Raw genomic sequence first — 57671 nt, 5'->3', positions numbered from 1 at the left:
GCTTACCATTTATTCTTGTGTTTTGGATATTATTATGACTCATCAAGATCAACAGGAGGGAGACACCAATGTGATACATTCACAAAAATTTGAAGAAGCAAAGTCGAAGCTAAAGGATATTTTCGGAAAATGATTGTCTCAATATCAGATCAGGTTGCTCTTGATTTTTTTACAGGAAAATCCCCCTTTACATAACTAGATAAGCTATCCTTATCGTACTTAAAGGGGGGAGTGCATACCTACATTAATCCTGTTACTTGTCCATTCTTATCTAAGCGAATATGCTGAGCAGCAGGTACTTTTGGCAGTCCTGGCATGGTCAACACATTTCCCGTGAGAACCACGATAAATCCGGCGCCGGCCGAGAGTCGAATTTCACTTACATTTACTACGAAATCTGCAGGAGCTCCTAATAAACTGGCTTGATCTGAGAAGGAATAAGGTGTTTTAGCCATACAAACAGGCAAGTCTGACAACCCTAACTCTTCAATTTTACGTAACGTTTTCATGGCTGCTGGTGAGAAGGAAACATCAGAGCCGCGATAGATTTCTGTCACAATCGTTTTGATTTTATCTGTTATGGGTTTGTTTAAGTCATACAGTGGCTTATAGTGAGAAGGAGCTTCCTCCAGTACACTAACTAGCTTCTCAGCAAGTTCCACACCGCCAGCACCACCATCTGCCCACACATTTGATACTGCCACTTCGATACCGAGAGCCTGACATTTCTTTTTGACAAAAGCGACCTCTTCAGGAAAATCTGTCGCAAAATGATTAATTGCTGCTACCACAGGCACACCAAATTTTTGTAAGTTCTCGATGTGACGCTGCACGTTAGCAAAACCGGCTTCCAAAGCAGGCAGGTTGGCCTTTTGCAGCTCGTCTTTTGTTATACCTCCGTTATATTTAATTGCTTTTACAGTAATGACTAGTACAGCAGCCTGAGGTGTGAGGCCCGCTTTCCTGCATTTGATATCAAAGAATTTTTCAGCACCAAGATCAGCGCCAAATCCAGCTTCAGTAACTACATAATCGGCTAGCTTTAGAGCAAGTTTGGTACCAATTACACTGCTGCAGCCGTGAGCGATATTGGCAAAAGGTCCACCGTGCACAATGACAGGAGTTCCTTCGGTGGTTTGCACGAAGTTAGGCTTGATTGCTTCTTTTAACAGAACAGTCATAGCATCGATAGCTTCTAATTGCTTAGCTGTTACCGGCTTATCATCCAGGTCATAACCGATGATAATCTGACCCAGACGTTCTTTTAAATCTTCCAAACTTTCGCTTAAGCAAAGGATGGCCATGATCTCTGATGCTGTAGTGATCATGAAGCCGTCTTCACGAACTACGCCATTCGTATCGCCTAATCCAACTACAATATGGCGAAGTGAACGATCGTTCATATCAAGTGCTCGTTTCCAGACGATTTTGCTTGGATTAAGTCGTAGAGAATTATGTTGAAAAAGGTGATTATCAATAAGGGCAGATAATAAATTGTGCGCTGCTGTAATGGCATGAATATCGCCTGTAAAATGTAGATTGATTTCTTCTGCTGGCAGTATTTGAGCATTGCCGCTGCCTGTAGCTCCGCCTTTCATCCCCATGCATGGACCTAGCGAAGGCTCGCGTAAGGCGGCTATTGTTTTTTTGCCAATATGGTTTAGTGCCTGAGAGAGTCCAATAGTTGTCAGTGTTTTGCCTTCTCCAGCTGGTGTAGGATTCATGGCAGTCACTAACACTAATTTTCCATCTGGTTGATCCTTTCGTTTTTCCCATGCATCTAATGATAGCTTAGCCTTGTATTTCCCATACAGCTCCAGATCATCCTCCGTAATACCTACGTGATTTGCAACTTCTACAATCGGCTTCATATGCTACCTCCTGTTCCATTAGGTGATATGTCCATCCACACCATTATAGCTCCTCTGTAGGCAAGGAGAAAACGAAATTTACCAATAGAGGGAGAAGCAAAGTGTTTTTTCCCGCTATTAGACGGTTAAACTTGCTATGACAACAGTAAGCTGATGAAAAGGAGACGAATGAAAAGAAATAATGGGTAACATAAATCAATAATCACATTTAGTTATAGACAAAAACAGTTATTGTCTATTATTATATAAACAAATAAAATTCATGTTTGTTTTTAGTTGAATCATTTCTGTCAGCCATATCTTACACAGAAAGGAAAATTATTGATGTCTACAAGCAGAAAAGCGGAATTAAAACGCCAATACAAAGAAACAAAGCCAGTGGGAGGGGTATATCAAATTAAAAACATCCGCAATCAAAAAATATTTGTAGGAAGTACGCCTAATTTAAAGATGATGAACGGTAGGCTCTTTCAATTAAAAACAGGTACTCATCCAAATAAGCAGCTTCAGCAGGAATGGAATGAATATGGAGAGGAAGCTTTTATTTTTGAGGTTTTAGAGGAGCTAAAGGAAAAGACAGAGGGATACTTTGATGCTGCTGATGAATTAAACAAGCTGTACGAAAAGTGGTTAGTCAAGCTACAACCCTATGGGGAAGCGGGTTATCATAGCATAGCTCAATAGGAGCTGAAATGTAGTTTTTCGCTAATTTGAGTCCCCCAAGTAATAGGTACGTCTTCGCTTGAAGTTTTTTTAGCGGAGAAGGTCTTCTGTAGTTATACCACCAGCTTTTTACGAATAAAAATTTTCAACAGGGGAGAATGGAGATAGTAACCTGTGACTATCTCTTTCTTTTTTCAAAAATAGGGGGAAACATGGTGGAAACAATAAAACAACCGCATATTTTTTCACATACGTTTATACGCGTTATTCTTTTATCAGGGATTTTTCTGCAGATTGGTACATGGGTTCGTAATTTTGCTGTACTTCTCTACGTCATGGAGATTACAAATAATGACCCGTATGTCGTCTCTTTGATATCAGTGGCAGAGTTTGCCCCCATCTTTATTTTTTCATTTATTGGCGGGACATTTGCTGACCGCTGGAGACCAAAGCGGACAATGGTATGGTGCGACATATTAAGTGCCATTTCTGTGTTTTGTGTATTGGGAACGCTGATGTTTGGATCGTGGAAGGCTATTTTTTTCGTTACATTGTTTTCTGCGATTTTATCGCAATTCTCACAGCCGTCTGCCATGAAGCTGTTTAAACAGCATGTACCGGCTGAACAACTGCAGGCTGGAATGGCTATGTTTCAAACTCTGATAGCAATTTTTATGATTCTTGGTCCAGCGATTGGAACAATGATATACCAAAGCTTCGGCATTACAATTTCTATTGGCGTAACAGGGATTGCATTTTTATTATCGGCAGCAGTCCTGTATCAATTGCCAAAAGATCAGCGGCCAGAACAGAACCATGGTCAAACAAGCCTGCTCCAAGAAATGGGGGATGGCTTACGGTATGTATGGTCTAAATTTGTCTTACGCCGGTTAAGTATGTGTTTCATAGGAGTGGGTCTGGCTGTAGGTCTTATCCAGCCATTAGGTATTTTTGTAGTTGTAGAACAATTAGGATTACCGAAAGAGAACTTGCAATGGTTGTTCACAACGACGGGGGCAGCTATGCTCCTTGGAGGGGCAGTGGTAATGAGCCTTTCCAAAAAAATCTCACCACAAAAACTGTTGGCATTGGGGCTTTTGAGCAGTGCATTTTCCGTATTTGGTATTAGCCTTACGCAAAGCTTTTGGATCGTGTTGATCTTTCAATTTGTAAACGGGCTATTTTTCCCCTGTATTCAAATTGGGATTAATACCATGATTTTGTTTTCGTCTGAGCAAAAATTTGTTGGAAGGGTAAACGGAGTTCTCAGCCCCTTATTTTCAGGAATGATGGTCGTAACAATGAGCATAGCAGGGGTGGTTAAAGAGACCGTTTCTTTACAAGCAAGCTATCAAATTTCCGGATTATTATTCATAATAGCGGTCTGTGTAGTAATTCCTTTATTTAAAATGCAGTTGCAAAAACAAGCAGATACCAGCGAGACATTAGTAGAGCAAGAAGGGGGAGCGGAGAGTAATTCCTAACGGGAAGGCCCAAACGAAGTTAAAATTTTGCCATTTGAAGATGTGACATAGCAACTAATCTCAGTGCCGTATCTTCTTCAGCCGTTAATGTGGTATGAACGTTTACCTCATGGAGCGAAGCAAAAGTTGCGTGTAATGATCTAAGTCAAATAATTGGCAATCTTCAGCCTGAAAATATGAAAGGTTTCAACGGAGCGTACACTCCCGTTGAAACCTTTTTTTACGATTGGAACCAATTCTGTACTTGCCAGATTTGCGTAACCCAATCTTCATAAAACGCAGGCTCATGAGAAACTAGCAGTATTGTACCCTTATATTGTTTGAGTGCCTCTTTAAAAGCTTCTTTTGCCCCGGTATCCAAATGATTCGTCGGTTCATCTAAGACGAGTACGTTGCTGTTTGTTAGCATGAGCCCGCATAATCTGACCTTCGCTTGTTCCCCACCGCTCAATGAGCAGACCTTTTGCCGAATATGCTGTTCACTAAGACCGGATCTTGCTAGCTCCTGTCTTATTTCCTTTTGTGTTAAATCAGGCCGTAATGACCATACTTGCTCAAGTGGTGTTTGATTCGAGGCCGATTCTTCTTGTGAAAAATATGCTGGTTTTACTCGTTCCCCAATTCGTACGCTGCCACTTAACGGTTGCAGATACCCTAGTAATGTGCGAAGCATGGTAGATTTACCAATACCGTTATAGCCTACAATTGCGATTTTTTCACCGCGGGTCACTCGTAAATCAATTGGTCCCAATAAAGGTTCTGTATAGCCGATTTGTAAATTGCGCGCTTCTAAAATCTGACTGACTGGCTCCGAATGAATGTGAAACATAAAGCGCGGCTGCGCTGTTGAGGTCGGTTTCTTCAGACGAGCTATTTTTTCTAATGCCTTTTCACGACTCTTTGCTTGTTTAGCCTTGCGAACACGATTTTTTTCAATAAAATTCTCTAGCCTGGATATTTCCTTTTGTTGCCGTTCATATGCATCTTGTAATTGCTGTTTATTTTGGGCATAGCTTGTTAGAAAAAAATCATAGTTACCTGTATATCGTTTGATCGTCTGATGCTCTAAATGATAGATGGCAGTTGTGATTTCGTTGAGGAACCTCTGATCATGTGAGACCACAAGATAGGCATGCTTATAGCTTTTTAAATAATTGATAAGCCATGCTATATGTGCGTCATCAAGATAGTTTGTTGGCTCATCCAGTAACAAAGCATGGGGCTCTTCTAATAAAAGCTTTCCTAGCAATAGCTTTGTGCGTTGACCGCCGCTGAGCGTTTGCACATCGCGATCCATACCAAGCTCATAAATACCTAGTCCAGAAGCAATTTCTTCTATTTTGGCTTCTGTCTGATAAAAGTCAGAGAGATCCAGAATACTTTGCAACTCACCATAGCGAGCTAACAATTGTTCCAGGTTATTTTTAGGGGCAGACATTTCCTCTGTTAATCGAAGCAGCTTTTTTTCTATCTCATACAGATGGGCAAAAGCTCCTTGTAAATACTGCAAAATGGTTGTGCCAGCCTGTAAATCAATATGCTGCTGCAGGTAACCTTTTTTGAGATGAGAGAGCCACTTCACTGTCCCTGAATCAGGGAGGAGTTCCCCCGCTAAAATGCGAAGGAGAGTCGATTTTCCTGCTCCGTTGCTGCCAACAAGACCGGCATGCTCTCCTTGAAGTAGTCGAAAGCTTATATTTTGAAAGATAATGTTACCCCCATACATCTGTGTAACATTTTCAACCGCTAATATGCTCATTACGTATTCTCTCCTTAATCTTTCATATGGAAAGCCAACGAGAGAACAGCATGATAAAAACAATATTCAATTAGCTGAACATAAAAATGGGTAAGGCGAATATACCTTACCCACTACCCAATAATGTTAGTAAGAAAGGAATAAGATTTTTTATCTACTGTCCTCAGATTGGCTTATGAAAAATGGGCAGACTTCTCCCGTAGTAGCCTAATCTCTTAGAAGAACAGTCGATAAAATCATCATATCCTTTTCTACACCTCATTATCATTTTAGATTTTTATAACATTTACAGTATATGTAAATGTTTATTGGAATGTTAAGCAAATAGAACGGTTTTGCTTACTTTTCGTGTTGAGATTCCTTCTTAAATGGATGAAAAAAAGTCTTAGGAATATCTGTTTCAAAACGCAGCAGTTCGCCCGTACTAGGATGTACAAAGGATAAGACTCGTGCGTGTAGCCCTAATCGACCGATTGGCTTAGATTTGGCACCGTATTTCTTGTCACCTACTATAGGGTGTCCTATATCTTCCATGTGGACGCGGATTTGATTTTTCCGGCCTGTCTCCAGTTGGACTTCCAGCAAGGAGAAATTTCGATCAGACTGGAGCACTTTATAGTGAGTAATAGCATGCTGGCCATCATTTGGACGGTGACTGGAATACATTTTTAACGTACTACTTTCTTTTAGCCAGGATGAAATAGTTCCCTCTTGCTTTTTCACGTTACCTTCAACCAGGGCAACATACAAGCGTTCCTTGACACTGTCTTTCCAGGAATTTTGGAGTGCCTGTTGGACCCGTTCACTTTTAGCGAACATCATAACGCCAGATGTGTCTCGATCTAGGCGGTGCACAACGAAAATCCTATTTTGAGGATTCTCAAGACGAACATAAGCCATTAATTGACGATAAACAGTTAATTCCTTTTCTTGCGGTGAAGCAATTGATAGCAAGCCGGCTTCTTTTTGGACAACAATAACATCGGCATCTTCATATAAAATCTTGATACCAATCATTGGAGGTGTTTCCGAAACCTTCTTATTCTGTAGACAGACCGTTTGTCCAGGGTGCAATACATGATTATGGGTTGTCACAACTTTATCATTTACTAATACCTGACCACGTGTTAACAGGGACTTAATAGAGTTACGGCTGAGATTTGTAATATGCTGTAATAAAAACGGTAGTAATTCAGACGGTTCTTTTACCGTATATTGTTTGACTGGAGCCTGATTTTTACTGGTAAAATTCCTGTTGTTTTTCGCAAAGTGCTTTTTGGGGTGGTTCCTTCTATTATTCATGAGACAAACCTCTTTCTTAGAAACTACGATACACGCTACACGAAATTGTAACCGTTAGCTTCTATACTAACAAATAAAAAACAATCCACCAAGCAGAACCGAGCAGAGCAGGTATTCCCGATGAGAGATGCTGAGAAGAGAAAGGGAGCGGGTATCAGGGGATGTTTGGAAGGGGTTCTTTCAAAAACGTCTGCTTAGAAACAATTACTACTTCATAACATTCGAGCTTTTTTCTTTCCCTGTCTTCTTCATTTTTGTTATAATGGTGCTTAAGCCAATTAAGGGAGTGTTACAAAAAGATGGATGCATTGTTTGACCAATTGAAAGAATATCTAAACATGGATACAGAAATCTCTTTCCTTGAATTTGATAAGTATTATAAAGACGTATTGGTATTTTTAGATAGTGATTGGAAAAACTTGAACGAAGAAGATACCATGCGTATGATCTTCATTCTAGATAACTTAAAGGCAAACAGCGAAGAGCGCTCTAAGCGTAAAGGGAAAGAAGCAAAGAAATTCGCTAAAATTGCTGAACGCACAAATATTTGGGCTCAAGCAATGATTAAACGTATGAAAGAATTCGGTTTAAACGACGAAGAGATCGGTAAGCGTTACGAGGCAATTTACGAAGCTGTGTAGGTATACGCGCTTTGCCCGAATAGGTTATGTAAGGTCTGATTCCTTATGGGAGTCAGGCTTTTTTCTGTTATAGTACCCATTTATAAACCAAGAAACCTTACAAAAATTTAAGGTTTCTGTAAGACTTATCAATAGGTAATGGTAAGATGGTTGGACTACAATTAGCTTACAACGAGGCAAAAGTCGAAACATGTCAAAGAAAACAACGTCCTATAAGTAGAAAGGGGGCAGCAATCATGAATCATGTCCTACAAGGAACTGCGCAACCATTAAAAAAGAGCAAGCCTAAAGCCAGACGTACACGTGTACCAAAGTGGTTAGCAATATTGTTGATTGCTGCGCTTTTCTTGCAGATTATTGCATACTCTATTGTAACTATAGCTGGTTCTTATTTAATAGACCAACAGATCTTAAGTAAGACGGCAGGGAGTAGTTTAGGAGGCAAAGGTACGTATGTTGCTACAGACGAGATGCCTTCTTATCTGAAGGACGCTTTTATTGCGATTGAAGACCACCGTTACTATTACCATAAAGGAATTGATTACATTGCGTTTGGACGAGCTTTATGGATTAACACGATGTCAGAGAGCAAGCGGCAAGGCGGAAGCACGATTAGCATGCAACTAGCCAGAAATTTATTTTTAACAAATGAGAAAACCTATACACGCAAGCTAAAAGAAGCTCTCATTGCGATGAATTTAGAACGCCAATATACTAAAGATGAAATCCTGGAGATGTATTTAAACAATATCTATTTTGGTCATGGAAAATATGGAATTGAAGCAGCAGCACAATATTATTTTGGCAAAACGGTACGATTACATGATCCAAAGCTGAAAACAATTAATGAGAGTGAAGCAGCAATGCTTGCAGCTTTACCAAAAGCACCAGAAAATTATTCACCAATCAAATATCCTGATAAGGCAATGACCCGGCAACATGTGGTATTAAGCCGAATGAAAAAGCTAGGTTATATCACAGAAGAGCAGGAACAGGATTTTTTGAAGCAAAAAATAAATGTACCAGCAACAGGAAATGAACTTTCCAGAGCTGCCTCGCAGTCTTAAGCTGTCAGGCCCCTACTGGTAACTAATGTGAATTCAAATAAACAAATAGCCTTCCATGTTGGGAAGGCTATTGTTGCTTTTACTCGATAAGACTGTAGGTTAAGATACTGCTTTTAATCCAGTAACCCCGATGACAATAATGATGAGGCTTATGATACGTCCGATGCTCTTTGATTCATTGAAAAAGATCATATTTACTAGTACTGCACCGGCTGTTCCCACACCAATCCAAACAGCATAGGCTACACTTAACTGAAGATATTGAAGAGATGTGTAAAGGAGGGCAAACGATGCACCGAATCCTCCAAAGAAAAGAGCCGTATTTATCAAAGATTTATTTGTACTAAATCTTTTTAACCCTATTACTCCAATTAATTCAAATATTGCTGCTAGAAACACAAATAACCAACCCATAATTAAGCAGCTCCTTTCTCTTGTGTGTTTCCGCCTTTATTGTCTGCAAGCTTTAATGAAATTACGCCAATGACCAGAAGCCCCATAAATAGACCTTTTGCCAAGCTGAATACACCTTCAAAGATAAAAATATCCATGAGGGCGGTACCTACTGTGCCTGCTGCTGCGAAAATAGCATAAACTGTACCCGTTGGTAATGTTTCGCAAGCTTTAGAGAGTAGATAAAAATCTGCAATAATAATGACAACCACAATAGCCCAGTGCCACCATGCTGCTGCCACGTTAAAAGCATAAACCCAAAGCAATTCAAATAAACAAGTTAACATGACATAAATCCAAGCTCTATTCATAAACAATCATTCCTTTTTGTCGAATTGTAAATCACTCATTTCAAAATGATCGGTAAAGGCACAAAGTATTAGTTACGTAACCGGCTTCTTGTTCATGTACTTCTTTGCTTTTATTGTCTGTAGGTAATATTGAAATTACACGTAGAACCAATAGAACCAAGAGGAGCATAACCGTTATGCTTTATCAGTCAGAAATGAATGAATGTCAGTCATTTTGGTTTTAAAAAAAATTGGCACATACCTGATAGCTTTATTTATTTTGTAACAGTGATCGCTTGATGAAGTTGTAGGTCTCAGCCTTAACGATATCCACAGTATCATCCTGATCACGTCCTATATAAAATCGTTCAGCCGCATTCTCAACAAGGTTGATAATCATTTTTGCCATTCGCTCAATATTAATATCACTGATAATCTCGTTAGCATTTACGGCTTTGTTTAATATAACTTCAAACCAATGATAGTAGGGACGGTATATCGCTTCCCATTTTTCCATTGAATGATCGATGGCAAGACCGGAATAGCAAAGGATAATAATGTCTTTATAAGAATCGGTTATGTGAAAGGTTTCGTCAATCACAACCTCTAAGACTTCCCAAAAGTTTTCTTTCCCCTGAACCTTTTCTTTAATTCTTTCAAAAGTGGTGGTGAGAAGATTATCTGCAATGGCTGGAATTAAAGCCTTTTTAGATGAAAAATACAAATAGAAGGTTCCTTGTGCAACTCCTGCTTTTTGTACGATATTTGAAATGGAAGTCTTATCAAGTCCTTTTTCTGAAATGACGTCAATGGCAGCCTGTAAAATTTTATTGTATTTATCGTCAGAAGTGTTAGCTATAGTGATTACCTCCCTTTCAAAAATGAATGACTATCATTCATTATAAAGTAACCTTAATGTGATGTCAAAAAACAAAGACATCCATGTTAATCCATTAGGTCATGACAAAAGAAGAGGGCTGGTTCAAGAATGCTTTCGTTTAGAAGCTATACTAAACAATTAGTAAGCATGAATTCATTTATCCGTTCCTTCTGGCGGAGTAACCTGTTGTTTCCCCAGTCCTTTTCAGCACTGGATATTATTTCTTGTATTATAACAGCATAATGTAGTAAAAATAGTATTAATACAGAGAAACAAAGAGTATTCGAGAGATAGGATAACCAAATATCGGATAATCGCTGTAAAATGTGCTATAACAAGATTTTTATTTTAACTCTGTTGTAGTACAATTAAATCAGCAATTGACAATTGAAGCACGAAAACATACGGAGGCGATTTATATGGAGAAATTGACTCATTTCTTTGCTACATTGGGACCAAAACAATGTGAATGCTGTGGCCAACCGATTACAGAACAAGCCGAATCTTATATGTCCGAATGCTTGGAGTGCTCTGAAAAGAAGTACATCATCGTAGAAGCTTAATCAATTTGTTTTAAGATACTCTTTTATGGAACCCTTTCTTTTCTCCCTATACACACCCTTTATTAAGCCATTCTGCCAATCAAGCAGAGTGGCTTTTTTTTTATGGGTATACATCTTTGTTTTCGTGTATCTGCGAATGAAAAAAGGATTGAGGTCATTCATTTTTCTTTTCGTTTTACTTGCACCAACCAAAAAAACAGGGCATTCTAAGAACAGAATATGGAGAGGAGCTTTTTGATGTTTCATCCCATTATTTATGACAATATAAAGGTTGTATTAGAAGGCGCCGTTTATGATCATGATTTGGACGGCGATATTTTGGTAATAAATCGAGTAGATGCTGTTGATTTGGCTAAATTTGGACGCTATTTTCATATTCAATTTCATTTATTGTCTTCCAAGGAAGACACCAGCCAGCATAAGGTTACTGCCGAAATTCAGCTCTCAACGGAACTAGCTGATATCGCAAGTGAGCAGTTAGAGCAACCGCTCGCTGTACCGATGGGCTGTCGGATCTGCATTCATTTTGATGTATCAATGAGGGATGTACGCTACGAATCTGTTCAAGTAATAGATTTGTTAAATGAAATTTGGGGACATCGACCGCATATTACACAACAGGTCATGTTTACAATCGACGAGCATCAGGAATTTAGATGGCCGCCTGAACAATTTCAGGTCCGAATTAAACTGGATTTTCATCGGAAGATCGATGAAGGAAATATCCCTGATATAAATGAAATTGTGGCGCATTGTATTGAATCCTTGCGATTACTCGAGGAACGAGAGGCATAATCTGGGGGATAGAGTCTGCATGCAATAAACAAACAATAACACAGCTATAAAAAATACCGCATCCAAAGCAGCAGCTTGGATGCGGTATTTTTTACATTAGTTGATTATCCTGTAGGAAAAATGGTTGGTTCTCCTAATCCTGTGGTACAGGCAGATCAGGAACTGTTTTTTTCTGTTTAAGCGGAATGGTTACAGTAAAGGCGCTCCCTATACCTACCTGACTGCTTACAGTGATTTTTCCAGAATGTCGTTCAACAAGCCGCTGGCAAATTGTTAAGCCTAATCCTGTACCGCCGCTATTTCGATTACGTGATTTTTCCGCACGGTAGAATTTGGTGAAGATCTTCGATAAATCTTCTTCCGCGATACCGTCCCCTTTATCAATGACAGAGAAGCTCACTTCGTTGTTTCCCATATCACAGGTAAACAGGATACTTCCATCAGGTTTATTATAATGTATCGCGTTATTTAGCAGGTTTTCTAAAACGCGCCGTAGCTTTGGCTCATCCGCTTCCATATGTAATGAATCAGAAACGCGGAATTTACTGGAAAAGCCGATGGGACTTTGCTCCAGACGGGTGGCGTATTCCTCAGCGATGTTGCTAGCGAATGTTCGGATATGAATGCGAGTTAGGTTGAGTGGAAAGCGACCCATCAATTGATTATGGTCCTGCAGCTCATCCAATAGGTTTTCCAAATCAAGAGCCTTGTCTTCTATTTTTGCCATTTGCTTCTGTATTCGTTCTAGATCGGTAACTCGACCTGAAGCAATATAAGAGGCATATCCCTTAATTGTAGTTAAAGGTGTGCGAAAATCATGTGCAATAGCTGCCATCAATTCTTGTTGTCGTTCCTCGACAAAATTGAGCTCTTCCACCATGTCATCGAAATAGCGGAATAGTTGCCCAAATTCATCGGTAGATTGATAAGAAAAGGCAACATCTCGTTTGCCCAGCTTAATTTCCTGAGTAACACGAGAAAGCTCATTAACAGGACGTAGTATCCAACGAATGACCACAATAAATAGAATAATACCTATGAAAATTAAGCTGACATAAATATACACAATGATCATGGTAACTCCCCTAGAAGCGAGAATATCATAATCATCTGTATAAAATCGAACAACAGTCTTACCCTCTACAGGAGCACTGCGATCAATGGAATACTCTGCTATTACCTTTTTTAATCCTTTGCCTTTTGCATTATAGGCTTCGGAGGTTTTGGTGGTAATGGCATTTCCATTTTCGTCCTCTACCACAATCGTATACATCAGGTCTTCTGGTAACTGTTTCGTTAATTCTTTTAATTCATTGGGATCTTTAAACAAGGAACGACGAATCACTTCATTAAAGCTGACTCTCTCGGCCACTTCTTTTCCCAGCAAAAACTGCTCGTGGCGATCTGTTTTAAGCTGATCCACAATAATGTTTTGAAAAACAAAGCGATAGGCCAAAATATGAATCATGATGACAGCTAAAAAGGCGAGCAGTATTTTATTGCTGATTTTCACGAATTAGATACGCTCCCCAATAAAGACGTAACCAGTTCCCCATTGTGTTTTAATAAATGTACGTTCGGTTTCTAGCTTTTCGCGCAGGTTCTTAATATGTACCGTAACAGTATTAAGTGAGCCATAACCATAGCCCCATACGCGATCATAGATTTGCTCTCGGGTAAAAACAATACCCGGGTTCTCTGCTAGGAAGGTTAATAATTGAAATTCTTTTGTAGATAAATCAATTTTATTTTCTCCTACATAGACAGAGTAAGTTTCCTTATGAATTTCCAACCCTTTGAATTTTAAGATGGTGAGAGCTGAATTTCCGGCTTCCTTGTCTAGTTGTTCATTCTGGGCAGTTAATTTTCTCAACCGGTCATAGCGGCGAAGGTGAGCACGGATGCGGGCCAACAATTCTTCCGTATCAAAAGGCTTGGTGATATAGTCATCAGCACCAATTTCTAGTCCTACAACTTTATCTACTGGTTTGCCTTTTGCACTTAAGAAAATGATAGGCATTTCCCGTTCACGGCGAATTTGGGCGCATAGTTCATACCCGCTCATATGTGGCATCATAATATCAAGTAAAATGAGGTTGGGGGTTAGCCCGCTATCTAGCTTTGCAAGTGCTTCTTCTCCACTATTTGCATGAGAAACGTCAAAACCTTCATTCTCAAGAATATCTTGGAGCAGATCGACAATCTCTTGGTTATCGTCCACGACAAAAATATGATCTTTCAAGGGAGACCCTCCTAGTTTCTACGAAATGCAGTTAATTTCATCATATCATGGATAAGGGTATATGGCACAATTAAATATAAGGAAAGATATAGCCTTATCATGTGAGCTGGTACTAATTACAGTCAGAAAAAGCCAGAGACTCATGTCCCTGGCTTTTGTATAAAAAGGTTGTGCTTCTTTTTCAGCCTCAGTGAAAAAGATTTTAGTCTTCCATTTCTGGAATTGCTACACGTTTAGCGCCTACATATTTTTTGCTCCAATAGTAGGGATCGTCAAGGCTTGTCTTCGTTACTCCAATTCCTGTTTCCGAGTGAGCAAACATATTGTTTCCAATATAGATGCCTACGTGCGAGATGCTTCTTCCATTCGTGTTAAAAAACACTAAATCTCCTGGTTTTAGGTCTTCCCGATCTACTGACTCTCCAATTTCAAATTGGGCAGAAGAAGAAGCTGGAAGTTTTGCACCTAAAGCCCCAAACACGTATCCGGTAAATCCGGAGCAATCAAAACCGGAAGTAGATTTACCGGCTGCTTTGTAAGGTACGCCATACAAAGAATTGATGGTCTTGTCTAATGAGTCGGAGGATGCGAATACAGAACCTCCACCCACTGCTAGTAATGCAGTCGTTAGTATGGAACACACAAACTTACGCAACGAAAGAGCCCCTTCCTTTTAAGCCTCCGAGGTTAGCTGATGGGTTCGGTCGAAAGGTTTCCCTAAGCTGTTTTATAAGAACAGCTATTCACCCCAAAGTATGGTTCCCCCGTTTCCATTGTCTGGAACTCGGCTAATTTTCGATTTTTTTTTACACAGAGAGATTAAATTCTACTTTCGTTGCGATTCCCCTTTTTTTTTTATTAAAGTTCACTGTTTCGACATATTTTTAAGTAATCTTTTTAGAGAAAACCCGTCTTATCTATTTTTGGTAAGAGTGACATTTTCCTTCTGTTTTCTATTAGTAGCAACGGATGAAAGTTTCTGCCGTTTCCTGTTGCTTTATCTAAATTTCTTATCCATGTAATAGGGCAATCTATCTTTCCTTTTAAGGATGGACATTCTCTCCGACTCAGGGCTGAGGCGAAAACCATCCGCTCGCCCGTTATAGATTATTTCAGGGTCGACTACAATAAGGTCATGAACAACAAGCGAATGAAAAAAGGAGGGAAAACACTTGCAAGGGCAATCCGGAAAATTATTTCTGGGGCTTACGCTGATTGTCGTAGGGGTACTGGTATTGCTTGACAAACTAGGGCTAGGAATCGACAGGTTAATCCCCATGTTTATCGCAGGACTGTTAATGGTCTATGGTTGCAAAAAGGTGTTAAGCGCTGGCTCAACAGGAAATAAAGGATGGGGAATATTTGTTTTCCTCTTCGGGCTATTAATGCTCTTAAATAAATTGAGCTTGCTATTTGGTTGTTTGCTGGCAATTGCGATCATCTACTTTGGATTTAGGCTTATGAAAAGCCAGCGACATACGGCTCCGTATGAATCAACTCCACCGATGTGGGAGAGAGAATGGGCACAAGGTGTATTGCGAGAAGATAAGCTCGATCGTTGGGAAAATGAGTTAAAGAAACGCCAACATAAGGATTTGTTTTGATTACAAAAACCAAAAAATGATAAACTCTAAGGAGGAATTTTAATATGAGTATTTTTAAAAGACTGCGTGATGTAACGGTGGCTTCCGTAAATAATGCGATTGATTCCATAGAAGATCCGGTCGTTATGCTTACACAATACATGCGTGATATGGAAGCAGAGATCGGTCGAGTAGAAGTAGCGGTAGCTCGTCAGGTGGCTCAGGAGAAGAAATTCCGTCAACAATATGAAGAGGCGAATACCTTAGCAGCTAAACGCGAGCGCCAAGTGATGCTTGCTCTTACTGAAGGCGAGGACGAATTGGCTAGACGTGCTTTATTGGATCAGAAGACATACGAATCACGTGCGCTTGAATTAAAAGAATTATTGGATTCGTCTAGTAATGCTGCTCAGCAAATGCGTGAAAAATTAGCTGAACTAAAAGAAGAGTTCTATAAAATGCGTGCTAAAAAATATATGCTAATGTCCAGAGCTCAAGTAGCACGCACACAAAAACAAGTAAACTCTTATGTAACAGGCATAGGTGTTGAAAATGCGGCCCGCGGGTTCCATCGTATGGAGGAAAAAGTAATGCAGATGGAAGCGGAAGCCAGCATGAGCGGTATGTATGAGGACTCTGAATACCACCGTTCATTGAAAAAGCTGGACAAAAAAGATGAGTTAGATTATGAATTAGCAAAATTAAAGGAGAAGCTGGCAGGAAAATCCGCTGAAAATAGGGAAGAAGTAGAGTCAGCAAAAAAGAACTAGATATTATTACACACAGCAGCCCTGTCTAGGGCTGCTTTTCCCCTAGGAGGGTTTACTAGATGTCAGATTTACTTGTGTTTCTGAGACGCTTTGTCTCTCGACCGGGACAAGTAGGGAGCGTGATCCCCAGTTCGCGTTTTTTAAGTAGTCTAATGATGAAAAATGTTCCATGGGAGCAAGTAGGACATATTGCCGAATTAGGGCCAGGAACCGGTGTTTTTACACGTGCTATTCTTACACAGATGAAAAAGGATGCACGCTTTTTTATCGTGGAGCGTGACCCGCAATTCCAGCAAATGCTGCATCATCGTTTTCCTCAGGTGCCTATTTGCTCGGAGGCGGTAAGATTATCAGAGTATATGAATGAATTAAATATTCCTTCACTAGACGCTATTGTTTCCGGACTGCCATTTGCTGTTTTCCCTGAAAAGCTGCGCAGTGATATCTTAGATTGTGTGGTAGAATCACTTGAACCGGATGGGGTTTTTGTTACCTTTCAGTACTCCCTGCAGCTGAAGAATGAACTGGAATCGCGATTTTCTAAGGTGGATATTAAATTTACCCCGTTTAATATCCCGCCAGCTTTTGTATATGTATGTAAGAAAAGATAAAAATCAGTTGAGAGAGGAGTAGGCTTCGTTTGAAATTTTCTCGCGTAGAAAAAATGGTGGCAGGTGCCATTATCATCTTTGTCGGTTTAGGCCTCTTCCTCAATAATTTAGGGCTGATTTTTTTCAGCATTTTTTCCTTATGGCCTCTGCTCTTTATTTTTTGGGGGTATCGATTTTGGAAAAGAGGAAGAAAAATTACCGGTGGCATCTTATTAACCATTGGTATTCTTAATATTTTTCAGGAATGGTTTGGTATTGCCATTCACAATTTGTTCGGCTTTATTTTTTCCATGTTCTTTATTTACTATGGCATTCGATTAATACGTCGCAAAGGTCGAAATCAGAATGATTTTGGCCAAGACTTTACTTATACAGAAGAGAAGCAGCAAGAAACAACCGCTTATTCTCAATCAGCAGAAACAGCTAAGCAAGATGATCTCGACCTTGAAATGGATGCGTTGCTAAAGGAGAGACAGCGGAAAAAGGCACAAGAAAAAATGCAGGCTGATATTCAGACACAGCCTGCGAGTCAAAGCTTTTATACAGGCGAACAGAATGATCAAAAGGCAAAGAGGGAGTCCTATTCGCAGTTTGGGCCTAGAATTGAAGGCGAATGCTATTCCGGTTCTTATTATTCTGATACGGGGCCTGATGAACCAAGTTCTAATCAAGAAGGCCCGCATAGGGAACAGCGCAAATCTAGCGGTAAATCCTTTCATAAAAGCTTTGATAAGACGTTTTACGATCACGTACACATTCATAATCCTCAGGATACACGCAGCTCATTGATTGGTGATTATAAATTGATTTCTGGTCGTTTTGAGCTAAAAAATATGCGGATTTGGCAAGGGATTGGCGATGTGGTTATCGATCTTTCCCGAGCTGTCATTCCTGAAAAGGAAGGCACGCTAGTCATCAATGGCTGGATTGGAGATGTCACGATCTATGTCCCGGTCGATATGCCAGTACAGGTGATGGCAGAGGTGACTATTGGAGAATTGGAAGTGCTAGGCCATCGTCAAAATGGGATTACGCGTAAGGTGATGTTGTCCACTCATAACTACGCAGAAGCTACTGAAAAAGTAAAAATCATCATTTCGCTCTGGGTGGGCGATATTGATGTCAAGTACATCTGATGAGAGGGTGTACAGACGTATGAAACAATCCTATTCGACATTAAAAAGCATTCAATGGCAGGCGGTTCAACAAGCGCTGTTCTGGACAAACAGCACGGTGTTGACGATGTTTGGTATTTTCCTATGGATCGGTTATTTTAGCAAGGATCGTCCGGAGGTCAATGAGTGGTTGGCTAAATATCTACACGTATCGGTAAGCGTTGATTTTAGCTGGCGTATTTTCTTTTTTCAATTGATTGTAGGATTAGCAGTGGCCACAGTTGTTGGGCTAGTCAGCGGTTATATCGCTGGCAATCTGTTAAAAAAGCGTCTGCATTCCTTATGGGAGGCGACGATGAATTTAGAACGAGGTATGCTATCTTATCGGGTACCGGAATTAGGCTCGGATGAGATTGGTGAATTGGGCTGGCAGTTAAATCGACTTGCAGCTAAATGGGAGGGGCAAGTGGCATCGTTACAGCGACTCTCCACGCATAATGCAGAATTGCATGATCAGGTTAAAGCTGCCGCGGTGACAGAGGAGCGCCAGCGGCTTGCACGTGAATTGCATGATGCTGTCAGTCAGCAGTTGTTTGCTATCGCGATGACCACTGCTGCTATCAAACGGTTAATTGATAAAAATCCGAGTCGAGCGGCACAGCAGATTGAACTGGTAGAGGAAATGGCAGCAGGAGCCCAGGCGGAGATGAGAGCATTACTGTTGCATTTGCGTCCGGCTACACTACAAAACAAATCACTGGGAGAAGCGGTTGAGGAGCTACTAGAAGAGTTGAAGATCAAGCATACGTTGGATATTAATTGGGAAATCAGTAACATTGCCAATATCCCGAATGGTATTGAGGATCAGCTGTTTCGCATTCTTCAGGAAGCGCTGTCCAACTCCTTGCGTCATTCCAGGGCACATAGCATTACAGTAAAATTATTCACGCTGCAAGGACATGTACGTTTACGTATTGCGGATGATGGTATTGGCTTTGATCCAGATGGAGAAAAAATGACCTCATACGGATTGGTGTCCATGCGGGAGAGGGTTGATGAAATCGGCGGTGCACTGGAGATTTACTCATCACCAGGCAATGGCACACAGATCGAAATACGCGTCCCGTTATTGCTGGACGTACACCCAAAAGGAGTAGATGGAGAGAATGATCCGGGTATTGTTAGTAGATGATCATGAGATGGTGCGTATGGGACTCGCTTCTTATTTATCCACAGAGGATGATATAGAAGTAGTAGGAGAGGCTTCAAGCGGGGAAGAAGGGGTACGTCTGGTGGAGGAAATGCAACCGGATGTCGTACTCATGGATTTAGTCATGGAGGGCATGGGAGGCGTTGAGGCAACAAGGAAAGTTCGGGAAGTGTTGCCGCAGACAAAGGTTATTGTACTTACCAGCTTTATTGACGATGAGAAGGTATATCCGGTTATTGAAGCAGGAGCATTTAGTTATCTGTTAAAAACCTCCCGTGCATCTGAAATCGTAAAAGCTATTCGTGCCGCAGTAGACGGTGAGCCTGTATTAGAGTCACGGGTAGCCAGTAAGATCATGGCAAGGTTCCGTACAGGCGCGCAGACGCCGGCTCATCAGCAATTGACTCCCCGTGAGTTGGAGGTGCTGCTGTTAATTGGGCAGGGAAAATCGAATCAAGAGATCGCAGATGAATTAATTATTGGTATTAAAACGGTAAAGACACATGTAAGCAATGTTTTATCAAAGCTAGGTGTAGAAGATCGAACTCAAGCGGCAATATATGTCCATAAGCATCAACTGCAGCAATAAAAATAGGCAACCCATCAAAATCCGGAGCGAGTCTTCGGGTTTTTCTTTATATTACTTATCAAATAGGACTACTTAGGGTAATACTATAAGAATATGGAAAATAGTGGGGTTGGTCGCGTGAAAAAGTTTATCCCGAAGCGATCCAAATTCTTTACAGCAAATAGCGGAGTAGATGTCATCGGAGATATACATGGTTGCTATGAAGAGTTTATTGAACTGTTGTCGGTGCTCGGTTACACGTTCGATGCAAAGGATCAGCTATATAAACATCCTATGGGAAGAAAGATCTTGTCACTGGGAGATATTACAAGTAGAGGGCCTGAATCACTCAAGCTGCTTGATTTTTTTATCAAGCATATTAAAGAAGGGTTAGCTGAGATGGTAGACAGCAATCATGGCTGGAAAATTGCACGTTGGCTAGATGGGAGAAGGGTCACACTGGCGCACGGTGATGAGTTGGTGGAACAGCAATTTGCACGATACGAGGTGGAGCACGGTCCCCGACGCACTGCTCAATTTCGCTATGCTAGCTTGCAATTGCTCATGTCAGCACCATCTCATATTATTGTGAAATATCGGGGGAAAAAAGCCTTGGTTGCCGTGCATGCCGGTATTAAGGACAGTTATATTGGGGAGGATTCACCTGCTATCCAGAACTTTTGCCGATATGGAGACGTCGCAGGCTTAGGTCCAGATGGAAGGCCCATTCGCAAAGATTGGACGGTAGATCATTTATCGGATATGTTAGTCATCTGGGGGCATGACCCTCGCCCAGAGCCAGAACGCAGCGAGAGGCAGAATGCGATTAATATTGATCAAGGATGTGTATTTGGAGGGAAACTGACTGCTTATCGTTTTCCAGAAGATGAGCTTGTCAGTGTCTTGGCCAAAACCAATTATTCCGGCTTGGAGGATACTCCTCTTACACGGCATGTGAAAAAGCAATAGCTGTATCTAAAAGCGAGCAAAGTCAACTTTGGCTCGCTTTTAGACATAGTCTTCGTAGGAAGATTTTTTATCAGAGGAATCATGAGATGGATGAGCAGATACGTGAAAAGGTTCCTCGCTGGACGATTTGAAGCTGGTAGAGGGCAGGCTGTCTGGATCAGAGGAGAGGCTAGAAGAAGGGGCTGAGGCGGTGTGCAGAGGCTGGCTCAATGCGATTTCTACCGATGTTTGTTGTTCTGTGCTAGGCTTTTCTATTGGACTTTGTGCTTGTAAGGACGAAACCTGTGATTGGGATGGAGTGAATGACTGTACAGAAGGCTGAAATGCTTCCTGGTCTTCTGACGAGAGGACAAGCGTTGAGGGGTCAATATTATTCGAAAGCATCTTAGCATTTTGCTCGTGATTGCTCCAATCATTTTTGAGCTGTTGCATATGCTGGCGGGTGTTTTTCGTGGTGGAGTAAATTCCTACGGCAGCCAGTCCGGCTGTAATTCCATGCATGAGTGAATCCTTCCAGATAAATGGTACAGGACCGTATAACCAATCGTAGCCCAGCTTTAGTAGCAAAATAAATCCTAGCGTTGTCCAGGCCCTTAACTTCACAGGAATACGTAACCAGTCGGATAGAGTAGAGGTTGCCGCCATAGCGATGGCTATAATTGCACCAATGTCTAAGCTCATGGGAATGTCTCCTTTTATTTAATCATGCGAAAGCTATCATCATTTATTTATTACTTTTTCGTATAAACGGCGCAGTACAATCGCTTCTGCCCATAATGGCAAAGGTTTATCAATATTTTGCCGCCATTCTTCATTCGTCAAAATACCTTCCTGATAAAGCCAGTTAACAGCCTCTTGTTTCCAGTCATCAGGCGGTTCAGGCTTGGGTGAAGTGGTCGATGGGGGAGTATAAGGAAGATTGGTAAACTCACAAAAACCACGAACAACGGCTTCTGCCAGCTCCTTCCACTTCGTATTTAAAAACTCAGCATCTATTGGATTGTCTGCGAATCCATATTCGATTATGACCGTTTCCACATTTCCTGTGTCTCGATGCATAAAATAGTAATCAAGTTGGGGATTATTGGGGAGAGTACGCGTATAGATACGCCTTACAGGCATGCCGGCTGTCTCAATTTCCTCGAAAAGGGTGCGCGACATGGCTGAGGAGGCGTGAATAGAGTAGATTCCTTCTGCACCTCGACCGCCGCCTGAATTAACATGATTACAGAGACAATAACGGGCGCCGCTGTTGCGAACCGATGATGCACGCTGGTCGCTTTCAAGCGTTATATCTGTAGAGCGGGTAAGTAAAGCTGAAACATTTAATTCTAAAAAGCGTTGGTGCTGATAAAGGGAAATATTTAAAACGAGGTCCTTTTCTTTAAACAAGCTATTGGTTCCCCCTCCTGGATCAATGCCACCATGTCCAGGATCGATCACGACGAAAGCAGTCATTTTTCTTCACCTCGGCACAGTATATGCAGGTACTATCATAAAAAGTTATCCTCATTTCATACCGTACGACACAAATCTACATGGACAGGAAAGCTTCTTATGGTAAAATGGACGGGATAAGATATTAAAAAAGGATGGTAATGGAACATGTGGTACAACTGGGTTATTCCAATTGTTACGCTACTCTTAGGTTTAGCTGGTGGGTTCTATGGTGGAGTTCACTATCTGAAAAAGCAAGTAGCCAACATGCAAATGGATGAAAAGCAAATTCAAACCATGGCACGTTCTATGGGTATGAATTTAAATCAAAAGCAGCTAAAACAAATGAGCCGCAACATGAAAAACATGAAGATGCCGAACAAATTCCCTAAACCTAAATCAAAATAGGAGGGAAGTAGCTTGGGCTCCACGCGTATTCGCTTTATGATGTTAGGCTTTATCATTGGAGTTATACTGTTTTTTCTAAAAGATTTACCGACAGGATTTCGAATGGCAGCGCCTTTTTACGGTGCAGGTATTGGCCTATTAACGGACGGAATCATTGCCCGTATAAAGCAGCATAGGGACGGAAAATAACGGGGAGAACTGGTGCCCAATCAGCTAAAAATGCTTCAGCGATTAAACAGGAGAAAGTCAACCTGTTTTAGTAAAAAATGACGGCGTGTAACCACTAAGTGGTGCACGCCGTTTTGCTTGCTCTTATTTGATTATTAATTCATATACCATTTTTGTAATGAGAGAGACTGACACGATAAGAAACAGCGGGCGCACATAGCGAACACCAGTCATAACGGCCACACGGGCACCAATAGTCGCGCCTAAAATCATGGCCAAGCCCATAACCAATCCAGTAGAAAAAAGAACCTTTCCATTCCAGATGAATACAGCAAGTGACGAGATATTGCTGGCTAGATTGAGGATACGACCGTTGCCAGCAGCGATTACAAAGTCATACCCGAATAGTAGCACCATTAGGAAAATAAAGAAGGAGCCTGTGCCAGGACCGAAAAAACCATCATAGAAACCAATCAAAAGGGCAAATAAAATGCCCCAGCTAACCGTAAAGGTTGTGTACCCTTTAAAATTTGCTTCATGGCCAAACTTTTTGTTTAGCAGAGTATAAACAAAGATAAGACCCATCATAATAATAACTAGCGTGTTGAGAAAGCCTTGTGGAATATCTAGAACCGTTAGGGCACCTATCCAAGCACCAATTAATGAAAAGGGTGTGAGAATCAACATTAGCTTCTTATCGAATTTCCCCATGCTAATGAAGGTGATCGAACTGGTTAGGGATGAAAGGGTGCCAGCGAGCTTATTTGTTCCCAGCGCAAGATGAGGAGGAAGGCCTAACCCCAGCAAAGCAGGAAGAGAAATTAATCCGCCTCCACCAACGCAACTATCAATAAACGCAGCTAAAAATCCGATTAATGCAAGTAAAACAATGGTTGATATATCCAGTTCCATTTTAAAGTCAGACTCCTTTATGCAATTGCGAAATATTTGATAATGTACAGTTTATCATGAGTGATCGGGTTTGCAAGGGTTCTGCGTTCAGTAAATGTAGGATGGATTACCTTACTATACTTTCAATACATTTTAGTTGCATTAATCCTGTCGTTTACGCTATAATTAAGGAGTAAAGCAAGAATAAAGGACTTTTTACTTACATAAAGGAGGAGTTTTTGTAATGGCACATCAACTACCTGCACTACCATATGAGAACAATGCATTGGAACCACATTTTGATGCATTAACAATGGAAATCCACCATGATCGTCATCATGCTACTTACGTTAACAATTTAAATGCTGCTTTAGAAGGACATGCTGATCTTCAAGGTAAAAGCGTAGAAGAATTAATTTCTAATCTGGATGCACTTCCAGAAGCTATTCGCACAGCCGTACGTAACAATGGTGGCGGTCATGCGAACCATAGCTTATTCTGGGAAATCCTAAGCCCAAATGGCGGTGGAAACCCAACAGGTGCTATTGCTGATGCAATCAATGCTGCATTCGGTAGCTATGATAACTTTAAAGCTGAGTTTACAAAAGCAGCTACAGGCCGTTTCGGTTCTGGTTGGGCTTGGCTAATTGTAGACGGTGATAAAGTAGCAATCACTTCCACTCCAAACCAAGATAGCCCAATTATGGAAGGGAAAACTCCTGTTCTTGGCTTGGACGTTTGGGAGCATGCTTATTACCTGAACTACCAAAACAAACGCCCAGACTACATTAATGCTTTCTGGAACTTGATTAACTGGGACGAAGTAAACAAACGTTTCGCAGCAGCTCGCTAATATGGAATAAAAACAAAGGGTAGGCTCCTATTAGTCACATCTAATAGGTATGCTTACCCTTTTTTGTTGTAATGCTATAAAGAACAGGGGCTTACGCGTTAGTTATAAAGCATGTGACGGATTGTCAATCATTTACTAAAAATTTCCACATCAACCCATTAATTTCATTTGTTCTGCTCACATTTTTCTTATCTTTAAGATATAAATAAATCTAGAGGTTGGGTTTTGTTTCCTCGTCCCAGTATGACGAATTTTTTAGGTGATCCAATACCATGTAAGTAGTGTGTAACATCCTGAGAAAGAACTGACATAAAAACTTTAATAAAGAAACGGTTTAAGAAGCTTTCCCAAAAATCAGAGGCTCGCTTTCCTATAAGCCCAATTGTATCTAGCTTTACAAGGGTTTCCTTCATGCAAATCTTTTTCCTTATAGATGCAATCCTGCCTTTTTGCAAAAACGTTTCTCTGGACTAACACGGTTTTGGATCGTTACCATTAGAATAGAAAGTTCGGTGTGAGGAGGAAATTTACTGTGGAAAGTGTAGAAGGGAGTTCCAAGCTCCTGAAATACAAAAAGGGAAGCAGAGCCATTAAGATTAGCATCTTTCTTTATTTGATCCTGTCTGTAAGCAAGATTCTGGCTGGTATGTTTGCACAGTCTGAGGCATTGACAGCAGATGGATGGAATAACGTATCAGATGTGTTGGCGTCTATTGCCCTGATGATCGGTATGTATATTTCCCAGAAACCAGCTGATCACAATCATCGATATGGACATTTTCGTGCAGAAACGACAGCAGCCCTATTAGCGGCTTTTATGATGGCAGTTGTAGGGATCGATGTCTTAAAGGATGCTTTTATGAAATTATGGAGACCAGAAGCACAAGTAATGGCTCCTGATCCCTTATCTATGTATGTAGCTTTTGGCGGTGCCCTTATTCTATATCTCTTATCTCTTTACAATATGGCTGTTGGTAAAGAAACAGATAATCTGGCAGTTATGGCTGCTGCTTATGATAATCGAAGTGATGCAATTATCAGTATTGGAACATTAATTGGTATTGGCACAGCTCGGTTGGGCTGGCTATGGGCAGATGCTTTAGTGGCACTCATCGTCGGTTTACTCATAATCAAGACGGCATATGTGGTAGGAAAACAGGCTGTTGACAGCCTGATGGATGCCTTTGAAGAAGATAAATGGCAGGCGATTCATGATCGTATTATGGAAGTGAATGGCGTTAGCCGTGTGACTGATTTACGGGCTCGTTACCATGGAAGCGCTGTTCATGTTGATTGCATTATTGAAGTGCCTTCATCGTTAACTGTAGCAGAAAGTCATGATGTTACGGATAGAATTGAAGATTATTTGAAAGGCTTTAATGGAATTGAACGGATGTTGATTCATGTAGAACCAGCTTCTCGTAGACCGAATAAATCTCGAACATAGAATGCGTCAAAAGAAAAAAAGCTCCTCACGAAGAAGGAGCTTTTTTCTTGTTAATTGACCTGTATCTCTTTTTGGGGATTTAATTTTTTGGTTAACTGGTCTTCACTGTGGTGAATCCAGCCTACGAACGAATCACGAATTTGTTTATTTTGATCTAAATAGACGACAGCTACCAACATATAGTGGGATTTACCCATATGCTTAGCTCGATAACGTAAATCCTTCCATTTGACTTCATAGCCAAAAGAGCGTTGTTTAACTTCTGCATGAACATGGTGGGTAAAGGAAAGAAACGCTTGCACCTTTTTATCCTGTCTCGTGAGGGTAATAAGCTCAGGTTCTTCTTTTGGAATCGGGAAAATATCAAGCACCAATGGTTCGGAGCCTTGATGCAGCTCTCCTACATACCATTGCTGTGTTGTTTTCACCACAAATGTCCAGTTACTCCACGAATAGGTAGGGATTAGCGTATATTCTCCTTTTAGCCCCAATGAGGATTGCAGATAGGCTAGCTCACGTGCATGTACCCGATATCTTTTTACATAATAAAGGGCAATAAATAGGTAGATAACCAGGAACAGTTTACCAGGCTCAGCACCAGCCGCCCATAATAGCAGCCCGATGATGTGCAAGGCAAAGATCAGCGGATCAAAGATAAACATGGTGCCAAGGGCTACCCATTTTCGATTAAAGGGACGTAGTGCTTGTGTTCCATAGGAGTTAAATATATCGACAAAAACGTGTAAAAAGACAGCAAAGAATGTCCAACCGAGTAAATGCCCCCAGTGCTCTTGCGGAATGAAATATTGGATAAGTCCACAAATGGAGAGTGTCCAAATAAAAATAGCGGGTATCGAATGAGAAGCTCCCCGATGGTTGCGGATATATGTTGCATTACCCAGTAGACGAGTGAATCCATCAAAATCGGGTGCTTGTTGACCGATGACTGTTCCAATCATTACCGCTTTAGCTAAACCCGGATCGCTTGCTACTACAGGATCTAGATGAGCAAGGGCAGCTAAACCAAAACCGATTGCAAAATGCGTGGCAGTATCCACTAGAAGATTTCTCCTTTCGCACGGGGATAGTGGAAAAATTATGGCACAACTAACGTAATTCTTCAATCCTTTCTAAAAAAAAGTATGCATTCTTCAAAAAACATTGCTTCGTTGTGTAACATTTCTTTTTACAAGTAGTCAAGCCACAAAACCAGTATGGCAAATGTAGGAGAAGCTTGTTCAAACCTGTTTTTTTTGGCAAGATGGGAGTAGATGATCTTTGCACGAACTGTATATAAAATTTGATGTAAACCTGAAAAGAACAAAGGGGAAACAAAGGAAAAGCATGACGAGAAAAAAACAACCAACGATTTATACACTGCCCGATGAATTTCAAGCGTTTGACTTTGCTCAGGATCTCTTATATTGGTATGATACCCAAAAGCGAGATTTACCATGGCGAATAAATCGAGATCCTTATCGTGTATGGGTCTCAGAAATTATGCTCCAGCAGACCCGTGTAGAAACGGTTAAACCCTACTATCAAAATTTTATGCAAAAATTCCCTACAGTGGAAGCGCTGGCGGCAGCTCCTGAGGAAGAGGTTTTAAAAGCATGGGAAGGACTAGGTTATTATTCCCGGGCTCGTAACTTGCAAACAGCAGCTCGCGAGGTCACGGTATCGTATGGTGGCGTGGTTCCAGACACACCTGAAGAAATTTCCAAGCTAAAGGGTGTAGGTCCCTATACAGCGGGTGCTATTTTAAGTATTGCTTACGAAGTTCCTGTACCTGCAGTAGACGGTAATGTGATGCGTGTGTTTTCCAGACTTCTACTGATGGATGATGATATTGCTAAACCAGCTACACGGATCAAAATGGAACAATTGGTTAAACAAACGATCCCAATTGGACGAGCAGGGGATTTTAATCAGGCTATTATGGAATTAGGGGCCCTTGTTTGTCTGCCTAAAAATCCGCAATGCCTAACCTGTCCTGTCTTTGATTATTGTTTAGCTCGAAGGGAAGGCGTGCAGGATACCTTGCCTGTCAAAGGAAAGGCAAAGCCGCCGCGTCCCGTTCAATTACTGACAGCAGTAGTAAAGCGTGGAAACCAATATCTGATTCAAAAGCGTCCTGAACGGGGATTATTAGCAGGTTTATGGGAATTTCCGATGGTAGAGGATGCGGGGACGAAAGATGACGAAGAACAATTGCTCCGGCTTTTGCAAAAGGAATATGGCTTACAAGTGGACTTGGGGGATTACCTGATGAATGTACAGCATACCTTCTCGCATTTGCATTGGAATGTAAATGTGTATGTAATGGAGCACATCTCAGGTGAACCGCTAAAAGAGAATGTGGTGTTTGTCACATCAGAGGAAATGTCACAATATGCATTTCCAGTTTTACACAATAAAATCATTGCTGAAATAACGGCAAAAGAAGAAAAATAGTAACGCTGAAAAAGCCCCTTCATACAGAGGGGGGCTTTTTCCAGCTTTATGTTAGACTCTTAGAAACGATTCATTAAATAATGATGTTCCATGCATCTTTGTTGGTTTTCTTCACGGATTTTTTCAATGCGTTTATGCTGTATATAATCTCGGTATGTTTTCTCCGGTGATTTCTTTTTACGTTCAATAATAATGGTAAAAAAGATCATTGGAATATGCACAGTGCACATCCTCCTTTTATTTTTTGTTCATTCAGTCAGGTCCCATCTAGCGCCTTTACACCTACATACTTCATGCGTTGCTTACGTTTAACATTTCTCATCTCAACATTCCTCCCATCAAAATGAAGAATACTTACATAATATACGGCGATTGCGCGTCCAACATGTAGCGTTTTTCATCGCGTTCTTTAATCCATTGCTCTTGGAAATAAAGCTGTGTTTGCCGTTCAACAGGCGGTTTGTTTCGCTTGATCTGAACAGAAAACATTAAAAAATGAAATACCATGACTTGTGTCACCCCCTTTCAATTTCTATGAAATATGAGCATAAAAAGACCGTAAGATATGGATATCTCACGGTCTGAGCGTGTAAAAGAAAATATGCACCGCAAGAGATACCTCTCCTACGATCTGCTTATCAGGTAGAAAGAACAGTTAAAAAACCATCACCTGTCTGGAAGCGAGGAGAGAAGATGTTATGAAATTATGCATAGCCCTATTGTTGCCATCTAATTGTGTAAAGATTCCCATAATCATCATTTTTCCGAACCTCCTTTCCAAGTGTTAGCATTATTCCTTAATAGTATGGTATTATTTTCAATTTGTAAAGTATAAAATGAATGATTTGTAAAAAAAAATAAAAAGATTGAAGTCTTTTTTATAAGAAGGCAATAATTGGTTATAAAGACTACACCTGATCTACATTTGCACGTAGCGATGCGATGGTATAGCTTGTATAATATAGAAGTTAATTAGTACCAGATGTTAATAGCTGGTAGATGGAACGTTTTTTTGTACATTCTAGAAGGAAGGGAAGAAATATATGAGTAGAAATGGAAAAGTAGCTTTAGTTACAGGTGGAACCAGAGGCATTGGAAAGGCGATTGCTTACCAATTAGCTGACCAAGGCTATGATTTAGTCATTAACTATCTGCGTAATCGTACAGCAGCAAGAGAAGCAGCATCTGAATTAGAAGCGAAGGGTGTTCGCGTTCATTTGGTAAAAACCAATGTTGGAGATGTTGCAAAAATTAAAGAGATGTTTAAAGAGATCGATGAGGAATTCGGTCGTTTAGATATACTGGTGAACAATGCAGCTTCTGGTGTGCTACGCCCTTTAATGGAGTTAGAAGAGAGTCATTGGGACTGGACTATGGAAATTAACAGCAAGGCTTTATTATTCTGTGCGCAAGAAGCAGCAAAATTAATGCAAAAAACCAATGATGGCGGTAAAATCGTAAGCTTGTCCAGTTTGGGCTCTATTCGTGTCATTGAAAATTACACAACAGTGGGAGTATCTAAAGCTGCTGTAGAGGCATTAACTCGTTATCTCGCTGTAGAATTAGCTCCGTATAACATCTCTGTAAATGCTGTGTCTGGAGGCGTTGTTGATACAGCAGCATTGAAGCATTTCCCGAACCGCGAAGAATTACTGGAAGCATCAGCTAATCGAACTCCGGTAGGGCGTATGGTAGAAGAAGAGGATTTGGCTAATACGGTTATGTTTTTGTTATCTGACAAAGCAAAAATGATTTGCGGACAAACGATTATTGTGGATGGCGGTATTTCTTTACTAGTTTAGTTCCTGTTAGAAAACTGCTACAATGTAAGTTGTGTTTAAGGGGACAAACTTTCCCCAGTAGTGTACAATAGAAAAATGAAGCCGTCTAAGGGAGGCGCCTATTATGATTATTCGGACGTTTCGTCTGGGCGATTATGCGGCAATTACTCGTATTTGGCAAGAAACAGAATTGGATCGAACTGATACGGAAACAATGGATTCTCTTGCTAAACAATTAGCTTGGGACAGCGACTTGGTTATGGTTGCTGAGGAAGATGGAGAAGTTGTAGGAGTTATTGTCGGCACGATAGATGGAACTCGTGCTTATTTTTATCGTTTAGCTGTCTCCCTTTCTTCCCAAGGCAGGGGTATAGGCCGTAAGTTAGTAGAAGCCCTAGAGAATCGTTTTCACCAACGCGGTGTCAATCAAATTCTTATTATGGTCAATCAGGCGAATGAACGGGTGTTACCTTTTTACCAAGCCATGGGATATGAGTTGCAACAGTATATTACGCTTTCTAAAAAAATTTCCTCCTAAGGAATATTTCTTTGAAAGATGAAAATGGAAGAAAGGAGAGAGTCATGTCGTCGCAAGTGCCAGGTTCCATTATACGCATTGAAAGCTTCAAACATAATCAGTCCTTACACCGTACTTGGGATCGCACTACGCTCATTCATACGAGTGATACAGTGGTGATAGCCGGTAATGATCGTGTCAAAGTCACAGAGTCTGATGGGCGTGAATGGCGTACAAGAGAGCCTGCAATCTGTACATTTGGACGAGGACAATGGTTTAATATACTCGCCATGATCCGTGATGACGGGATTTACTATTACTGTAACATCGGTTCTCCTTTCAGCTTAAAAGGAAATTTACTTAGCTATATCGACTATGATCTGGATGTGAAGGTTTATCCGGACATGACGTATACGGTATTAGATGAAGAAGAATATGCTCTACATAGCGCGCAAATGAATTACCCTCCATATGTGAAGGAACGGGTTCACTTGGCGTTGGATGAGGTTTTGGAATGGATCAAAGCAAGACGCGGGCCTTTCCAAAGCGGATTTGTTCAAAGATGGTATGAACGGTATCAACTGTTAAAGCACAATGATGAAGAGTAGTCAATTACATGTCACGGATACACACCCCTGTTATCGGTCAAGCGAAATTTTGGCAACGATAACAGGGGTATTTTTGAATCCTATAAGCATTCAATAGTTAGAAAACAGAGAAAACCGGCTAAAAAGAAAAAGAAAAGTGAATTTATTGGAGGTAAATGGGCTGTTACCGTATACTTGACAACAAGACATAACCGCCTATCTGTTGTAAAATCGGTTTCACGGAGACTTAGGCTTCAGGGAATTAAAGCGGCGCATTCATCTTTTATACTAACAGCAGGAGTGGTGCTATGAATAGCATACGCAGATACTTACGTTATGTGGGACCTTACAAAGTGAAAATTATTTTAACCATTGGTATCGGTATTGTAAAATTTGGGATCCCATTATTAATGCCATTAATTCTCAAATATGTGATAGACACCTTAGTTACGGGAACAATGCCTAAGGAAGATAAGCTATATCAATTGTTATGGTTAATGGGTGCAGCTTTTTTCCTGTTTACAATCGTGCGGGCCCCTGTAGAGTATTATCGCCAATATTATGCCCAATGGATTTCCAGTCGTGTTCTATTTGACATTCGTAATCAATTATTTAGCCACCTACAGAAATTATCCATGCGATTTTACAACAATCATAAGGTAGGAGAAATTATTTCACGGGTTGTAAATGATGTAGAGCAGACAAAAAGCTTTATTGAAACAGGTCTTATGAATATTTGGTTGGATTTAGTGACCATTACTATCACGCTTTCCATTATGCTTTTTATGGATGTAAAGCTAACTTTGATTGCTATTGTTGTGTTTCCTTTATATGGATTTTCGATTAAGTATTTTTATAAGAGATTGCGCCAACTAATGAGGGAACGGTCGCAGAAGCTAGCTGAATTACAAGGTCATCTCCACGAACGAGTTAATGGAATTTCCGTTACTCGCAGTTTTGCTTTGGAAGAGTATGAGGCGAAGCAATTTGAAAAGAAAAATCAAAGATTCTTACATAAGGCTTTAGAACAAACTAGCTGGAATGCCTATACCTTTTCTGTGGTTAATACTATTACTGATATTGCACCGCTTTTAGTTATTGGCTTTGCAGGCTATCAAGTCATCCAAGGTATGTTAACCATTGGAACGCTCATGGCCTTTTACGCCTATTTGGAGCGGCTATATACGCCGCTAAGACGGGTGGTTAATTCATCAACTACATTGACGCAAGCGATCGCTTCTATGGATCGTATGTTTGATTTTATTGATGAGCAATATGATATCGTGGATCGACCGGGAGCTTGTACGTTGCCCGTGAATCCTGAAACAAAAAGGATTAGCGGGCGTGTAGAGTTTGATAAGGTTACTTTTGCTTATAACGGGAAAGATGAACCAGTTCTACATGACGTACAATTACGGATTGAACCCGGTGAAACGGTAGCATTAGTCGGTATGTCAGGAGGTGGAAAGTCGTCTCTTATTAGTTTAATTCCACGATTTTGGGATGTGACGGGTGGACGAATTCTCATTGACGGCATCGATGTGCGGGACGTTACTCAAAAAAGCCTGCGTGAGCAAATTGGAATTGTCATGCAGGATAACATTTTGTTTAGCGAGTCGGCCAGAATGAATATTTCAATGGGGAATCCTCAAGCAACAGAAGAAGAAATAATAGCGGCAGCCAAGGCGGCGAATGCACATGAATTCATTAGTGAACTGCCAGAGGGCTACGATACTGAATTAGGTGAGCGAGGGGTCAAGCTTTCAGGAGGTCAGAAGCAACGGATTGCTATTGCTCGCGTCTTTTTGAAGGACCCTGCCATTTTAATTTTGGATGAAGCTACTTCCGCATTAGATTTGGAATCGGAGCACATGATTCAAGAATCCTTAGCTCATCTGGCAAAGGGCAGAACGACTATTATTGTAGCCCATCGGCTGTCTACCATTACGCATGCAGATAAGATAGTTGTGTTAAAGGATGGACGAATTGTGGAAATGGGGAAACATGAAGAGCTTCTTTTGCAGCAAGGAGTTTATCATAATTTATGGAACGTACAGGACTTTGGCAACATAGATCAAGAAGCTATTTCGACGAAGGGATGAGTAGATAACATCCAACCTAGAAAAACAGCCTCTGACTTTTTCACTGGCTTAAAATAAGGAGTGAGGGTATGGAGACCTGGAAACGTAATTTATTTGTTCTCTGCGGTGCTTTGTTTATCGTTATGGTAGGAATGAGTATGGTAATGCCATTTCTCCCGCTCTTTATTCAGGAAGAATTACATATCACGAACACTCACGATGCAACATTGTGGTCTGGGATCATATTTGGAGCCAACTTTTTAACGGCTGGATTAGTTTCACCTGTTTGGGGGAACTTGGCAGATAAGTATGGACGTAAAATTATGATACTCCGCTCCGGTTTTTTAATGTCAATTACGATTGGGCTGACTGGACTGGCAGGCAATGTATGGCATTTATTATTCCTGCGTTTATTAAACGGAACGATTAGTGGAATCATTCCTGCCAGCAATGCTTTAGTAGCCTCTAGCGTGCCTAAGGATCGTTCGGGATGGGCCTTAGGCATTTTGCAATCCTGTGTTGTATCTGGTTCGATTATGGGACCTTTCTTTGGAGGATTGCTTGCAGATTTAGTTGGGTACCGTGCTGTGTTTATGGTAACAGGCAGTTTATTGTTTATAGCAACGCTGATCATTACGTTTACCGTAAAGGAAGACTTTACGCCTTTGCCAAAAACAGAACAGACAAGTTTGCGAGAGGACTTTAAAATGGTGTTTGCAAGCAAAACACTGCCGGTTCTGTTTGGCGTAACGGTAATTGTTCAATTTGCTCTAAATGGAATTGTTCCGATTCTCCCGATTTTTGTTAAGGAGCTGATTGGAAGCAGCGAGAGAGTGGCCTTTTTTGCAGGATTGGTTACAGCTATGACAGGAATAGCTAATGTTATTGCTTCCCCTCAATTAGGAAAATTGGGAGATAGGATTGGTTCGCATAAGGTACTGCTTGGCTGCTTGCTTGCATCTGCTATTATCTATATTCCAACGGCGATGGTGCAAACGCTCTGGCAATTACTTATTTTGCGTTTTATGGCAGGATTATGTGTAGGAGGACTACTGCCGGCTGTTAATTCCTTGTTACGAAAAGCTACCCCGAGTCATATGGTTAGTCGAGTATTTGGCTATAATAACAGCTTTTTATGTCTTGGCAATATGCTTGGACCGATGACGGGAGGCTTTCTAGCTGGATTTGTAGGCTTAAACGGTGTATTCTTAATGACGAGCATTCTCCTGTTTTTCAATTTTTTATGGTTCTTGTATGCGGTTCGACATGGTTTTGAGGCAGTGTCGAGTGAATAGGCGTAACGTGCCACCATGTTTTGGCGTCATACTGAAAAAGGAGTGAAACAATATGAAAAAATGGACAGGCTTTCTGATTTTATCAGCATTGGTTGTAGCATTGGCAGGTTGTACAGGCAATCAGCCCGAACAGAAGCCTACAACTCCAACGACAGAAACTGCTCAACCAGCTGCGGAGATTACAAAACCGGCTGGAAGTAAGCATACCAATATGGATGAAAAAGAAGCTGTCGCGTTGGCAGCCGAGGGAGCAAACGCTTATGAGTATGTATTACGCGGAGGGAAAACAGAGCCAGATAAAAGTAAGAGCTTTTCTCATGACGGAAAAGACTATCGCTTTGTGGGAAGCGATATAGATACAAAAGAAAAGCTGATGAAATACCTGGAGAATATCTATACAAAAGCTGCAAGAGATAAAGTCATAGACAATCTCAAACTAATTGAAAAAGAAGGAAAGCTGGCTCTACCAACCGCAGATAAAAGCAGTGTGCTTCAATGGGAAGGCGGACAGGCAGAAATGATTACAGAAGATCAAAATGGCAGAGAGTATGAAATTAAAGTTCCTGTCGGAGAAGGCAATGAAGTTGATTTTAAAGGCTATTCTGTTCGTATGAAGCAAGAGGATGGGGCATGGAAGCTTGATACCATTCCTGGTGTGAAGGAGTAAATTGCATCAATAATAAATGAAAGGCGCCCCTGATGGGACGCCTTTTTTTGTAGATTTATAAAAGGAAATGTTAGTCGTCGCTGTCTCGTTTAAACAACCAAATATACTCAAGCAACTGTAGTACAGACATGAGAGCTGCGGCTACATAGGTAAGAGCTGCAGCGCCAAGTACGGCCTTAACCTCACGTTCTTCTGAGTTGCGAATATAGCCCATTTTAATCATTAGATCTCTGGCGCGGCTGCTAGCGTTGAACTCGACTGGCAATGTGATGACTTGAAATAGCACGGCTACGCTAAAAGCAATAATCCCAAGCAGTAAGAGACCGCTGATTTTAAAGAGCAGACCGCCTAATAACAAGAAAGGGGCTACTCCCGAAGTAAGGTTGACTAGTGGGAAAATGCGATGTCTAGCAACTAGCATTGGATAATCAACCTTGTGCTGGATTGCGTGACCTACCTCATGACAGGCTACAGAGACTGCTGAGATGGAGTCGCTAAAATACACGGGATCTGACAAGCGTACCGTTTTAGACATTGGGTCATAGTGGTCTGTAAGAGTGCCTGGTATATGTTCGACTGGAATATGGGATAAACCGTTAGCATCCAGTAAATGTCTTGCTGCTTCAGCTCCGGTCATTCCAGAAGAAACAGGTACCTCCGAGTATTTGCTAAATGTTCCTTTTACACGGAATTGCGCCCACATCGTTAGACCGAATGCCGCCAATATTAATATCGTCCATGGGGTAAAAAGCATGTAAAATCACTCCTATCTATGATGATTATTCTTGTCCTCTTCTCATCCTATGTTCATTGTGCGCGAAAAATGGTGAGAAGACACAAAAATACATCTTTGTTATGAAAATAAATCGTTTAGTAGCTCGTTATCTCAGCCTTGCCAGTTAATTTACATACGTATTAACTTATAAAAGGTTTCATTTATTTTGATATTACCACAAAAAATGATCAAATAAAAAACAAGCCCACAACGGGGCTTGCTTTCTGGCTCTCTTCTTTTCTTACTCAGTTGATACAGAAGGATCAGCTTGCTCTTTTTTAGGGGTGATTTGGACAAAATGAGCTTCTGGATGCTCCAATAATTTTTGAATGAGGCCTGCTTCTTCATATTGTTCTGTTGCCAATAACTCTTCTTTATATTTTGTTACCAGCTCGGATACATCAGAGATACCTTTGGAATCAAGCTTGTAAATGAAGACTTTGGCACCTTTGGCAATACGGCGTTTCAGGGCATCTTCATCAAAGCCTAGTTCTGGTTGCAGTCGAACATATACCGTACCACCGGTCATTCCAGCACAAATCCACGGGCCTGGATCACCTAACACGACGGCGCGGCCATTTGTCATGTATTCAAAAGCGAAGCCTTTTAGATTGGCACGGGCCCCTAGGCCTCCTAAATGATCTTGAAGTGGCTCTGTAATAGCGCCGCCAAATACAACGTCTGCACCTGAGAGACGAATGCAGGCACGAGAATCAGCATTTCCTTGAACGATAAACAGTCCCTTCTGTGCTCCGTAGCAAAAGCTTTTTCCGACAGAGCCATTGATATAGTGCCCGCGGGCTCCTTTAGACTTGAGAATGGAGACAACACCTCCAAAGCTCGTTTTACCAACACCATCTTGTGCTCCGCCTTGTACGCGAATTCTCACACCCTCTGCATTGTAGGCCGCAAGCCCGTTTCCTGGAACACTGCCGTGATCAAAATGCAAGGATACCTCTGGTAAGGACATATAGCTTCCGTCTAAATAAGGCTTCACACGGGCTCCTGACCAACGACTTCCCAATACTCGTTCCCCTGATAAAATGGCCGAGAAATTGTGCTGAATCGGCTGATCCTGACTTACATAGGGATATTTTTCCTGAACTTGCTCTGCGTTTTCAATTGCTCCTGCGGCAACCAATACTTTCGCGGCTGTGGATTCATAACTAGCTTCGCGATGCTTGGGAGTAGCAAATAAGGGATGGACATAGAGCAATGACTCCAAATCCATTTGGTCTAAGCCACGAGCCTGCACTAGCAAATCGGAGCGACCTACGAGGTCTTGCGAATGGGTAAATCCAAGTTTAGCAGTAATTCGCTGTAGTTCTTGCCCAAATTGGGTGAACAGATTAGTAAGTCCCAAGACGGCAAAATCGAATTGACGCGGAACAAATCGGCGTAAGCCCTTTTCGTGGGCTTCTTCCAAATTATCAATTTGCGTGGCTATTCCAACATGACAAGTATCTAAGTGACAGCCGCGACAGGTAGTACAACCTACAGCAATCATAGCTAATGTAGCAAAGCCAATGCGATTAGCCCCCAGCATCATTAATTTAGCCACATCCAGTGCGCTTTTGACGCCACCATCTGCCCAAATCTCTACCTGATTGCGCAGACCGGCCTCCAGTAAGGCATTATGAGCCGCCTTTACACCTATCTCAGCGGGGAGCCCGACGTGTTGCAGGGCATGCACACGGGCAGCTCCTGTGCCACCATCAAATCCTGACAGGGTAATATAATCAGCACCAGCTTTGGCTATTCCCACAGCAATAGTTCCAATATTAGGCACGATAGGCACCTTAACGCATACTTTTGCTTGATGATTGGCTGTTTTTAATTCTGTAATCATCTGAGCCAAATCTTCAATCGAATAGATATCATGGTTGTTGGAAGGTGAAATTAGATCGGACCCTACGGTAGCATTACGGGCAGCAGCAATCTTTTCTGTAACCTTCGAGCCGGGTAAATGTCCGCCCTCACCTGGTTTTGCTCCTTGACCGATTTTGATTTCCAATAGGTTTGAAGAGTTAGCTAACTCAACATTAACGCCAAATCGTCCTGACGCTATCTGCTGACCGCGGGTACGCGGATATTTGCCCAGCATATCTTTAATTTCTCCGCCTTCACCGTTCATGGAAATCATATTAAGGCGATCAGCCGCTTCCGCATAGGCACGGAAGGCTGTCTCGTTTTGTGAGCCAAATGACATAGAAGAAATCATAAACGGCAATGAATGCTCCCCTACGCTGTTGTCCACTTGATCGGGTTCAATCCGAGCCGTATCATGCTGAGTGCTTCTTTTCTCATAAGCAATATCGGTTAAGTGACGGATGGAGATCGGGTTTTCCTGCTCATTTTCCTCTAATTTTAATGCATAATCGGCATAAGGAATTTCAGCGCTGGCAATTTGCCCGATTGCCTTCCATAACCGTGGGAATAGGTGGAAGGTTCGAGCCTCACGTGCTTTTTCGTCTTTATATAATTCGTAGCGCTGACGACTTTCTTCTTCTAACTGGTCAAGTGAGAGACCAGCTTTATCTGAACCGCAGAAGGTTGGGATTTGCAGAATATTAGCCACTTCCTCATGCAGACCTATTGCAGAAAAAAGGCGCCCGTAGCCGCGTAGCTCATGAATGCCGATTGTTGATGTGACTTTTTCGAGCCCTTTTGTTAAAGCGGCAAATAGATTTTGAACTGCTTCTGTTCCGCCCTTTGCAAATACAGTGGCAAACAATACGTGTGGAGCCACTGCCTCTGCACCGCTTCCCAGCAGAAGAGCGATGTCATGCAAGGAACGAATAGCACCGGATCGAACGACGATGCTTACTTGTCTGCGTAGATTATGACTAGAGGATTCAGCTTGCTTGAGCGCTCTGTCAATATAGGATGTTATAAGTAAAGGATCGATAAAATATTGATTTTCAATATGAACCATTGAGTCATCAAGAATTAATAAGGCGGCTCCTTTTTCCACAGCTTGACATGCTTCTCGAGCAAGACGATCCAGGGCTTCCGATAAACGTTCTGTTTCTCGAAATACGGTTGGCAAGACGGCTACACTATGCGGATTTGTATGGAAGCAAGAAATAATTTGTTCTAAAGTCATCATACCTTGAGCAGATGCAAGCTCTTGGAACGATTGTCCTTCTACGAGCAGCGGTGAAGCGATCTCCATGCGAGTATGCGGTTCGGTTTCCTTTTGTGACAGGGATGTTCTTTTTCCTAAAACCACACGCGTTGAAAAATGTTCAATTTCTCGATCTCTGTCGATTGCCGGATTAGTTACGACTGCCACGCTTTCTTTAATGTAATCGCTGATATTTTGACGTTCTTTGGAAAGGGCAGCGAGTGGTCCGTCATAGCCAAGCGAACGAATCGGCTCTGCACCGTTAGAAGCCATTTGCTCAATAAGCTGGATTTGCTCCCGATCCCAGCCAAATGCACTAAATGCTTGAGGAGTAGGTGCTTCATAATCATAAGAAGGAGCGACCATTTCGCTTTGATAGGCGTAATGTAAATGCTGTCGGAAGCGTTGGTAGGAAATTTTTGTCTGAAAGCTGGCTCTAACAAGCTCTTGCAGCTTTGAATGACGAAAGATTTTGATACCTTGCTGGCTTAGCTGGACACCAATTTTTTCGCCAGGGGCTAATGACTTTGGCTCGCTTACCATTTCAGACACAGGAATAATGCCTTGTTCAGAGGAGAAATAAAGGGATTCTTCGCTTTCTACCATCCAGACGGGACGCAATCCCAAGGAGTCCACACTAAAAACGCATTGATCGGCGTAGCGGGAAACGATACCAGCGGGACCTTGAGCAAAGTGCCCCCAAGCCTGTCGGAGGTACGTGTATAAATCCTGTAAATCATGAGACAATAATTTTATTTCATTGTGGATAGGTGGAAAAATAACCTCTAAGGATTCAAACAGGGTTAATCCATAGCGATGAATAAAGGTTTCGACGGTACGGTTTAGATTTTGAGAGTCACTGCCACCGTCGACTAACGGTACTTGCAGCATGCGGGCCTCTTCTTCAAGTTTACTAATGGTATTAATCTCTCCATTATGTCCTAGTAAAGAAAAGGGCTGGACTCTGAAAAAATTAGACAATGTGTTGGTTGAGTAGCGATTATGACCGATTGTAACAGCAGAGGTGAAGGATGGATCAGCTAAATCTGCGAAATAGTGGGGTAAGATGTTCGCTGCGCCCATTAATTTATAAGAAACGGTGTGATTGCTGAGGGAAGCAACATGTACATGACAGGTATCTTCAATTTCAACATGGAGTTCAAATAATAATCCGGCGTATTGTTCAGGCGTTAATGTGGTTGGGTGGATAGCTTGGTCCGGCATTAAAGCGATTTGCCAAAAGAGTGGTTCATCCTGCCGTGCGTTTTTTCCTAAAACGTTTGAATGAACTTGATTTTCACGCTCAGCTAAAATAGTTAAGCCGTGTTTTTTTATAAGCAAGCCGATTCCTTCCTGAACCTTTTCTACCTCATGTCCTTTGCGGGGAACAAAAATATGAGCAACTGCAAAGGAAGGATCATATGCCAAATCGCTTTCGAAGAGTGAGTTTTCCAAATATTTTTCCCAAAGATAGCGAGGGATATCAGTTAATACACCACATCCGTCACCTTCTCCATCAATAAACCCAGAGCGATGCTCCATTTGCACTAAGGTCCGAATCGTTTCATCTACATTTTTCCTTGTAGGTGTTCCTGTTTTTTCGATGATACAGATAATTCCGCAGCTATCATGTTCTGTTGTGTGATAATTCCGAAAGTTGCTGATGTGCATATGCTTTTCATTTATCTTTTGCATAGTAACGGTCAGTAGGTCTGACCTCCACCTCCTTAGTTCTTCTAAGACAGTTGAGTAAAAGTCCTTTTTATAGAAGATTGGACTCAATGTGGATGTTCATTGTGCAAACAGGGGAAGCATATCGTTAGTTACCATTGAGAATAACACGAAAGAGGCAAGCAAAACAATATCAAAACAGTTAATTATACAAATGTAAGCGTTTTTATGCAAATTTTTTTCTTGTATTTGTGTGTTTATCGAATTGTTAAGCAATATTTTGGTATAAAATTGTATAAATTATACAAAAAAACAACCCCCTGTAATGGGGGCTGTCATGACTATTCGTCCCGATTGTCTGTATTATGCTGCTTTGTTTTGTGATGTTCTGTTTTACGTGGATTCTGGAAGCTTAAAAATTCCAGTGGCTTTGCACTCATCTTGGGATCCGTAAAGGTTTGTTCTGGTGCTTGTGGAAAATCATTTTTACCTCTGGACATTGACTAGCCCTCCTGTATTACGCTTTTTGAGTGAAGACACCAGTAGTTTTCCCCGAAAGCCGGAAGTTTGTCAGAGCGTTTTTTTCCAAATGGAAAATAAGAAAGACCTCCATATTCTTACACGTTTGGAGGTCTTTTTATGCTTATTTCTGTGCCATTTTAGCAAAGCAACGGTCTACTGCTTCGATTGTCTGTTTAATATCCGACTCAGTATGAGCTGTTGTGATAAACCAAGCCTCATATTTAGAAGGAGCCAGACAAATCCCTTCGTCCAATAGCAAACGGAAGAATTGGGCAAACTGTTCTCCATCAGCACTTTGGGCTCCATCATAATCCGTAACGGTTGCATCGGTAAAATAAACAGCTAAAGCACCTTTTACGCGATTAATGCGAATAGTTATGCCGTGGCTTTCTGCAGCTTTACTAATCCCGGCTTCCAAGAGCATACCGAGACGATCGAGTTCTTCGTATACGCCTGGTTGTTTGAGAACTTCTAAGCATGCGATACCCGCTTTAATGGAGGCAGGGTTTCCTGCATGTGTACCAGCCTGATAAGCAGGTCCAAGAGGTGCTACTTGCTCCATGATTTCACGACGACCGCCATATGCCCCAATTGGCAACCCGCCGCCGATAATTTTACCTAAGGCAGTCAAATCAGGCTCTACTCCCAATAAGTTCTGTGCTCCGCCATAGCAGAAGCGGAAGGCAGTGATTACCTCGTCATACACCACAAGGGCACCGGCCTCGTGAGTCAGGCGATTAACTTCTTCCAGGAAGCCTTTTTGAGGCGTCACGATACCGAAGTTACCAACAATTGGCTCGACTAAAACAGCAGCAATTTCATGTCCCCATTTTTCTAGCGCATCTTTATACGCGTCAACATTATTAAATGGAACGGTAATAACCTCATTAGCAATGCTTTGCGGGATGCCAGCGCTATCTGGAATACCTAGTGTGGAAGGACCAGAACCTGCAGCTACTAGGACTAAATCAGAATGACCGTGGTAGCAGCCTGCGAATTTAATGATTTTTGTGCGATTGGTATAGGCGCGAGCTACACGAATGCACGTCATAACAGATTCTGTACCCGAGTTATTGAAACGAATACGTTCCATGGAAGGAATTGCTTCCCTGATCATCTCAGCAAAGGTAATCTCCCAAGGAGTTGGCGTACCATACAGTGTGCCATTTTGTGCGGCGTCCACGATTGCCTTTGTAACGTGTGGATGAGCATGACCGGTAATGATGGGACCGTACGCTGCCAGATAATCTATGTATTTATTTCCATCTACGTCCCAAAAATAAGCTCCTTGTGCTTTGGCCATGACGACAGGAGAACCGCCACCAACGGCCTTAAACGAACGGGAAGGGCTGTTTACGCCCCCGACAATGACACCGTAAGCTTGTTCATGCAGTTTAGTTGATTGTTCACGATTCATGATTTCTTTCACTCCTTTTTCGACCCTTTTATCATAACATAGGATACCAAGTGTATTTGGAGCAAGTTTCTTTTTGCAAGTTGTCTTTGGCTCATATACACTATCTATCGTGGCAGTTACTCATAAAGCAGGAGAGGAAGGAACGCGAGAAATATGATAAATGTTACGCAATTAGAGAAAGTATTTCGCATTCACCAAGCTCGCAATGGCTTGTCTGGTGCTTTTCGCGATCTCTTTCAACGAGAATATAAAACAGTTCGTGCTGTTCATGAGCTTAGCTTCGAGGTACAAGCAGGCGAGATGTTTGCCTTAATCGGTGAAAATGGAGCCGGGAAATCAACGACTATCAAAATGCTCACAGGCATTTTAACCCCTTCTAGCGGAGAGATTTTAATAAATGGCTATCATCCGTACCGGGATCGAGAAAAATATGTTGAGTCCATCGGGGTCGTTTTTGGGCAACGTTCACAACTGTGGTGGGACTTGTCTCCATTAGAGTCGTTTCGTCTGTTGCGCCGGGTCTATAAGGTAGAGGAGGAAGCAGGACAGGCGTGGCAGGATCGTTTAATAGAAGAATTAGACATGGGATCGTTTATTCAGCAGCCTGTCCGCAAGTTAAGTCTTGGGCAGAGAATGCGTTGCGAAATCGCTGCTGCTCTTATTCATAAACCGAAGCTGCTGTTCCTTGATGAGCCAACAGTAGGCTTAGATGTACTGGTAAAACAAAAGATTCGTGACTTCCTAAAAAGTTTAAACGAAACGGAAAATACCACCATTTTACTTACTACACACGATGTATCTGATATTGAGGCACTGTGTAAACGAGTCTTAGTGATGGACAGCGGCAAGTTGATTTTTGACGGACTCTTAACTGATTTGAAGGAACGCTGGGGGAATAAAACCGAAGTAGTATTCCAATTTAAACAAAAAATGACAGCAGAGAATCTGCGGTCTACGTTATCTGAGTTTGATTGCAGTATTGAGGGCATCAATGCATACTCATTATCTGTTTCTTTTCAACATGAAAAGCTGCCGGCCATTTTGACGCAAGTAATGGCTAGCTATGAACTAACCGATGTAACAATCAAAGAAACCTCCACGGAAGAGATTGTACGTAACATTTACTCGACGACAAGCGGGGGATTTTAGCATGTGGAAACTTTATCAAGAGCTGATACGAATTCGCTTTCTGACCATGCTTGCTTACCGGGTAAATTACTATAGCGGGATCATCATTTATGCGATTAATATCGGAGCTTATTACTTTTTGTGGGGAGCAATCTATTCCGGGCAGGACAATCTCGTTGGCATGTCTTTGGTTCAAATGACCTCTTATGTAGCAATTGCTTGGATGTCTCGTGCATTCTACTTTAACAATATAGACCAGGAAATAGGTCAGGATGTCAGAGAAGGAAAAGTAGCTACTGAGCTGATCCGGCCTTATAATTATCTGTCAGTCAAAACAGCACAAGCATTGGGAGAAGGGATTTTTCGCCTTGTGTTTTTTGCTTTTCCGGGACTTCTCATCGTTCGGTTTTTCATTCCGTTCGAATTTCCAAACAGTGGGGAAATATGGGGGATGTACAGTGTAAGCTTGTTATTTGGTTTTGTGGTAAATACCCAAATTAATTTGCTCACAGGGCTACTAACGTTTTTCTTCATGAGAAATGAAGGGATGATTATGGCAAAACGCATGGTGGTAGATTTGCTGTCAGGCGTTGTTATTCCGATTAGTTTCTTTCCTGGAGTCACCCAAACGATCTTGCAATATCTGCCGTTTCAGGCTATCAATTTTACGCCTAGTATGATTTTTACAGGGGCACTCCATGGTGAGAAAGCCTGGATAGCCATTGGCACACAGGTTATTTGGATCGGGTTATTGCTTATACCAATTATTCTGTTGTGGCAACGTGCAAAACGAAATTTGGTCGTGCAGGGAGGATAACCAGATGGGGCAAGTTATACGTTTGTTTCAAGATTATCTCAGCCAGTATTTTAAAGTAAAACTGTCGTATCGGGCCAACTTCATCGCTGAATTGCTGTCCAATATCGTAAGTGAACTGTTAAATCTGGTATTCATTTTAGTTGTATTTACACATGTTCCAAACATTCAGGGCTGGACGATGTATGAGATTATTTTTATTTATGGATACTTTTTGGTTCCATATGCCTTGTTTACGATGTTTTTTGGTTTTTGGGATTTTAACGAGCGCTATATTATCAGAGGAGAGATGGATCGCATCTTGACGCGGCCAGTCAATCATTTAGCGCAAATTTCGCTGGAATCCATTTCACCAGATCGTATATTTGGAGTCCTCACGGGGCTGTTAATTATGCTGTATGCGGGATGGAAGCTTCAGCTTACAATCTCCTGGTACGATCCCTTTATCTTTATCCTGTTAGTATTGAGCAGTACCTTGATCTACGGTGGTGTTTATACTGCAATAGCGTCCGTGAGCTTTTATAGCGACTCACGTACGGGAATAGCTCCTATGATCTGGAATATCCAAAACTACGGGCGTTATCCAGTAGACATTTACAACAATGCAATCGCAATTTTATTGAAATGGATTTTGCCATTCGCATTTGTAGGCTTCTATCCTTCTGCTTATTTTTTAAAAAAAGAGGATTTATATGGGTACACAATGCTGACTCCTGTAATGGGAATCATCTTTTTTACCTTAGGGATTTTAATCTGGAACCAAGGGGTTAAAAAATATAGCGGTGCAGGCTCGTGAGGAATAGCTTCATAAAATGATATTGTCATACGTGGAATTTCAGAGTATAATGGTTGCGTGAGAAAAATTTCACAATTCCTTCGGGGCAGGGTGAGATTCCCGACCGGCGGTGATGCGCATATCGAGCGTTAGCCCGCGAGCCACTTTTGCTCAAATGAGGCAGAAGTGTGCAGGATCTGGTGAGAATCCAGAGCCGACAGTACAGTCTGGATGGGAGAAGGATGACGACAGTACGATGCACACGTGCTTATTTTGTTGTGTCGGCTGAGGGAGAGGACTGCTCGATAAACAGCCCTTAGTTTCCCTATACCCTCTGGATTATGGTAAAGATCGTCAGTATGCCCCTGAAGAAGCATGATGCTTTTTTAGGGGCTTTTTTATTCTTTTCTAGGAGCGGAACAGTCGTCGTAAGTTTGTTTGGCAGTAAGTGAAAAAATAACACGTGGTTGCGGATTGCTGTTGCCATCTCTCAAGAAGGAGAAAGATAAAGAGAGGATGGTCAACATGCAAGGAAAAACAAGTCACACGATTCAAAGACAGCGTCTGAGAAAGCTGGTTACGATCCCCATGCTTTCAGCCATTGCGTTTCTTTTGTACTATCTGGAGTTTCATGTGCCGTTGATGCCGACTTTTTTAAAGCTTGATTTTAGTACGGTACCGGCCATTATTGGCGGGCTTGTCTTTGGCCCGGCAGCGGGAGTGCTCATTGAAGTCTTAAAGAATGGATTGCATCTTCTGCTAAAAAACACAGATGGTTTTATTATTGGAGAAATTGCTAATACGCTTGCAGGCGGAAGCTTTGTGTTTTTGGCTGTTTATACACAGCGCTTATATAAAAATAAAGTCAGTTTTGTTCTGGGGCTAACGGCAGGCACGCTTGTTATGACAGTGATTATGGCTATGGCAAACTACTTTTTATTGTTGCCTTTCTATGCGGTACTCTACTCAATTTCGATAGAGCAATTACTGCAAATGTTCCATATGAAAAGCCTGTGGAGTATGATCTTACTTGGCATTGTACCTTTTAACATTATCAAAGGTGTCCTGCTGTCGCTGATTGCTTACCCTGTATTTGTCAAAATGTCTGCACGACTTGGATTACTAGTCACCAATCCTGCTTCGTCAAGTAAACCAGTTATTTCGTAAGCTGAGACGAATTTTGCATAAAACAGAAAGAAAAAAGAGGCCGCTCCTAGCTAGATAAGGGAGGCCTCTTTTTTTGAGCTTATTTACGGTCAATATTCCATCTTTTTACCAGCCATTCCATCATCATCGCAGGCTCTGTAAATAATACATCGGGAGAAGGATCAAAAATCCCATTGCTTTGCGATGCAGGAAACCAATTCACACCAACCGCATAAATGCCGGCAGCTCTAGCCGCGGTGATATCAGCTTGGCTGTCTCCTACATAAAGAGTATGTTCCGGGCAGGCTTGGAGTTGTTGCATTGCATGAATAATGCCTTCAGGATGCGGCTTATGATTTGTTACTTCGTCGCCTGCTATGACAATTTGAAAATAATCGTTCAGTTTTAGCGCTTCAAGAGAAAGATCAGCGCTTCTTCTGCCTTTCCCCGTAATAATTCCCATCTGAATACCTGCGTGTTTTAAAGCTTCCAGCATAGTGAGCAGAGGTGCAGGGGTTTCTAGCCCGCGGTGTTCATCTACATATTTGTCATAAAAGCACTGAAGAGCTTCCTCATATTTCTCTGGCTGAATCTTATCTTTGATAATTCCCGCTTCCGGTGGTCCGAATAATTCCATAATCTGCTGATCAGAATACTCCTCTTGCAGAAACGTATAAAAGGTATGGCGCATGGCTGTAAAAATGGCTGGTAATGTATCAGCAATTGTTCCGTCAAAATCAAACAGTACGGTGTATGCATCGGACTTATGCATGCACGGCAGCTCCTTTCTGGATAGGTTGGCTACTTATTCATCATCGTCTACGAATGCAGCATTATCAGGATCATCTTGACGCGGTGAGGTTGGGAAAAGCAGATTTAGGTAATGAAAGTTTAGACGATCAGCTGACGGCTTGTTGTCTTTATATCGTTGGTAGAGATCCTTCATTTCACTAAAAAGCTGATTACGTTCTTCTTTTGTCAAATGTAAATTCCCAAAGTTGTATGCAAAGGTGTCTTGATAGTCCTTTCGTTTATCAATGTCAGATGAAGCCAGATGATTCATGGTATAAAGAAGCTCCTGTTCAGCCGCATGTAACGGAGAGAACATGATTTCGCTTAATTGCTGAGCATTTTCCTCCACAACGAGGTGCAAATTAGCCCTGATGACTTTTGCAATTGGCTGATAGTATTTTTCTACAATGGAGCCTTTTACACGGGTATCCACTTGTTGTAACAGACCGACTTTTACCAATTCTTTAACGTGGTAATGTAGCCGTGCCGCGTTTTCCCCCAGTTCAGTAGCAATTTGCTTTGCAGTTCGAGGCTCTAGGTCTTCAAAAAGCTGTAAAATTTTAACTCTTTCAGGCACAGCGAAGGATTTAAGTGCCTCAGGATCTGTTATTTCAAATACTTCTTTTATCACGTTAGCCACCACCAGGTTCTCCTTTTTCTATTTGGAAAGGTCGGAATTTTTACTATTATGTAATCGTAATGTTTTATTAAGTAAAGTGCAATGCATCTTCTCCCTTTTCTTTTTCCTACACCTAACTTTTGTTACAATAAGAAAAATGAAGGAAAGAAGGGATTTTCATGTTGGAAGTCGGTCAAATAGCACCAACTTTTAAAAAACCTGCAAGTAATGGGCAAACCATAAACCTAGAAGATTATCGCGGCAAAAACGTCGTGCTTTATTTTTATCCAAAGGACTCCACGCCTGGATGTACGACGGAAGCATGTGATTTCCGAGATTATCATGCTGATTTTGCCACTCTTAACACAGTTGTGCTTGGAGTAAGTCCGGATAGCGTTACCTCCCATGATAAATTTATTGCAAAACACGAATTGCCGTTTCCTTTAATTGCCGATGAAGACCATAGCGTTGCAGAAGCGTATGGAGTGTGGGTACTCAAAAAAATGTATGGTCGAGAGTATATGGGTATTGAGCGTTCCACTTTTATTTTAGATGCAGAAGGCAAGATTGCACAGATATATCCTAAAGTTAAAGTAAAGGATCATGTGCAGCAAGTAGTAACATACATAAAAGAACATCTGGTTTAAAAACAGCAAGAGGAGAGGAAGAATTCGATGAACTTGTCCCTGTCTTACATGATTGATACATTTGTCAAATTGGCACAAATTCCAAGTCCATCTGGTAACACCAATCAAGTAATTTCCTGGGTAACTGAGGAATTGAGCAAAAGCGGTGTACATGTTGAACGTACTAATAAAGGGGCATTGCTAGCGACAATATCAGGACGCAACAATGATAAGCATCGCTTGTTAACGGCTCATGTAGATACACTCGGTGCTATGGTGAAAGAAATAAAAAGCAATGGACGTCTCAAGCTTTCCATGGTGGGCGGCTATGCATGGAATGCGATCGAAGGTGAGCACTGCCAGATTGAAACAGCTGGGGGACGCCTGTATACAGGAACAATCTTAACTTCTAAAGCATCTGTTCACGTGTATCGCGACAGCGGCAAGGCAGAGCGTACAGAAGATTTGATGGAGGTCAGACTGGACGAAAAGGTGACGGATGCTCAAGAGGTCAAGGCTCTTGGAATTAGCGTTGGTGATTTTGTCTCTTTTGATCCTCGCACGACTGTTACAGAGAGCGGATTCGTGAAATCCCGCCACTTAGATGATAAAGCAAGCGTAGCCATTCTTTTAGGTATAATAAAAGCAGTTCAGGAAGATAAGCTAGAGCTGCCGTACACGACACATTTTTTGATCAGTAATAATGAGGAGATTGGGTACGGCGGTAATTCAAGCATTCCGGCAGCTACTGTAGAGTATTTGGCAGTGGATATGGGAGCTATCGGTGCGGGCCAAACAACTGATGAATATTGTGTTTCTATCTGCGCCAAGGATTCCTCTGGACCTTATCATTATGGATTCCGCAAGAAATTAGTTGCATTGGCTGATGAAAACGGACTTAATTATCAGGTTGATATTTATCCGTATTATGGTTCCGATGCTAGTGCCGCACTGCGAGCTGGATATGATATTGTTCATGGATTGATTGGACCTGGTGTAGATGCCTCTCACTCGCATGAGCGTACTCATTCCTCTGCTTTTGACAATACTGCTAAATTAATCATGGCTTATATTTTATCGGACGAGTTGGTAGTATAGGAGGGTCAGTGATGAATATGTATCATTGGGCTGACTATTATGATCTCACACAGCAAGGATTAGCAGGAGATTTGGCTTTTTACGAAGAATATGCTAAAGCAGCAAAAGGGGAAGTTTTAGAATTAGGGTGTGGGACCGGACGAGTAACCATTCCGCTTGCTAAGGCAGGCATCAGCATGACTGGGCTTGAAATTTCTCAGGAAATGTTGGCAAAAGCCGTAACAAAGGCAGAAGAAGCTGGTGTGATCGAGCATTTGTCTTTTGTTCAAGGGGATATGCGTCAATTCTCCTTAGGAAAAAAGTTTGGCTTAATCATGATACCCTATCGCTCCTTTTTACATTTGCTTCATATTCAGGAACAGATGAAGGCATTGCGCTGTATACGAGACCATCTTCAGCCTGGTGGTAAGCTAGTCTTTAATGTCTTTGTACCACATATCAAGCATCTTTATGAAGAGAGCGAAAAATTGACGCTTCGTGGCATGTATCCGTTGGGAGATGGACAGGAAGTTGCGATGTATGATTTTACTCGCTACGATTATTTTCAACAATTAGCAGAAGTGACACGCAGCTATGAACGTCTGGATCAAAATGGAAAAATGCAGGAGCGTGTAACTGGACGCTTTACATTGCGTTACGTCTTCCCGACAGAATTGCATCATTTACTTCGTTTAGCTGGTTTTAAGGTTTTGGAGCGCTACGGTAGCTTTGCAAAAGCTCCATTTGATGCAACTAGTACTGAATTCATTATAGTGGCTAGCCCGGCGTAATTATTTACGTTGCTTATAAAAATGAAGAAAAGGTGGGTATGACATGAAGATTTATACAAAAACAGGAGACAAAGGTCAAACATCTTTAGTTTATGGCGTACGTGTTCCTAAGCATGCACCACGAGTAGAAGTATACGGAACGTGCGATGAGGCTAACTCGCATGTTGGGGCAGCAGTATCTTTTTTACCTAAAGAGCATAAGTTGGCTGAACTGTTAGAAACGTTTCATCTGATCCAAACCAAGTTATTTCATATTGGAGCAGAGCTAGCTACACCTGAAGGGAAAAAGGTAGGTTGGCCGATCGTTGATGAGGACGTAGATTATTTAGAAAAACAAATCGATTATTTAGATGCGAAGCTACTCCCGCTGACTAATTTTGTTTTGCCAGGAGGTCATCCTGCCGGTGCTGCTCTTCACGTAGCTCGCACGGTAGTAAGACGTGCTGAACGCGGAGCAACCGAGCTTATGGAGACAGAACCAATTAATCCAATTGCTATTAAATATTTGAACCGTTTATCGGACTTTTTATTTGTTGCAGCTCGGTATGTTAATAGTCAGCTAGGAGAAACTGAACCTAATTTACATGAATAAATATCAAAACAGCCTTTTTCTTATATGTGTGTATAAGGAAAGGCTGTTTTTCATTCTAACTCCTTCAATTTATCTGGTCTTTGTTCTAATCTGTGAAAGATATTCGGATATACCAGAAGAGAATTCAATTTTGTTAATCTGAAAATCTTTGTATAATTTCTCGCTATCTTCGCAAAAATTACCTTCTTGTAGCATCGTTAACTGAGTTGTGGTGATAGGAAAAAAGGAAAACCCTTGCATCATTGTAACGATAGGCTTCATCATCCATAGTGGTACATGAAGCGTTCTTACATGTGATTTTCCAATCGCATGTCCAATGTGCTGTAGAATTTGCATATAGGAGAGCTTGTGGGGACCGCCTACTTCATATATCTGATTAGTAGCTAGCTCACTAGCGAGTGCTTGCGTAAACATCTCTGCTACTGTTTTCCGAGACACAGGCTGCAAGAGATATGTACCGCTTCCAATGACAGGAGTAAAAGGAAGACGCACTAAATCAGCCAGCATAGTGACGAATTCATCGCCTGGACCAAAAATAACGGAGGGGCGAAATATCACATAAGGGATTCCAGAGGCTTTTATAAGTTGTTCCGCTTCATACTTTGTCTGATGGTAGCCACTAACAGCTTGAGGGCGCGTACCAAGTGCGCTCATGAATATAAAGCGGTGAATAGACAGCTCTTTCGCTACTTGCAGTACATTGCGTGTCCCTTCAACATGAATTCGGGAGAAAGTAATTTTTTTACCAGCCTGTTCTCTTATAATACCTACTAAATGAATAACCGCATCACACTCTCGCATCGCTGCACGAAGAGAGTCTATTTCAAAAATGTCCCCCGTATGAAGATGGAAGTGATCGGCCTTCGAAAACAATTGTTTGATTTTTGACTCGGAGCCTTGTCTAAGTAAGCAGTGTACCTCATGGGAAGCTTCTAGTAAGGCGGCAATAATGCCATGACCTACAAATCCTGACCCGCCTGTTATAAAGACTTTCACGAAAGTTCCTCCTCTGCACCTCTTGTTCATTCATCATTCTATGAAATGCCTAGATTTACCTGTTTTTTCATTTCTTCAGCCGAATTACATTCAAATATCTATGGTGCTTATACATGTGCCCTCTTCCTTTTTTTCACTATGGAATTCCCTAGTGGAAGAGGGTTCATCAAATTTTTTCATATGTTACAATAGAACGCATGCATAAAGTAAAACTGGTTCGGAGTATAGTAGGAGGGAAAAGGAAATGCGTCGATTATCCATGAAATTATTTTTACAGACGCTGGCGGATATGTTTCCTGATGCGCATTGTGAGCTTACTCATAGTAACGCGTTTGAGTTGACGATTGCGGTACTGTTGTCAGCGCAGTGTACAGATAAAAAAGTAAACCAAGTGACAGAACACCTATTTCAAAAGTATAAGACCCCGGAAGACTATTTAAAGGTTTCGCTAGAAGAGCTCCAGGACGATATTAGACAAATTGGTCTTTATAAAAACAAGGCTAAACACATCCAGTCGCTCTGTCGTCTGTTGTTGGAAGAATACGGAGGAGAAGTGCCTAACAAGCATGAAGAGCTGGTAAAGCTGCCTGGCGTTGGACGGAAAACGGCAAACGTTGTAGTCAGTGTTGCATTTGGGGTGCCTGCTATCGCTGTAGATACACATGTAGAGCGAATATCAAAACGATTGGGATTTTGTCCTGACGAAGCTACTCCTGTTCAGGTAGAAGAAATCCTTATGAAAAAGATTCCCAAGAAGGATTGGTCAGACACTCATCATCGTATGATCTTTTTCGGTCGTTATCACTGCAAGGCACAAAGCCCGCAATGTGACATTTGCCCCTTAGAGGATGTATGCCCAACACGCAAGAAAGCTCGAAAAGTAAACAAGAAGCCAAGAGTGTCAGCGAAGAAGACATCTTAACTGGAACTTTTGAAAAAAAGAGAGGATTGGACAAGCTAATAAGGGAAACAAAGCCCAAATGCAAGCTTGTTATTGACGAACCTCCAGAATCAGCGTACACTTATTTATAACAATTCTAATTAGATTATTGTTAACGTATAAGAATATTTCTAATTACTTACTTTTTAAAGGTCATATTATGTGAGGTGCATGGCGATGATGCAACAAGTCGAGAGAGCTGTCGAGATTTTAAAGAATCAAGGTGTTCGTATGACTCCGCAACGTCATGCCATATTAGCGTATTTACTTGAGACGATGACTCATCCAACTGCTGATGAAATTTATAAAGCATTGGAAGGGAAATTTCCTAATATGAGCGTGGCAACCATCTATAATAACCTGCGAGTATTTAAAGAAGCGGGGTTGGTTCGCGAATTAACATACGGAGATGCTTCCAGTCGATTCGATGCGAATGTAGAAGATGAACATTATCACATTATTTGTTCTGAGTGCGGGGCTATTCAGGATTTTCACTTCCCGTACTTGTCACAGGTAGAGGCAGCAGCCTGTGAACAAGCTAACTTTCATGTTTCTGGACATCGCATGGAAGTTTATGGTGTATGCCAAAGCTGTCAAGAAAATAAGCCAAAGCAATGACAGGTGTTTTGGAAGAACTCTTCATGTCGTTTGTTTGAGACGTGCAGGGTTCTTTTTTTGTATATTTTGATAGCGTAAATTGGCTAGAGGACGTATCAGTTCCATTAACCGCATCTGAGCTAAGGAACAAGTGGCTATACAGAATAGGATTCGACATTTTATGAATTTTACCGCAAAATGTACAGAAGTTTGTAACCAAATAGCTTTGAAAACTGTCTCTATAATGAAGAACAAACAGAACTGAGATACATTGGGAGGAGTCATGAGCATACATTTGGAGACGTCAAAACGTCCAAGGCGAAAAAGAAGAAGGAATAGGCTTTTTCCTAAGATGCTATTTTTGGTCATACTTGCTGTAGTAGGATATTTTATCTGGATGTATGTACAATACGGTAGTCATCAGCGAGTTACTCCGTATGATGGGCGCCAACAGGTAATCGTACATAAAGGAAAGGCAGTTTTGCAATCCTATCAAATGAAGGAAGACGAGGTGCTGTTACCTTTTTCATTTTTAAAGGAACAAATCGACCAGCACTTATTCTGGGATGAACCTAGTCGCTCAGTGATCATTACTACCAAAGATAAAGTTATCCAAATGCCGAGCGAAAAATTACAAGCATTTGTTAATAAAAAACCAGTTGATTTACGTGTACCTGTCACAATTATTGACGGGGAAAAATACGTTCCAGTTAGCCCGCTAGAAAAAATATATGGTATTCATTTGCGGAAAATGGAAGGCAAAGATGTTATTTCAGTGGAAAACAACGGCGATACCATACAGCAAGGACAGGTTGTCTCTGAAAAAGATAAGACATTACCAATGAGATTAGATGCGACTAAAGAAAGTCCCATTGTCTCTGACCTTGCAGACGGTCAAAAGGTAACAATCTTAAACGAAACAAATGGCTGGTATCATCTTTTATCAAATGAAGGCGTTCTTGGTTATTTGCCAATGGATCAGGTTAAGAAATTAGATTCTTATCAGGTAGAAGTGAATGTTGATGCTCCAAAGGAACGAAATACTGCATGGAAGCCGGACGGGCAAAAATTAAATGTGGTTTGGGAGCAAGTGGTTAATCGAAATCCTAAATTGGATAGCATCCCTAAAATGCCGGGATTGCATGTGGTAGCTCCTACTTGGTTTGAATTAAAAGACGACAAAGGAACGGTTGGCAATAAAGCGGACGCTTCCTATGTAAGATGGGCTCATCGCGAAGGATATAAAGTATGGGCAGTTGTATCTAATGGATTTAATCCAGACTGGACAAAAGCAGTGCTATCTGATTTTGAAACTCGTCAAAAGATGATTACACAAATTGTGCAATATGCTAATTTGTATCAGGTTGACGGGATCAATATCGATTTTGAGGATGTATATTTAGATGACAAGCAGCGATTCGTTCAATTTGTTCGTGAATTAACACCATATTTACACGAGCAGGAGTTAACGGTGTCTGTTGATGTTACGATGATGCATGGGAGCGATCGTTGGTCTAATTTCTTAGATCGCAAGGCTTTAGCTGAAGCAGTGGATTACACGATGCTGATGGCTTACGACGAACACTGGGGCTCTAGCCCTGTAGCAGGTTCTGTAGCGTCACTGCCATGGGTAGAGAACGGCTTGAAGCAAGTATTGACGGAAGTGCCTAAGGAGAAGCTTTTACTGGGTATGCCTTTCTATACCCGTTTATGGAAGGAAGTAAAGCAAGATGATGGCAGTGTAAAGGTGTCCTCACGCGCTTTGTACATGTCGGGGGCTAAAAAGTGGATGGAGGAGCGTAATCTGAAAGCCACTTATGATGAGGCTACTGGACAAAATTATGTGAGCTATTTTGATAAACAAGACAACGCGACATACAAGATGTGGCTAGAAGATGAGACTTCACTCAAAAAGCGGATAGAGGTTTCAAAAAAATATGATTTAGCAGGAGTTGCCTCATGGCGCCGCGGCTTTGAGGAGCCAGAGATTTGGCAGCATATTCATAGCAATTTAAATTAACATGAAAAAAAGGCAGGAGATTTTCTCGCTGCCTTTTTTTATTCTATGTGCTGAGGAAAGAGCATGGTGGGCTGGTGTTTTTTTGTACTACTTTAAGAACGTATCTTCTGTTCAAGAGAAGATGGGGGTTCTGGAGTATCCTCTTCTAGTAAAAGCGGTTGGCCGCAAAACATACAAGCATCTTCTTTTCCCAGCATTTTAGTTACTTTGCCACAAGAAGGGCACTGCACCTGTGGAGATGTGGTTGAGACCATACCGGATACCATATATAGAACGGTACTGACCATCATCATCAGAAAGCCGATAATCAGGATGATGGTAAAAGTCATATGAGAGCCTTTGAGCTGTTGACTAAGCGTACCAAGCAATGGAATCTCGGCAAACCATTTGAATAAATAACCGGCAAAAGATATATACCCTATGTACATGAGGATGATACCGATAAGCATGTTCCAATTAGCCCATCCGCGAATTCGCTTAATCTTACTTAAACGGTCTACATTTTTCATAAGTGCATACCTCCCGTTGTCAGTATAGCATAAGGATTCAAAAAAGTTTTATAGTTATTTCGATCGTCAGGATATTGGAATGTGCTTGTTGGAAGTAAAGCATACTCATTCTAATCAAGGTTGTTTTTGCAGAAATGTAACTTTAATAGTGAAGAAGGAAACTTTCCTGATTTAGCGAACCTGTAAAGGAGTTAAGGCTTTCGTGATTATATAGTAAGAAAACCGGAGTGGGGGTGTGGGGAGCAATGAAAGAGAGTTTGTTGGAATATCATCAGCAGTATTTATGGGAAAAGACCATGGATGCGGATGTTTTGTCTGTTATGGCTATCGAGCAAGCCGAAAAGATTAAACTTCTTTCAGAGGGTGTTGACCTCATATCCTTTATTGTTGTTAATGATCACGAACCTAATTGGCTGGTCAAACAGTACCAATTTAAAAAAATCGCATTGGAGGAGCACATTGTTAGCCAGTGGCAAATTCAGCAATGGTGTTTACAAGGGGCTCCTAAACGAGCAAGACAGCTTTTGAAACAGGCAGATATAATCTTTGATAGATCTAATTTTATGAAAGATAAAATGTCCTGCCTCCTCCAATTGCCAAGTGAGAGGAAAAAGCAGCTTATTTATAAACACTATATGGCATTATTACATCATTTCTCTCAAGCTAAGGAACTGTTGCAGCAACAAAAGATACCAGACTCTTTTCAGAACGCTTTGCAAGCTTTGTTTCATTGGGCGTGTCTTGAGCTAGTAGAAGCTGACGAGATATTTGATGAGCCTGTATTTTATAAAGTAAAAACAATAGCTCCTACGGTGTATAAATTATATGAAGAAGTTATAACAAGTTTAGAATTTTTGGACAAGCGGATAGAATTGCTTTTGCTTCCAATCGAAATTCAATTGATGGCTAAAATAAAAATAGGATCGGAATTTCTTTTGGAACGAATGCAAAATGAGTATCGTCCATGGAGACTGGAGCAAATGTTTGAGCTAATTGTATCAGAGGAATGTAAAGAAAGCATGCCACTTTTGCTTGATAAGATGGTTAAACGTGGGTTACTACACGAGGTATTCTTGCCTGGAGAAGTAGAGTTTTTACGTGAAAAAGCCTATATGGTAGTACACGAAAAATAAAAATAAAAAAGCTATTGACTTAATGGGTATCTACATGCTATATTAATCTACGTTGTCTCGGACGCAATGTTCTGAAGCTCATGAAAAAAGATTCGCAAGTAAATGAAAAAAAGACTTGCAAAACAAAAAGAGACATGATATTATATAAGAGTCGCATCTGGTGAAGAGCGAACGAATGTTCC

The 57671-nt window shown here is 41.3% G+C and carries 60 protein-coding genes and 2 riboswitches (1 of these 62 running past the window's edge); of the genes, 37 read left to right on the top strand and 23 right to left on the bottom strand.

The genetic code is table 11. The features are described from left to right. Nucleotides 1-133 carry the end of an EGFR-like transmembrane domain-containing protein gene (locus QZ995_RS18005; protein ID WP_301809585.1) on the top strand. Its footprint begins 467 nt before the window's first position, so 133 of the gene's 600 nt are visible here — the last part of the coding sequence; the start codon falls outside the window, past its left edge; it ends in the stop codon at nucleotides 131-133. A 106-nt stretch (nucleotides 134-239) separates the two neighbouring features. On the opposite strand, the gene QZ995_RS18000 is transcribed toward QZ995_RS18005, so the two are convergent. Continuing rightward, nucleotides 240-1871, bottom strand: coding sequence for a formate--tetrahydrofolate ligase (locus QZ995_RS18000; protein ID WP_301809583.1), 1632 nt, complete (start codon nucleotides 1869-1871; stop codon nucleotides 240-242). A 324-nt stretch (nucleotides 1872-2195) separates the two neighbouring features. Between QZ995_RS18000 and QZ995_RS17995 the strand changes: the two genes are divergently transcribed. Both QZ995_RS17995 and QZ995_RS17990 read left to right on the top strand, forming a co-directional pair. Next, nucleotides 2196-2555 (top strand): GIY-YIG nuclease family protein, encoded by a 360-nt coding sequence (locus tag QZ995_RS17995; RefSeq protein ID WP_301809580.1) that lies wholly within the window; start codon nucleotides 2196-2198, stop codon nucleotides 2553-2555. Between the two features lie 191 nt (nucleotides 2556-2746). Beyond that, on the top strand, nucleotides 2747-4018 hold the full coding sequence (locus tag QZ995_RS17990; RefSeq protein ID WP_301809578.1) for an MFS transporter: 1272 nt from the start codon (nucleotides 2747-2749) through the stop codon (nucleotides 4016-4018). A 220-nt stretch (nucleotides 4019-4238) separates the two neighbouring features. Here the strand turns inward: QZ995_RS17990 and QZ995_RS17985 are convergent, their stop codons facing one another. Beyond that, nucleotides 4239-5777 (bottom strand): ABC-F family ATP-binding cassette domain-containing protein, encoded by a 1539-nt coding sequence (locus QZ995_RS17985; RefSeq protein ID WP_301809575.1) that lies wholly within the window; start codon nucleotides 5775-5777, stop codon nucleotides 4239-4241. Between the two features lie 339 nt (nucleotides 5778-6116). Continuing rightward, nucleotides 6117-7079: an RluA family pseudouridine synthase gene (locus QZ995_RS17980; RefSeq protein WP_301809571.1), complete on the bottom strand. Its 963-nt coding sequence runs from the start codon at nucleotides 7077-7079 to the stop codon at nucleotides 6117-6119. Nucleotides 7080-7378: 299 nt separating this feature from the next. Here QZ995_RS17980 and QZ995_RS17975 point away from each other — a divergent pair, with 299 nt between their 5' ends. Both QZ995_RS17975 and QZ995_RS17970 read left to right on the top strand, forming a co-directional pair. Then, entirely contained in the window at nucleotides 7379-7720 is a 342-nt protein-coding gene (locus QZ995_RS17975; RefSeq protein WP_301809568.1) for a hypothetical protein, read from the top strand. A 236-nt stretch (nucleotides 7721-7956) separates the two neighbouring features. After that, complete coding sequence (locus tag QZ995_RS17970; RefSeq protein ID WP_301809566.1) at nucleotides 7957-8787, top strand: transglycosylase domain-containing protein; 831 nt, start codon at nucleotides 7957-7959, stop codon at nucleotides 8785-8787. A gap of 99 nt (nucleotides 8788-8886) precedes the next feature. On the opposite strand, the gene QZ995_RS17965 is transcribed toward QZ995_RS17970, so the two are convergent. From QZ995_RS17965 to QZ995_RS17955, 3 genes are all read right to left on the bottom strand, one after another. Beyond that, nucleotides 8887-9201 carry a DMT family transporter gene (locus QZ995_RS17965; protein ID WP_301809564.1) on the bottom strand — a complete coding sequence of 105 codons (315 nt, stop codon included), beginning with the start codon at nucleotides 9199-9201 and terminating at the stop codon, nucleotides 8887-8889. Between the two features lie 2 nt (nucleotides 9202-9203). Beyond that, nucleotides 9204-9551, bottom strand: a complete 348-nt coding sequence (locus QZ995_RS17960; RefSeq protein WP_301809563.1) for a DMT family transporter — start codon at nucleotides 9549-9551, stop codon at nucleotides 9204-9206. A gap of 250 nt (nucleotides 9552-9801) precedes the next feature. Next, entirely contained in the window at nucleotides 9802-10389 is a 588-nt protein-coding gene (locus tag QZ995_RS17955; RefSeq protein WP_301809659.1) for a TetR family transcriptional regulator, read from the bottom strand. Between the two features lie 440 nt (nucleotides 10390-10829). On the opposite strand from QZ995_RS17955, the gene yhfH reads away from it, so the two are divergent. Continuing rightward, nucleotides 10830-10973: a protein YhfH gene (yhfH, locus tag QZ995_RS17950; protein ID WP_081873078.1), complete on the top strand. Its 144-nt coding sequence runs from the start codon at nucleotides 10830-10832 to the stop codon at nucleotides 10971-10973. A gap of 237 nt (nucleotides 10974-11210) precedes the next feature. Next, nucleotides 11211-11768: a hypothetical protein gene (locus tag QZ995_RS17945; protein ID WP_301809559.1), complete on the top strand. Its 558-nt coding sequence runs from the start codon at nucleotides 11211-11213 to the stop codon at nucleotides 11766-11768. A 133-nt stretch (nucleotides 11769-11901) separates the two neighbouring features. On the opposite strand, the gene QZ995_RS17940 is transcribed toward QZ995_RS17945, so the two are convergent. From QZ995_RS17940 to QZ995_RS17930, 3 genes are all read right to left on the bottom strand, one after another. Next, nucleotides 11902-13281: a sensor histidine kinase gene (locus tag QZ995_RS17940; protein WP_301809555.1), complete on the bottom strand. Its 1380-nt coding sequence runs from the start codon at nucleotides 13279-13281 to the stop codon at nucleotides 11902-11904. Between the two features lie 3 nt (nucleotides 13282-13284). Continuing rightward, on the bottom strand, nucleotides 13285-14010 hold the full coding sequence (locus tag QZ995_RS17935; RefSeq protein WP_003335443.1) for a response regulator transcription factor: 726 nt from the start codon (nucleotides 14008-14010) through the stop codon (nucleotides 13285-13287). Nucleotides 14011-14212: 202 nt separating this feature from the next. Then, entirely contained in the window at nucleotides 14213-14665 is a 453-nt protein-coding gene (locus QZ995_RS17930) for a C40 family peptidase (protein ID WP_301809552.1), read from the bottom strand. Nucleotides 14666-14671: 6 nt separating this feature from the next. Next, nucleotides 14672-14810: riboswitch (cyclic di-AMP (ydaO/yuaA leader) on the bottom strand. A 372-nt stretch (nucleotides 14811-15182) separates the two neighbouring features. Between QZ995_RS17930 and QZ995_RS17925 the strand changes: the two genes are divergently transcribed. The 7 genes from QZ995_RS17925 (at nucleotide 15183) to QZ995_RS17895 (ending at nucleotide 20836) form a co-directional block, all read left to right on the top strand. After that, nucleotides 15183-15614, top strand: a complete 432-nt coding sequence (locus QZ995_RS17925; protein ID WP_301809549.1) for a LiaF transmembrane domain-containing protein — start codon at nucleotides 15183-15185, stop codon at nucleotides 15612-15614. 44 nt (nucleotides 15615-15658) lie between these two features. Then, nucleotides 15659-16363, top strand: a complete 705-nt coding sequence (locus tag QZ995_RS17920) for a PspA/IM30 family protein (protein ID WP_301809547.1) — start codon at nucleotides 15659-15661, stop codon at nucleotides 16361-16363. 59 nt (nucleotides 16364-16422) lie between these two features. Further along, nucleotides 16423-16974, top strand: a complete 552-nt coding sequence (locus QZ995_RS17915; RefSeq protein WP_031411860.1) for a class I SAM-dependent methyltransferase — start codon at nucleotides 16423-16425, stop codon at nucleotides 16972-16974. A gap of 29 nt (nucleotides 16975-17003) precedes the next feature. Then, nucleotides 17004-18110 carry a cell wall-active antibiotics response protein LiaF gene (gene liaF / locus QZ995_RS17910; RefSeq protein WP_301809543.1) on the top strand — a complete coding sequence of 369 codons (1107 nt, stop codon included), beginning with the start codon at nucleotides 17004-17006 and terminating at the stop codon, nucleotides 18108-18110. A gap of 19 nt (nucleotides 18111-18129) precedes the next feature. Beyond that, the gene (locus tag QZ995_RS17905; protein ID WP_437124751.1) at nucleotides 18130-19281 is read left to right on the top strand and encodes a HAMP domain-containing sensor histidine kinase; all 1152 of its coding nucleotides are present in this window, start codon (nucleotides 18130-18132) and stop codon (nucleotides 19279-19281) included. Beyond that, nucleotides 19256-19888, top strand: coding sequence for a response regulator (locus tag QZ995_RS17900; protein ID WP_301809655.1), 633 nt, complete (start codon nucleotides 19256-19258; stop codon nucleotides 19886-19888). Before QZ995_RS17905 ends, QZ995_RS17900 begins: the two co-directional genes overlap by 26 nt. A gap of 93 nt (nucleotides 19889-19981) precedes the next feature. Continuing rightward, nucleotides 19982-20836, top strand: a complete 855-nt coding sequence (locus tag QZ995_RS17895) for a metallophosphoesterase (RefSeq protein WP_301809537.1) — start codon at nucleotides 19982-19984, stop codon at nucleotides 20834-20836. Between the two features lie 39 nt (nucleotides 20837-20875). Here the strand turns inward: QZ995_RS17895 and QZ995_RS17890 are convergent, their stop codons facing one another. After that, nucleotides 20876-21517: a hypothetical protein gene (locus QZ995_RS17890; RefSeq protein WP_301809535.1), complete on the bottom strand. Its 642-nt coding sequence runs from the start codon at nucleotides 21515-21517 to the stop codon at nucleotides 20876-20878. A 39-nt stretch (nucleotides 21518-21556) separates the two neighbouring features. Continuing rightward, nucleotides 21557-22294 carry an N-acetylmuramoyl-L-alanine amidase gene (locus tag QZ995_RS17885; protein ID WP_301809534.1) on the bottom strand — a complete coding sequence of 246 codons (738 nt, stop codon included), beginning with the start codon at nucleotides 22292-22294 and terminating at the stop codon, nucleotides 21557-21559. Between the two features lie 147 nt (nucleotides 22295-22441). Here QZ995_RS17885 and QZ995_RS17880 point away from each other — a divergent pair, with 147 nt between their 5' ends. Next, nucleotides 22442-22681, top strand: a complete 240-nt coding sequence (locus QZ995_RS17880; RefSeq protein WP_003335431.1) for a YneF family protein — start codon at nucleotides 22442-22444, stop codon at nucleotides 22679-22681. Nucleotides 22682-22693: 12 nt separating this feature from the next. Further along, nucleotides 22694-22870 (top strand): hypothetical protein, encoded by a 177-nt coding sequence (locus tag QZ995_RS17875; RefSeq protein ID WP_022585652.1) that lies wholly within the window; start codon nucleotides 22694-22696, stop codon nucleotides 22868-22870. A gap of 123 nt (nucleotides 22871-22993) precedes the next feature. Here the strand turns inward: QZ995_RS17875 and QZ995_RS17870 are convergent, their stop codons facing one another. Then, entirely contained in the window at nucleotides 22994-23761 is a 768-nt protein-coding gene (locus QZ995_RS17870) for a TSUP family transporter (protein ID WP_031411854.1), read from the bottom strand. Nucleotides 23762-23984: 223 nt separating this feature from the next. Between QZ995_RS17870 and QZ995_RS17865 the strand changes: the two genes are divergently transcribed. Both QZ995_RS17865 and QZ995_RS17860 read left to right on the top strand, forming a co-directional pair. Continuing rightward, complete coding sequence (locus QZ995_RS17865; protein ID WP_301809523.1) at nucleotides 23985-24593, top strand: superoxide dismutase; 609 nt, start codon at nucleotides 23985-23987, stop codon at nucleotides 24591-24593. Between the two features lie 532 nt (nucleotides 24594-25125). Beyond that, nucleotides 25126-26040: a cation diffusion facilitator family transporter gene (locus QZ995_RS17860; protein WP_301809520.1), complete on the top strand. Its 915-nt coding sequence runs from the start codon at nucleotides 25126-25128 to the stop codon at nucleotides 26038-26040. A gap of 50 nt (nucleotides 26041-26090) precedes the next feature. Here QZ995_RS17860 and QZ995_RS17855 read toward each other — a convergent pair whose 3' ends face one another. Further along, nucleotides 26091-27098 carry a metal-dependent hydrolase gene (locus tag QZ995_RS17855; protein ID WP_301809519.1) on the bottom strand — a complete coding sequence of 336 codons (1008 nt, stop codon included), beginning with the start codon at nucleotides 27096-27098 and terminating at the stop codon, nucleotides 26091-26093. A 286-nt stretch (nucleotides 27099-27384) separates the two neighbouring features. Here QZ995_RS17855 and mutY point away from each other — a divergent pair, with 286 nt between their 5' ends. Then, the gene (gene mutY / locus QZ995_RS17850; protein ID WP_301809517.1) at nucleotides 27385-28494 is read left to right on the top strand and encodes an A/G-specific adenine glycosylase; all 1110 of its coding nucleotides are present in this window, start codon (nucleotides 27385-27387) and stop codon (nucleotides 28492-28494) included. Nucleotides 28495-28553: 59 nt separating this feature from the next. On the opposite strand, the gene QZ995_RS17845 is transcribed toward mutY, so the two are convergent. Both QZ995_RS17845 and QZ995_RS17840 read right to left on the bottom strand, forming a co-directional pair. Beyond that, nucleotides 28554-28715, bottom strand: coding sequence for a hypothetical protein (locus QZ995_RS17845; RefSeq protein WP_197490750.1), 162 nt, complete (start codon nucleotides 28713-28715; stop codon nucleotides 28554-28556). Nucleotides 28716-28848: 133 nt separating this feature from the next. Further along, complete coding sequence (locus tag QZ995_RS17840) at nucleotides 28849-29001, bottom strand: hypothetical protein (RefSeq protein ID WP_212933039.1); 153 nt, start codon at nucleotides 28999-29001, stop codon at nucleotides 28849-28851. A 536-nt stretch (nucleotides 29002-29537) separates the two neighbouring features. Here QZ995_RS17840 and fabL point away from each other — a divergent pair. The 6 genes from fabL to QZ995_RS17810 all read left to right on the top strand — a co-directional run bounded on the left by fabL (nucleotide 29538) and on the right by QZ995_RS17810 (nucleotide 35422). Continuing rightward, nucleotides 29538-30296 carry an enoyl-[acyl-carrier-protein] reductase FabL gene (gene fabL / locus QZ995_RS17835; protein WP_301809511.1) on the top strand — a complete coding sequence of 253 codons (759 nt, stop codon included), beginning with the start codon at nucleotides 29538-29540 and terminating at the stop codon, nucleotides 30294-30296. A 103-nt stretch (nucleotides 30297-30399) separates the two neighbouring features. Further along, nucleotides 30400-30813: a GNAT family N-acetyltransferase gene (locus QZ995_RS17830; protein ID WP_031411844.1), complete on the top strand. Its 414-nt coding sequence runs from the start codon at nucleotides 30400-30402 to the stop codon at nucleotides 30811-30813. A gap of 44 nt (nucleotides 30814-30857) precedes the next feature. Beyond that, on the top strand, nucleotides 30858-31400 hold the full coding sequence (locus QZ995_RS17825; RefSeq protein ID WP_064018854.1) for a DUF402 domain-containing protein: 543 nt from the start codon (nucleotides 30858-30860) through the stop codon (nucleotides 31398-31400). Between the two features lie 287 nt (nucleotides 31401-31687). After that, entirely contained in the window at nucleotides 31688-33481 is a 1794-nt protein-coding gene (locus QZ995_RS17820; protein WP_301809507.1) for an ABC transporter ATP-binding protein, read from the top strand. A 68-nt stretch (nucleotides 33482-33549) separates the two neighbouring features. Next, nucleotides 33550-34755 (top strand): MFS transporter, encoded by a 1206-nt coding sequence (locus tag QZ995_RS17815; RefSeq protein ID WP_301809505.1) that lies wholly within the window; start codon nucleotides 33550-33552, stop codon nucleotides 34753-34755. Between the two features lie 52 nt (nucleotides 34756-34807). Beyond that, complete coding sequence (locus tag QZ995_RS17810) at nucleotides 34808-35422, top strand: DL-endopeptidase inhibitor IseA family protein (RefSeq protein WP_301809502.1); 615 nt, start codon at nucleotides 34808-34810, stop codon at nucleotides 35420-35422. Nucleotides 35423-35492: 70 nt separating this feature from the next. On the opposite strand, the gene QZ995_RS17805 is transcribed toward QZ995_RS17810, so the two are convergent. From QZ995_RS17805 to QZ995_RS17790, 4 genes are all read right to left on the bottom strand, one after another. Then, nucleotides 35493-36176: a zinc metallopeptidase gene (locus QZ995_RS17805; protein WP_301809497.1), complete on the bottom strand. Its 684-nt coding sequence runs from the start codon at nucleotides 36174-36176 to the stop codon at nucleotides 35493-35495. 262 nt (nucleotides 36177-36438) lie between these two features. Beyond that, nucleotides 36439-41019: a glutamate synthase-related protein gene (locus tag QZ995_RS17800; protein ID WP_301809496.1), complete on the bottom strand. Its 4581-nt coding sequence runs from the start codon at nucleotides 41017-41019 to the stop codon at nucleotides 36439-36441. 317 nt (nucleotides 41020-41336) lie between these two features. Continuing rightward, entirely contained in the window at nucleotides 41337-41495 is a 159-nt protein-coding gene (locus tag QZ995_RS17795) for a hypothetical protein (RefSeq protein WP_301809493.1), read from the bottom strand. A 143-nt stretch (nucleotides 41496-41638) separates the two neighbouring features. After that, nucleotides 41639-42934, bottom strand: a complete 1296-nt coding sequence (locus QZ995_RS17790; RefSeq protein WP_301809490.1) for a glutamate-1-semialdehyde 2,1-aminomutase — start codon at nucleotides 42932-42934, stop codon at nucleotides 41639-41641. A gap of 153 nt (nucleotides 42935-43087) precedes the next feature. Between QZ995_RS17790 and QZ995_RS17785 the strand changes: the two genes are divergently transcribed. The 4 genes from QZ995_RS17785 (at nucleotide 43088) to QZ995_RS17770 (ending at nucleotide 46818) form a co-directional block, all read left to right on the top strand. Continuing rightward, the gene (locus tag QZ995_RS17785; protein ID WP_301809488.1) at nucleotides 43088-44083 is read left to right on the top strand and encodes an ABC transporter ATP-binding protein; all 996 of its coding nucleotides are present in this window, start codon (nucleotides 43088-43090) and stop codon (nucleotides 44081-44083) included. A 1-nt stretch (nucleotide 44084) separates the two neighbouring features. Next, nucleotides 44085-44879, top strand: a complete 795-nt coding sequence (locus tag QZ995_RS17780; protein WP_301809486.1) for an ABC transporter permease — start codon at nucleotides 44085-44087, stop codon at nucleotides 44877-44879. 4 nt (nucleotides 44880-44883) lie between these two features. Further along, on the top strand, nucleotides 44884-45672 hold the full coding sequence (locus QZ995_RS17775; protein WP_301809484.1) for an ABC transporter permease: 789 nt from the start codon (nucleotides 44884-44886) through the stop codon (nucleotides 45670-45672). Between the two features lie 72 nt (nucleotides 45673-45744). Beyond that, nucleotides 45745-45898: riboswitch (FMN riboswitch) on the top strand. A 278-nt stretch (nucleotides 45899-46176) separates the two neighbouring features. Beyond that, on the top strand, nucleotides 46177-46818 hold the full coding sequence (locus tag QZ995_RS17770) for an ECF transporter S component (RefSeq protein ID WP_301809483.1): 642 nt from the start codon (nucleotides 46177-46179) through the stop codon (nucleotides 46816-46818). A 79-nt stretch (nucleotides 46819-46897) separates the two neighbouring features. Here QZ995_RS17770 and QZ995_RS17765 read toward each other — a convergent pair whose 3' ends face one another. Next, nucleotides 46898-47569 carry an HAD family hydrolase gene (locus QZ995_RS17765; RefSeq protein WP_301809482.1) on the bottom strand — a complete coding sequence of 224 codons (672 nt, stop codon included), beginning with the start codon at nucleotides 47567-47569 and terminating at the stop codon, nucleotides 46898-46900. Nucleotides 47570-47602: 33 nt separating this feature from the next. After that, on the bottom strand, nucleotides 47603-48229 hold the full coding sequence (locus tag QZ995_RS17760) for a helix-turn-helix domain-containing protein (protein ID WP_301809480.1): 627 nt from the start codon (nucleotides 48227-48229) through the stop codon (nucleotides 47603-47605). Nucleotides 48230-48387: 158 nt separating this feature from the next. Between QZ995_RS17760 and bcp the strand changes: the two genes are divergently transcribed. The 4 genes from bcp to QZ995_RS17740 are packed head-to-tail and all read left to right on the top strand — an operon-like array spanning nucleotide 48388 to nucleotide 51294. After that, entirely contained in the window at nucleotides 48388-48855 is a 468-nt protein-coding gene (gene bcp / locus QZ995_RS17755; RefSeq protein WP_301809478.1) for a thioredoxin-dependent thiol peroxidase, read from the top strand. 27 nt (nucleotides 48856-48882) lie between these two features. After that, the gene (locus tag QZ995_RS17750) at nucleotides 48883-49932 is read left to right on the top strand and encodes a M42 family metallopeptidase (RefSeq protein ID WP_301809476.1); all 1050 of its coding nucleotides are present in this window, start codon (nucleotides 48883-48885) and stop codon (nucleotides 49930-49932) included. 17 nt (nucleotides 49933-49949) lie between these two features. Beyond that, a complete protein-coding gene (locus QZ995_RS17745) occupies nucleotides 49950-50702 on the top strand; it encodes a class I SAM-dependent methyltransferase (protein WP_301809654.1) in 753 nt (250 codons plus the stop codon). 43 nt (nucleotides 50703-50745) lie between these two features. Continuing rightward, the gene (locus QZ995_RS17740; RefSeq protein ID WP_301809474.1) at nucleotides 50746-51294 is read left to right on the top strand and encodes a cob(I)yrinic acid a,c-diamide adenosyltransferase; all 549 of its coding nucleotides are present in this window, start codon (nucleotides 50746-50748) and stop codon (nucleotides 51292-51294) included. A 69-nt stretch (nucleotides 51295-51363) separates the two neighbouring features. Here the strand turns inward: QZ995_RS17740 and QZ995_RS17735 are convergent, their stop codons facing one another. Next, nucleotides 51364-52290, bottom strand: a complete 927-nt coding sequence (locus QZ995_RS17735) for a complex I NDUFA9 subunit family protein (RefSeq protein WP_301809473.1) — start codon at nucleotides 52288-52290, stop codon at nucleotides 51364-51366. 244 nt (nucleotides 52291-52534) lie between these two features. On the opposite strand from QZ995_RS17735, the gene nth reads away from it, so the two are divergent. The 3 genes from nth (at nucleotide 52535) to QZ995_RS17720 (ending at nucleotide 55847) form a co-directional block, all read left to right on the top strand. After that, nucleotides 52535-53212, top strand: a complete 678-nt coding sequence (gene nth, locus QZ995_RS17730) for an endonuclease III (protein ID WP_301809470.1) — start codon at nucleotides 52535-52537, stop codon at nucleotides 53210-53212. A gap of 195 nt (nucleotides 53213-53407) precedes the next feature. After that, nucleotides 53408-53848, top strand: coding sequence for a peroxide-responsive transcriptional repressor PerR (gene perR / locus QZ995_RS17725; protein WP_301809467.1), 441 nt, complete (start codon nucleotides 53408-53410; stop codon nucleotides 53846-53848). A gap of 262 nt (nucleotides 53849-54110) precedes the next feature. Further along, nucleotides 54111-55847: a glycosyl hydrolase family 18 protein gene (locus QZ995_RS17720; RefSeq protein WP_301809466.1), complete on the top strand. Its 1737-nt coding sequence runs from the start codon at nucleotides 54111-54113 to the stop codon at nucleotides 55845-55847. 92 nt (nucleotides 55848-55939) lie between these two features. Here the strand turns inward: QZ995_RS17720 and QZ995_RS17715 are convergent, their stop codons facing one another. After that, complete coding sequence (locus QZ995_RS17715) at nucleotides 55940-56356, bottom strand: DUF2614 family zinc ribbon-containing protein (RefSeq protein ID WP_301809463.1); 417 nt, start codon at nucleotides 56354-56356, stop codon at nucleotides 55940-55942. 245 nt (nucleotides 56357-56601) lie between these two features. On the opposite strand from QZ995_RS17715, the gene QZ995_RS17710 reads away from it, so the two are divergent. Beyond that, the gene (locus QZ995_RS17710; protein ID WP_301809461.1) at nucleotides 56602-57489 is read left to right on the top strand and encodes a nucleotidyltransferase-like protein; all 888 of its coding nucleotides are present in this window, start codon (nucleotides 56602-56604) and stop codon (nucleotides 57487-57489) included. The last annotated feature ends 182 nt before the right edge of the window (nucleotides 57490-57671 follow it).

The sequence above is a fragment of the Brevibacillus laterosporus genome (genome assembly GCF_030489605.1).
GTDB classification, from domain to species: domain Bacteria; phylum Bacillota; class Bacilli; order Brevibacillales; family Brevibacillaceae; genus Brevibacillus_B; species Brevibacillus_B laterosporus_E.
Note: the sequence above shows the minus strand (reverse complement) of the source record. Positions and strands in the feature narration are given on the sequence as shown.

Coding starts and splice junctions, on each gene's coding strand:
- QZ995_RS18000 (WP_301809583.1), bottom strand. CDS start 1,871: ATGAAGCCGATTGTAGAAGTTGCAAATCACGTAGGTATTACGGAGGAT.
- QZ995_RS17995 (WP_301809580.1), top strand. CDS start 2,196: ATGTCTACAAGCAGAAAAGCGGAATTAAAACGCCAATACAAAGAAACA.
- QZ995_RS17990 (WP_301809578.1), top strand. CDS start 2,747: ATGGTGGAAACAATAAAACAACCGCATATTTTTTCACATACGTTTATA.
- QZ995_RS17985 (WP_301809575.1), bottom strand. CDS start 5,777: ATGAGCATATTAGCGGTTGAAAATGTTACACAGATGTATGGGGGTAAC.
- QZ995_RS17980 (WP_301809571.1), bottom strand. CDS start 7,079: ATGAATAATAGAAGGAACCACCCCAAAAAGCACTTTGCGAAAAACAAC.
- QZ995_RS17975 (WP_301809568.1), top strand. CDS start 7,379: ATGGATGCATTGTTTGACCAATTGAAAGAATATCTAAACATGGATACA.
- QZ995_RS17970 (WP_301809566.1), top strand. CDS start 7,957: ATGAATCATGTCCTACAAGGAACTGCGCAACCATTAAAAAAGAGCAAG.
- QZ995_RS17965 (WP_301809564.1), bottom strand. CDS start 9,201: ATGGGTTGGTTATTTGTGTTTCTAGCAGCAATATTTGAATTAATTGGA.
- QZ995_RS17960 (WP_301809563.1), bottom strand. CDS start 9,551: ATGAATAGAGCTTGGATTTATGTCATGTTAACTTGTTTATTTGAATTG.
- yhfH (WP_081873078.1), top strand. CDS start 10,830: ATGGAGAAATTGACTCATTTCTTTGCTACATTGGGACCAAAACAATGT.
- QZ995_RS17945 (WP_301809559.1), top strand. CDS start 11,211: ATGTTTCATCCCATTATTTATGACAATATAAAGGTTGTATTAGAAGGC.
- QZ995_RS17920 (WP_301809547.1), top strand. CDS start 15,659: ATGAGTATTTTTAAAAGACTGCGTGATGTAACGGTGGCTTCCGTAAAT.
- QZ995_RS17915 (WP_031411860.1), top strand. CDS start 16,423: ATGTCAGATTTACTTGTGTTTCTGAGACGCTTTGTCTCTCGACCGGGA.
- QZ995_RS17905 (WP_437124751.1), top strand. CDS start 18,130: ATGAAACAATCCTATTCGACATTAAAAAGCATTCAATGGCAGGCGGTT.
- QZ995_RS17900 (WP_301809655.1), top strand. CDS start 19,256: ATGATCCGGGTATTGTTAGTAGATGATCATGAGATGGTGCGTATGGGA.
- QZ995_RS17895 (WP_301809537.1), top strand. CDS start 19,982: ATGGAAAATAGTGGGGTTGGTCGCGTGAAAAAGTTTATCCCGAAGCGA.
- QZ995_RS17890 (WP_301809535.1), bottom strand. CDS start 21,517: ATGAGCTTAGACATTGGTGCAATTATAGCCATCGCTATGGCGGCAACC.
- QZ995_RS17885 (WP_301809534.1), bottom strand. CDS start 22,294: ATGACTGCTTTCGTCGTGATCGATCCTGGACATGGTGGCATTGATCCA.
- QZ995_RS17880 (WP_003335431.1), top strand. CDS start 22,442: ATGTGGTACAACTGGGTTATTCCAATTGTTACGCTACTCTTAGGTTTA.
- QZ995_RS17870 (WP_031411854.1), bottom strand. CDS start 23,761: ATGGAACTGGATATATCAACCATTGTTTTACTTGCATTAATCGGATTT.
- QZ995_RS17865 (WP_301809523.1), top strand. CDS start 23,985: ATGGCACATCAACTACCTGCACTACCATATGAGAACAATGCATTGGAA.
- mutY (WP_301809517.1), top strand. CDS start 27,385: ATGACGAGAAAAAAACAACCAACGATTTATACACTGCCCGATGAATTT.
- QZ995_RS17840 (WP_212933039.1), bottom strand. CDS start 29,001: ATGGTATTTCATTTTTTAATGTTTTCTGTTCAGATCAAGCGAAACAAA.
- fabL (WP_301809511.1), top strand. CDS start 29,538: ATGAGTAGAAATGGAAAAGTAGCTTTAGTTACAGGTGGAACCAGAGGC.
- QZ995_RS17830 (WP_031411844.1), top strand. CDS start 30,400: ATGATTATTCGGACGTTTCGTCTGGGCGATTATGCGGCAATTACTCGT.
- QZ995_RS17825 (WP_064018854.1), top strand. CDS start 30,858: ATGTCGTCGCAAGTGCCAGGTTCCATTATACGCATTGAAAGCTTCAAA.
- QZ995_RS17820 (WP_301809507.1), top strand. CDS start 31,688: ATGAATAGCATACGCAGATACTTACGTTATGTGGGACCTTACAAAGTG.
- QZ995_RS17815 (WP_301809505.1), top strand. CDS start 33,550: ATGGAGACCTGGAAACGTAATTTATTTGTTCTCTGCGGTGCTTTGTTT.
- QZ995_RS17810 (WP_301809502.1), top strand. CDS start 34,808: ATGAAAAAATGGACAGGCTTTCTGATTTTATCAGCATTGGTTGTAGCA.
- QZ995_RS17805 (WP_301809497.1), bottom strand. CDS start 36,176: ATGCTTTTTACCCCATGGACGATATTAATATTGGCGGCATTCGGTCTA.
- QZ995_RS17800 (WP_301809496.1), bottom strand. CDS start 41,019: ATGCAAAAGATAAATGAAAAGCATATGCACATCAGCAACTTTCGGAAT.
- QZ995_RS17795 (WP_301809493.1), bottom strand. CDS start 41,495: ATGTCCAGAGGTAAAAATGATTTTCCACAAGCACCAGAACAAACCTTT.
- QZ995_RS17790 (WP_301809490.1), bottom strand. CDS start 42,934: ATGAATCGTGAACAATCAACTAAACTGCATGAACAAGCTTACGGTGTC.
- QZ995_RS17785 (WP_301809488.1), top strand. CDS start 43,088: ATGATAAATGTTACGCAATTAGAGAAAGTATTTCGCATTCACCAAGCT.
- QZ995_RS17780 (WP_301809486.1), top strand. CDS start 44,085: ATGTGGAAACTTTATCAAGAGCTGATACGAATTCGCTTTCTGACCATG.
- QZ995_RS17775 (WP_301809484.1), top strand. CDS start 44,884: ATGGGGCAAGTTATACGTTTGTTTCAAGATTATCTCAGCCAGTATTTT.
- QZ995_RS17770 (WP_301809483.1), top strand. CDS start 46,177: ATGCAAGGAAAAACAAGTCACACGATTCAAAGACAGCGTCTGAGAAAG.
- QZ995_RS17765 (WP_301809482.1), bottom strand. CDS start 47,569: ATGCATAAGTCCGATGCATACACCGTACTGTTTGATTTTGACGGAACA.
- bcp (WP_301809478.1), top strand. CDS start 48,388: ATGTTGGAAGTCGGTCAAATAGCACCAACTTTTAAAAAACCTGCAAGT.
- QZ995_RS17750 (WP_301809476.1), top strand. CDS start 48,883: ATGAACTTGTCCCTGTCTTACATGATTGATACATTTGTCAAATTGGCA.
- QZ995_RS17745 (WP_301809654.1), top strand. CDS start 49,950: ATGTATCATTGGGCTGACTATTATGATCTCACACAGCAAGGATTAGCA.
- QZ995_RS17740 (WP_301809474.1), top strand. CDS start 50,746: ATGAAGATTTATACAAAAACAGGAGACAAAGGTCAAACATCTTTAGTT.
- nth (WP_301809470.1), top strand. CDS start 52,535: ATGCGTCGATTATCCATGAAATTATTTTTACAGACGCTGGCGGATATG.
- perR (WP_301809467.1), top strand. CDS start 53,408: ATGATGCAACAAGTCGAGAGAGCTGTCGAGATTTTAAAGAATCAAGGT.
- QZ995_RS17720 (WP_301809466.1), top strand. CDS start 54,111: ATGAGCATACATTTGGAGACGTCAAAACGTCCAAGGCGAAAAAGAAGA.
- QZ995_RS17715 (WP_301809463.1), bottom strand. CDS start 56,356: ATGAAAAATGTAGACCGTTTAAGTAAGATTAAGCGAATTCGCGGATGG.
- QZ995_RS17710 (WP_301809461.1), top strand. CDS start 56,602: ATGAAAGAGAGTTTGTTGGAATATCATCAGCAGTATTTATGGGAAAAG.